The sequence below is a fragment of the Pseudomonas sp. CFBP 8770 genome, from assembly GCF_014841705.1.
In the GTDB taxonomy this organism is placed as follows: domain Bacteria; phylum Pseudomonadota; class Gammaproteobacteria; order Pseudomonadales; family Pseudomonadaceae; genus Aquipseudomonas.
The window spans coordinates 112,836-169,111 of sequence record NZ_JACYUL010000007.1 but is presented as its reverse complement, the minus strand read 5'-3'; the positions used below and the strand labels follow the sequence as shown (position 1 = coordinate 169,111).

The 56,276-nt window shown below is 62.9% G+C and carries 53 protein-coding genes and 1 other RNA gene (2 of these 54 cut by a window edge); 37 read left to right on the top strand and 17 right to left on the bottom strand.

What is annotated here, in order from left to right:
- A protein-coding gene (locus tag IFT98_RS16930; RefSeq protein WP_192050653.1) for a hypothetical protein crosses the window boundary here: on the top strand, positions 1 to 1,546 show its end. 3,077 nt of this gene lie to the left of the window's left edge; only the last 1,546 of its 4,623 coding nucleotides appear in the window; its start codon lies off the left edge, out of view; its stop codon occupies positions 1,544 to 1,546.
- A gap of 79 nt (positions 1,547 to 1,625) precedes the next feature.
- Here the strand turns inward: IFT98_RS16930 and IFT98_RS16925 are convergent, their stop codons facing one another.
- On the bottom strand, positions 1,626 to 2,063 hold the full coding sequence (locus tag IFT98_RS16925) for a YhcB family protein (protein ID WP_049860598.1): 438 nt from the start codon (positions 2,061 to 2,063) through the stop codon (positions 1,626 to 1,628).
- A 140-nt stretch (positions 2,064 to 2,203) separates the two neighbouring features.
- On the opposite strand from IFT98_RS16925, the gene IFT98_RS16920 reads away from it, so the two are divergent.
- From IFT98_RS16920 to zapE, 3 genes are all read left to right on the top strand, one after another.
- Complete coding sequence (locus tag IFT98_RS16920) at positions 2,204 to 2,833, top strand: alpha/beta hydrolase (protein ID WP_192050655.1); 630 nt, start codon at positions 2,204 to 2,206, stop codon at positions 2,831 to 2,833.
- Positions 2,834 to 2,867: 34 nt separating this feature from the next.
- Positions 2,868 to 4,217, top strand: a complete 1,350-nt coding sequence (locus IFT98_RS16915; protein WP_192050657.1) for a tryptophan--tRNA ligase — start codon at positions 2,868 to 2,870, stop codon at positions 4,215 to 4,217.
- Between the two features lie 85 nt (positions 4,218 to 4,302).
- Positions 4,303 to 5,397: a cell division protein ZapE gene (gene zapE, locus IFT98_RS16910; protein WP_122479484.1), complete on the top strand. Its 1,095-nt coding sequence runs from the start codon at positions 4,303 to 4,305 to the stop codon at positions 5,395 to 5,397.
- Between the two features lie 213 nt (positions 5,398 to 5,610).
- Here the strand turns inward: zapE and IFT98_RS16905 are convergent, their stop codons facing one another.
- Positions 5,611 to 6,507, bottom strand: a complete 897-nt coding sequence (locus IFT98_RS16905; RefSeq protein ID WP_342214185.1) for a GlxA family transcriptional regulator — start codon at positions 6,505 to 6,507, stop codon at positions 5,611 to 5,613.
- A gap of 291 nt (positions 6,508 to 6,798) precedes the next feature.
- Complete coding sequence (locus IFT98_RS16900) at positions 6,799 to 7,839, bottom strand: NADP(H)-dependent aldo-keto reductase (RefSeq protein WP_192050660.1); 1,041 nt, start codon at positions 7,837 to 7,839, stop codon at positions 6,799 to 6,801.
- A 251-nt stretch (positions 7,840 to 8,090) separates the two neighbouring features.
- Here IFT98_RS16900 and rplM point away from each other — a divergent pair, with 251 nt between their 5' ends.
- The 7 genes from rplM (at position 8,091) to IFT98_RS16865 (ending at position 12,751) form a co-directional block, all read left to right on the top strand.
- Positions 8,091 to 8,519 (top strand): 50S ribosomal protein L13, encoded by a 429-nt coding sequence (rplM, locus tag IFT98_RS16895; RefSeq protein ID WP_043186791.1) that lies wholly within the window; start codon positions 8,091 to 8,093, stop codon positions 8,517 to 8,519.
- 14 nt (positions 8,520 to 8,533) lie between these two features.
- Entirely contained in the window at positions 8,534 to 8,926 is a 393-nt protein-coding gene (gene rpsI, locus IFT98_RS16890) for a 30S ribosomal protein S9 (RefSeq protein ID WP_122479481.1), read from the top strand.
- A 132-nt stretch (positions 8,927 to 9,058) separates the two neighbouring features.
- Positions 9,059 to 9,667 (top strand): ubiquinol-cytochrome c reductase iron-sulfur subunit, encoded by a 609-nt coding sequence (petA, locus tag IFT98_RS16885; RefSeq protein WP_192050662.1) that lies wholly within the window; start codon positions 9,059 to 9,061, stop codon positions 9,665 to 9,667.
- Entirely contained in the window at positions 9,667 to 10,881 is a 1,215-nt protein-coding gene (locus IFT98_RS16880) for a cytochrome b (RefSeq protein WP_244651004.1), read from the top strand. Before petA ends, IFT98_RS16880 begins: the two co-directional genes overlap by 1 nt.
- Positions 10,878 to 11,600: a cytochrome c1 gene (locus tag IFT98_RS16875; protein WP_192050663.1), complete on the top strand. Its 723-nt coding sequence runs from the start codon at positions 10,878 to 10,880 to the stop codon at positions 11,598 to 11,600. Before IFT98_RS16880 ends, IFT98_RS16875 begins: the two co-directional genes overlap by 4 nt.
- An 84-nt stretch (positions 11,601 to 11,684) precedes the next feature.
- On the top strand, positions 11,685 to 12,302 hold the full coding sequence (locus IFT98_RS16870; RefSeq protein ID WP_049860608.1) for a glutathione S-transferase N-terminal domain-containing protein: 618 nt from the start codon (positions 11,685 to 11,687) through the stop codon (positions 12,300 to 12,302).
- Positions 12,303 to 12,319: 17 nt separating this feature from the next.
- Positions 12,320 to 12,751 (top strand): ClpXP protease specificity-enhancing factor, encoded by a 432-nt coding sequence (locus tag IFT98_RS16865; RefSeq protein ID WP_192050665.1) that lies wholly within the window; start codon positions 12,320 to 12,322, stop codon positions 12,749 to 12,751.
- Between the two features lie 28 nt (positions 12,752 to 12,779).
- On the opposite strand, the gene IFT98_RS16860 is transcribed toward IFT98_RS16865, so the two are convergent.
- The 8 genes from IFT98_RS16860 to IFT98_RS16825 all read right to left on the bottom strand — a co-directional run bounded on the left by IFT98_RS16860 (position 12,780) and on the right by IFT98_RS16825 (position 21,367).
- Positions 12,780 to 13,814, bottom strand: a complete 1,035-nt coding sequence (locus IFT98_RS16860) for a fimbrial protein (RefSeq protein WP_192050667.1) — start codon at positions 13,812 to 13,814, stop codon at positions 12,780 to 12,782.
- Entirely contained in the window at positions 13,811 to 16,330 is a 2,520-nt protein-coding gene (locus tag IFT98_RS16855; RefSeq protein WP_192050669.1) for a fimbria/pilus outer membrane usher protein, read from the bottom strand. Before IFT98_RS16855 ends, IFT98_RS16860 begins: the two co-directional genes overlap by 4 nt.
- Positions 16,327 to 17,121, bottom strand: coding sequence for a fimbrial biogenesis chaperone (locus IFT98_RS16850; protein WP_192050671.1), 795 nt, complete (start codon positions 17,119 to 17,121; stop codon positions 16,327 to 16,329). The genes IFT98_RS16855 and IFT98_RS16850 overlap by 4 nt, the downstream gene beginning before the upstream one ends.
- A 52-nt stretch (positions 17,122 to 17,173) precedes the next feature.
- Positions 17,174 to 17,722: a fimbrial protein gene (locus tag IFT98_RS16845; RefSeq protein ID WP_192050672.1), complete on the bottom strand. Its 549-nt coding sequence runs from the start codon at positions 17,720 to 17,722 to the stop codon at positions 17,174 to 17,176.
- A 192-nt stretch (positions 17,723 to 17,914) separates the two neighbouring features.
- A complete protein-coding gene (locus tag IFT98_RS16840) occupies positions 17,915 to 18,493 on the bottom strand; it encodes a BON domain-containing protein (RefSeq protein ID WP_122479478.1) in 579 nt (192 codons plus the stop codon).
- A complete protein-coding gene (locus tag IFT98_RS16835) occupies positions 18,490 to 19,083 on the bottom strand; it encodes a phosphoheptose isomerase (RefSeq protein WP_122479477.1) in 594 nt (197 codons plus the stop codon). Before IFT98_RS16835 ends, IFT98_RS16840 begins: the two co-directional genes overlap by 4 nt.
- 119 nt (positions 19,084 to 19,202) lie before the next feature.
- Positions 19,203 to 19,574 carry a YraN family protein gene (locus IFT98_RS16830; protein WP_192050674.1) on the bottom strand — a complete coding sequence of 124 codons (372 nt, stop codon included), beginning with the start codon at positions 19,572 to 19,574 and terminating at the stop codon, positions 19,203 to 19,205.
- Positions 19,574 to 21,367: a penicillin-binding protein activator gene (locus IFT98_RS16825; RefSeq protein ID WP_192050676.1), complete on the bottom strand. Its 1,794-nt coding sequence runs from the start codon at positions 21,365 to 21,367 to the stop codon at positions 19,574 to 19,576. Before IFT98_RS16825 ends, IFT98_RS16830 begins: the two co-directional genes overlap by 1 nt.
- Between IFT98_RS16825 and IFT98_RS16820 the strand changes: the two genes are divergently transcribed.
- The 19 genes from IFT98_RS16820 (at position 21,366) to lpxC (ending at position 41,003) form a co-directional block, all read left to right on the top strand.
- The gene (locus tag IFT98_RS16820; protein ID WP_192050846.1) at positions 21,366 to 21,587 is read left to right on the top strand and encodes a hypothetical protein; all 222 of its coding nucleotides are present in this window, start codon (positions 21,366 to 21,368) and stop codon (positions 21,585 to 21,587) included. The two genes, IFT98_RS16825 and IFT98_RS16820, sit on opposite strands and share 2 nt — an antisense overlap.
- Positions 21,532 to 22,434 (top strand): 16S rRNA (cytidine(1402)-2'-O)-methyltransferase, encoded by a 903-nt coding sequence (gene rsmI, locus IFT98_RS16815; protein WP_122795974.1) that lies wholly within the window; start codon positions 21,532 to 21,534, stop codon positions 22,432 to 22,434. Before IFT98_RS16820 ends, rsmI begins: the two co-directional genes overlap by 56 nt.
- Positions 22,435 to 22,510: 76 nt before the next feature.
- Positions 22,511 to 22,886, top strand: an RNA gene (gene rnpB / locus IFT98_RS16810) — RNase P RNA component class A.
- A gap of 339 nt (positions 22,887 to 23,225) precedes the next feature.
- Positions 23,226 to 23,681 (top strand): division/cell wall cluster transcriptional repressor MraZ, encoded by a 456-nt coding sequence (gene mraZ, locus IFT98_RS16805; RefSeq protein ID WP_192050677.1) that lies wholly within the window; start codon positions 23,226 to 23,228, stop codon positions 23,679 to 23,681.
- Positions 23,678 to 24,625, top strand: coding sequence for a 16S rRNA (cytosine(1402)-N(4))-methyltransferase RsmH (rsmH, locus tag IFT98_RS16800; protein ID WP_446730845.1), 948 nt, complete (start codon positions 23,678 to 23,680; stop codon positions 24,623 to 24,625). Before mraZ ends, rsmH begins: the two co-directional genes overlap by 4 nt.
- Positions 24,622 to 24,915, top strand: coding sequence for a cell division protein FtsL (ftsL, locus tag IFT98_RS16795; protein ID WP_122479472.1), 294 nt, complete (start codon positions 24,622 to 24,624; stop codon positions 24,913 to 24,915). Before rsmH ends, ftsL begins: the two co-directional genes overlap by 4 nt.
- Complete coding sequence (locus IFT98_RS16790; protein WP_163007622.1) at positions 24,915 to 26,660, top strand: peptidoglycan D,D-transpeptidase FtsI family protein; 1,746 nt, start codon at positions 24,915 to 24,917, stop codon at positions 26,658 to 26,660. Before ftsL ends, IFT98_RS16790 begins: the two co-directional genes overlap by 1 nt.
- The gene (locus IFT98_RS16785; protein WP_192050679.1) at positions 26,660 to 28,123 is read left to right on the top strand and encodes a UDP-N-acetylmuramoyl-L-alanyl-D-glutamate--2,6-diaminopimelate ligase; all 1,464 of its coding nucleotides are present in this window, start codon (positions 26,660 to 26,662) and stop codon (positions 28,121 to 28,123) included. Before IFT98_RS16790 ends, IFT98_RS16785 begins: the two co-directional genes overlap by 1 nt.
- Positions 28,116 to 29,483 (top strand): UDP-N-acetylmuramoyl-tripeptide--D-alanyl-D-alanine ligase, encoded by a 1,368-nt coding sequence (locus IFT98_RS16780; protein WP_192050681.1) that lies wholly within the window; start codon positions 28,116 to 28,118, stop codon positions 29,481 to 29,483. Before IFT98_RS16785 ends, IFT98_RS16780 begins: the two co-directional genes overlap by 8 nt.
- Positions 29,483 to 30,565: a phospho-N-acetylmuramoyl-pentapeptide-transferase gene (gene mraY, locus IFT98_RS16775; RefSeq protein WP_192050682.1), complete on the top strand. Its 1,083-nt coding sequence runs from the start codon at positions 29,483 to 29,485 to the stop codon at positions 30,563 to 30,565. The genes IFT98_RS16780 and mraY overlap by 1 nt, the downstream gene beginning before the upstream one ends.
- A gap of 5 nt (positions 30,566 to 30,570) precedes the next feature.
- Positions 30,571 to 31,917 (top strand): UDP-N-acetylmuramoyl-L-alanine--D-glutamate ligase, encoded by a 1,347-nt coding sequence (murD, locus tag IFT98_RS16770; RefSeq protein WP_192050684.1) that lies wholly within the window; start codon positions 30,571 to 30,573, stop codon positions 31,915 to 31,917.
- Complete coding sequence (ftsW, locus tag IFT98_RS16765) at positions 31,914 to 33,128, top strand: putative lipid II flippase FtsW (RefSeq protein WP_122479466.1); 1,215 nt, start codon at positions 31,914 to 31,916, stop codon at positions 33,126 to 33,128. Before murD ends, ftsW begins: the two co-directional genes overlap by 4 nt.
- A complete protein-coding gene (gene murG / locus IFT98_RS16760) occupies positions 33,118 to 34,194 on the top strand; it encodes an undecaprenyldiphospho-muramoylpentapeptide beta-N-acetylglucosaminyltransferase (RefSeq protein WP_122479465.1) in 1,077 nt (358 codons plus the stop codon). The genes ftsW and murG overlap by 11 nt, the downstream gene beginning before the upstream one ends.
- Positions 34,187 to 35,632: a UDP-N-acetylmuramate--L-alanine ligase gene (murC, locus tag IFT98_RS16755; RefSeq protein WP_122795970.1), complete on the top strand. Its 1,446-nt coding sequence runs from the start codon at positions 34,187 to 34,189 to the stop codon at positions 35,630 to 35,632. Before murG ends, murC begins: the two co-directional genes overlap by 8 nt.
- Positions 35,629 to 36,588, top strand: coding sequence for a D-alanine--D-alanine ligase (locus IFT98_RS16750; protein ID WP_192050686.1), 960 nt, complete (start codon positions 35,629 to 35,631; stop codon positions 36,586 to 36,588). Before murC ends, IFT98_RS16750 begins: the two co-directional genes overlap by 4 nt.
- A 4-nt stretch (positions 36,589 to 36,592) precedes the next feature.
- Positions 36,593 to 37,462, top strand: a complete 870-nt coding sequence (locus IFT98_RS16745; protein ID WP_122479462.1) for a cell division protein FtsQ/DivIB — start codon at positions 36,593 to 36,595, stop codon at positions 37,460 to 37,462.
- A gap of 14 nt (positions 37,463 to 37,476) precedes the next feature.
- The gene (gene ftsA, locus IFT98_RS16740) at positions 37,477 to 38,733 is read left to right on the top strand and encodes a cell division protein FtsA (protein ID WP_122479461.1); all 1,257 of its coding nucleotides are present in this window, start codon (positions 37,477 to 37,479) and stop codon (positions 38,731 to 38,733) included.
- 52 nt (positions 38,734 to 38,785) lie between these two features.
- Positions 38,786 to 39,979, top strand: a complete 1,194-nt coding sequence (ftsZ, locus tag IFT98_RS16735; protein ID WP_049860625.1) for a cell division protein FtsZ — start codon at positions 38,786 to 38,788, stop codon at positions 39,977 to 39,979.
- Positions 39,980 to 40,091: 112 nt separating this feature from the next.
- Entirely contained in the window at positions 40,092 to 41,003 is a 912-nt protein-coding gene (gene lpxC / locus IFT98_RS16730; RefSeq protein WP_043186858.1) for a UDP-3-O-acyl-N-acetylglucosamine deacetylase, read from the top strand.
- 96 nt (positions 41,004 to 41,099) lie between these two features.
- Here lpxC and IFT98_RS16725 read toward each other — a convergent pair whose 3' ends face one another.
- The gene (locus IFT98_RS16725; protein ID WP_192050687.1) at positions 41,100 to 41,555 is read right to left on the bottom strand and encodes a DUF721 domain-containing protein; all 456 of its coding nucleotides are present in this window, start codon (positions 41,553 to 41,555) and stop codon (positions 41,100 to 41,102) included.
- 308 nt (positions 41,556 to 41,863) lie between these two features.
- On the opposite strand from IFT98_RS16725, the gene secA reads away from it, so the two are divergent.
- From secA to IFT98_RS16710, 3 genes are all read left to right on the top strand, one after another.
- A complete protein-coding gene (gene secA, locus IFT98_RS16720) occupies positions 41,864 to 44,605 on the top strand; it encodes a preprotein translocase subunit SecA (protein ID WP_192050689.1) in 2,742 nt (913 codons plus the stop codon).
- Between the two features lie 226 nt (positions 44,606 to 44,831).
- Positions 44,832 to 46,049, top strand: coding sequence for a bifunctional glutamate N-acetyltransferase/amino-acid acetyltransferase ArgJ (gene argJ, locus IFT98_RS16715; protein ID WP_192050691.1), 1,218 nt, complete (start codon positions 44,832 to 44,834; stop codon positions 46,047 to 46,049).
- A gap of 67 nt (positions 46,050 to 46,116) precedes the next feature.
- Entirely contained in the window at positions 46,117 to 47,061 is a 945-nt protein-coding gene (locus IFT98_RS16710) for a Nudix family hydrolase (RefSeq protein ID WP_192050693.1), read from the top strand.
- A gap of 97 nt (positions 47,062 to 47,158) precedes the next feature.
- On the opposite strand, the gene IFT98_RS16705 is transcribed toward IFT98_RS16710, so the two are convergent.
- From IFT98_RS16705 to IFT98_RS16695, 3 genes are all read right to left on the bottom strand, one after another.
- Positions 47,159 to 47,719 carry a cob(I)yrinic acid a,c-diamide adenosyltransferase gene (locus IFT98_RS16705; protein WP_192050694.1) on the bottom strand — a complete coding sequence of 187 codons (561 nt, stop codon included), beginning with the start codon at positions 47,717 to 47,719 and terminating at the stop codon, positions 47,159 to 47,161.
- Between the two features lie 2 nt (positions 47,720 to 47,721).
- Positions 47,722 to 49,737, bottom strand: coding sequence for an ATP-binding protein (locus tag IFT98_RS16700; RefSeq protein WP_192050696.1), 2,016 nt, complete (start codon positions 49,735 to 49,737; stop codon positions 47,722 to 47,724).
- A 278-nt stretch (positions 49,738 to 50,015) separates the two neighbouring features.
- Entirely contained in the window at positions 50,016 to 50,993 is a 978-nt protein-coding gene (locus IFT98_RS16695; protein ID WP_192050698.1) for a putative 2-dehydropantoate 2-reductase, read from the bottom strand.
- Positions 50,994 to 51,150: 157 nt separating this feature from the next.
- Between IFT98_RS16695 and IFT98_RS16690 the strand changes: the two genes are divergently transcribed.
- The gene (locus IFT98_RS16690; protein WP_192050699.1) at positions 51,151 to 51,630 is read left to right on the top strand and encodes a YajQ family cyclic di-GMP-binding protein; all 480 of its coding nucleotides are present in this window, start codon (positions 51,151 to 51,153) and stop codon (positions 51,628 to 51,630) included.
- 177 nt (positions 51,631 to 51,807) lie between these two features.
- Entirely contained in the window at positions 51,808 to 52,650 is an 843-nt protein-coding gene (locus IFT98_RS16685) for a mechanosensitive ion channel family protein (protein WP_122713406.1), read from the top strand.
- A 61-nt stretch (positions 52,651 to 52,711) separates the two neighbouring features.
- Here the strand turns inward: IFT98_RS16685 and IFT98_RS16680 are convergent, their stop codons facing one another.
- Positions 52,712 to 54,250 (bottom strand): AmpG family muropeptide MFS transporter, encoded by a 1,539-nt coding sequence (locus IFT98_RS16680; RefSeq protein ID WP_122797145.1) that lies wholly within the window; start codon positions 54,248 to 54,250, stop codon positions 52,712 to 52,714.
- Between the two features lie 41 nt (positions 54,251 to 54,291).
- Positions 54,292 to 54,660, bottom strand: a complete 369-nt coding sequence (locus IFT98_RS16675) for an MGMT family protein (protein WP_192050701.1) — start codon at positions 54,658 to 54,660, stop codon at positions 54,292 to 54,294.
- Between the two features lie 81 nt (positions 54,661 to 54,741).
- On the opposite strand from IFT98_RS16675, the gene IFT98_RS16670 reads away from it, so the two are divergent.
- The gene (locus tag IFT98_RS16670; RefSeq protein ID WP_192050703.1) at positions 54,742 to 55,749 is read left to right on the top strand and encodes a DUF481 domain-containing protein; all 1,008 of its coding nucleotides are present in this window, start codon (positions 54,742 to 54,744) and stop codon (positions 55,747 to 55,749) included.
- A gap of 155 nt (positions 55,750 to 55,904) precedes the next feature.
- Positions 55,905 to 56,276: the 5' portion of an FxsA family protein gene (locus IFT98_RS16665; RefSeq protein WP_192050704.1), read on the top strand. The gene runs 120 nt beyond the window's last position; 372 of the gene's 492 nt are visible here — the first part of the coding sequence; it begins with the start codon at positions 55,905 to 55,907; its stop codon lies off the right edge, out of view.

The following is a 56,276-nucleotide window of genomic DNA, read 5'->3' as shown; positions in this document are numbered from 1 at the left end:
GAAGGAGCAGGCCGGCGCGTTGTTTCAGCTATGCGAGATCGCCCAGGAAGAAATCATCAACCTACGCTACAAAAGCATCGCCTACCGAGAACAGGCACATCGGCTGCCGTCGAGTCTGGACGCTCCCGAACTGGATGCCACGCAATCCAAAGCGTTCTTCGACTTCGTCGCCGACAGCACCGAGGTGATGGACCAGCAGATACAGCTGAGCAAAGAGCTGGCGGACTGGAAGCGTCAGCTTCAGCGTATGCCGCTGGAAGGTGAAGCGGCGCTGAAAAAACTCAAGGCCAATTGGATAGAGGCGTTGTCGATACAACGCTGGATCGGTCTGCTGGTCGACGGTCTGGCGCTGACCTGCATCCGCAAGATTCCCGGCCTGCAGGAGGCTGAGCGGATCATGCAGTCGGTGGCCGAGCCGGTGCGGCTGGCGGCGCAAACCCACGCAGCGCTCGAGGAGAGCGCCAGCTACACCCTGAACGACCGCGTCGAAGTGCTCAACAGCCTGGACTTGCAGTATGAAGGGGGCCAGCAGGCGTTGGCGTTACACGGCGAGCTACTGGGAGAACAGTTGCATCGTCCGGCGTTCGATCGTTTGACGGCCCTGATTGCCGAACTGCGCGACGATGCCCAGGGCGCACTGGTGCCACTGGTCCGCGAGCAGCTCAGGATGACTCGCAAACAGCGGCAGCAGGTGCGCCACAAGACCCTTTACATGACCCACCGTCGTGGCCTGGTGGTCGGTCAGCGACGGCCCAAGCTCAAACCTTCGGACAGCGATATCATCGATGTCATCGACCCGATCGAGAAAACGGTCGTTGCCTCCTTCGGCAAGGATCTGGCCGAGGGCAACTGGCGCGAGCTTGACGTGGCGCGCGCGCCCAGGCCACGCGCGGTGCCGACGTCAGTCAATGCCGCGGTTCGTCGCGGCAACCGGCTGTTGCAGGGCGCCGGCAGTGCGGTAAAGGAAGCCTGGAAACAGGCCGAAAAAGACTACCTGCCGGGCGAAGTCGAAGACCAGCTCACCCTTTATGCTCGTCAGTTGAACGAGAGCGCCGACGCCGTCGAACAACAGCTCACCCGCCACAACGTGGTGGACCAGGCCACCAGCCAGCACGCGTCTGCCCACGGCCGCGCCCAGTTGTTTCGCGACAAGGCCGGACAACTCATCAAGGATGGCAGGCTGATTCGTATCCACATGATCAAGCGCCAGCCGCCCACGGCTGCGCGGGTCGACTACCTCTACCGCGAGCAGGCAGTGCGCATCAGTCGCGTGGGCGGGCGCAGCAAGCTCAAGCGATCTCCAGGCTATCTGGAGGAATACCTGATTGCCGATACCACGGGAACGCCGTTGTGGTACGCGCACTTTCACTACCGAGAGCTTCGCTCGCCGCGCGATCAATACACCACGGCGCATCTGAAAACGGTGGAGCAGCGCTTCGATGGCGTAGAGCGGCAGAAGGCCGACGAAGCTGCCGGGCGTGAGGTGATCGGCATTCTGCGCCGGGAAATCAAGGCGCCTTTCGACGAGGTGTACCTGAGCCGGTAGAAGCACATTGCCTCGGCACAGGCACAAAAAAAGCGGGACCTGAAAGCAGGGCCCGCTTCTTGACCGGCGACGGTGAAACTTACTTGCGCTTCAACCCATACTGCTCGTCCAGCATGCCAGGCGAGTTCGCTGCCTTGGGCGCGTAGTCGCGAGGCGGCTCCGCGTCGCGTGGTGGCGTGAGGCGCTCGCGGTGAGGCTGCGGGGCGTCCGAGTGCAGGGCGGCGAGCAGGCGCTGGCGGGTCAGCTCGTCCAGGGCCAGACGGTCGGCGCCTTCGGCCAGATGATCCTGCACTTCCTGATAGCTCTGGGTCAGTTTCTTGACCAGGATCGCCGTGCTGTTGAAGTGGGTGACCACTTCGTTCTGGTAGGTGTCGAAACGTTCCTGGATGTCATCGAGCTGGCGCTGCGTGCCATTGGGTACGGCGCGAGGCGCCAGGCGTGCAACGGCAAAACCGATGACCACACCGACCACCAGGGCCAGGGTCGGCAACAACCAAACTAAGAGCGAGAGTTCCACGAGTCCTTCCTCTATAAACGGCTTTGCTTTACGTTAACGGCTCGGACCTGCGCTGTATACCGCGCGCTTGCGCAAATTCGCAGGACAGCATCTTTCCAGCTAGACGAGTCGACCCTTCTTGAGGTCACGGAGTTCATCACTTGCTCATCCGCGAAACCGCAGTTTTCATCGACGGCCCGCTGGGCCAACTCGAAGCGTTGTACCTCGACACCGCCGACGCCACCGGCATCGCCTTGATCTGCCATCCCAATCCGGTGCAGGGCGGGACCATGCTCAACAAGGTGGTGTCCACCTTGCAGCGCACTGCCCGCGATGCCGGGCTGCTGACGTTGCGCTTCAACTACCGCGGCGTGGGCGCCAGCGACGGCAGCCATGACATGGGCAGCGGCGAGGTCGACGATGCCTGGGCCGTGGCCCAATGGCTTCGAGCGAAACACCCCGAACTGCCGCTGACGATTCTGGGCTTTTCCTTTGGCGGTTTCGTTGCAGCGACCCTCGCCGGTCGTCTGGAGGCCGGGAACATGGCGGTGGCGCAACTGTTCATGGTGGCCCCGGCGGTGATGCGCTTGACCGAAAGCCTGCCGCAACGGACGACGTTGACCGTGATCCAGCCGGACGCCGACGAAGTGGTTGATCCGCAGTTGGTCTACGACTGGTCCGACAACCTCGATCGCCCCCATGAGCTGCTGAAAGTGGCAGAATGCGGGCACTTTTTCCACGGCAAGCTGACCGACCTCAAGGATCTGCTGCTGCCGCGCCTTTCGAACTGATGCCTGTCCACGGCCCCTGAACAAGAACCGACCCATGACCACTCGTATCCTGACCGGTATCACCACCACCGGCACGCCTCACCTGGGCAACTATGCCGGGGCCATCCGCCCGGCGATCGTTGCCAGTCGTCAGAGTGACGCCGACTCGTTCTATTTCCTGGCCGACTATCATGCCTTGATCAAATGCGATGACCCGCTGCGCATTCAGCGCTCGCGTCTGGAGATCGCGGCCACCTGGCTGGCATCGGGCCTGGACGTGGAACGGGTGACGTTCTACCGGCAGTCCGATATTCCGGAAATCCCCGAGCTGACCTGGCTGCTGACCTGCGTCGCTGCCAAGGGCCTGCTCAACCGCGCCCACGCCTACAAGGCCTCGGTCGACCACAACGTGGCCGCCGGGGAAGACCCGGATGCCGGCATTTCCATGGGCTTGTACAGCTATCCGGTGCTGATGGCCGCCGACATCCTGATGTTCAACGCACACAAGGTGCCGGTCGGTCGCGACCAGATCCAGCATGTGGAAATGGCCCGCGACATCGGTCAGCGCTTCAACCATCTGTTCGGCAAAGGCCGCGAGTTCTTCGTCATGCCCCAGGCCTTGATCGAGGAGAGCGTCGCCACCCTGCCGGGCCTGGACGGGCGCAAGATGTCCAAGAGCTACGACAACACCATTCCGTTGTTCACCAGCGCCAGGGACATGAAGGACGCCATCTCGCGCATCGTCACCGACTCGCGGGCGCCGGGCGAAGCCAAGGATCCGGACAATTCGCACCTCTTCACCCTGTTTCAGGCGTTCGCAACGCCCGAGCAGAGCGCCGAGTTCCATGCCGCGCTGCGTCAAGGGCTGGGTTGGGGCGAGGCCAAGACGCGCCTGTTCAACCTGCTCGACGCCGAGTTGGGTGAGGCCCGCGAGCGTTATCACCACTTCATCGAACGTCCGGCCGAACTGGAGGACATCCTCCTGGCGGGCGCTGCGAAAGCGCGTGCCGTCGCCACGCCGTTCCTGGGTGAGCTGCGCGAGGCGGTGGGCCTGCGTTCCTTCCGCGAGCAGGTCCAGGTGACCACGGCAGGCAAGAAAAAAGCCGCCAAGACCGCACGGTTCGTCAGCTTTCGTGACGACGACGGCAGCTTCCGCTTCCGTCTGCTCGATGCCAGCGGCGAACAACTGCTGCTGTCACGCAGCTTCACCGACGGCAAGGCGGCCGGGCAGGTCAGCAAGCAATTGCAACAAGGCGGTGAACTGGACATCCGCAGCGATGCCGAAAGCTTCACGCTGTGGCTGGACGACACCTGCGTGGCCGACGGCCCGTCGTTCACTACGCCAGAGGCCCGCGACACCGCCGTCCAGGCGTTGCGCCAGGCGCTGCAACCTCAAGGGGAGTGATGCGACACCCTGTCGCAATGCTCATTGCCATTATCCTGGGCCGTCGCTACAGTGACGGCCCGTTTTTGTTGCCTTGCTAACGAATATGACGCCCCTAGAACGATACCAAGCCGATCTCAAACGTCCCGAATTCTTCCACGACGCCGCCCAGGAAAATGCCGTCCGCCACCTGCAGCGTCTGTACGACGACCTGGTCGCTGCCGGCACCAGCAAGCCAGGCGTGTTCGGCAAGCTGTTCGGCAAGAAGGAACCCAAGCTGGTCAAGGGGATTTACTTCTGGGGCGGCGTGGGCCGTGGCAAGACCTACCTGGTCGACACCTTCTTCGATGCCTTGCCGTTCGAGCAGAAAGTGCGCACGCACTTCCATCGGTTCATGAAGCGGGTGCACGAGGAATTGAAAACCCTCAAGGACGTGAAGAATCCGCTGACGGTGATCGCCAAGCGCTTCTCCGACGAAGCGCGGGTGATCTGCTTCGATGAATTCTTCGTCTCCGACATCACCGATGCAATGATTCTCGGCACCTTGATGGAAGAGCTGTTCAAGAACGGCGTGACGCTGGTGGCGACCTCCAACATCGTGCCCGATGGCTTGTACAAGGATGGCCTGCAGCGAGCGCGTTTCCTGCCGGCGATCGCGCTGATCAAGGAACACACCGAGATCGTCAACGTCGACAGCGGCGTCGACTATCGCCTGCGCCACCTGGAGCAGGCCGAACTGTTCCATTCGCCGCTCGATGAGGCCGCTCAGGCCAGCATGCGCGAAAGCTTCAAGGCGTTGACGCACAACAGCACCAAGGTGGTCGAGAACGACCCTTTGATGATCGAGAACCGCGAGATCCGTGCACTGCGCACCTGCGATGACGTGGCCTGGTTCGAATTCCGCGAGTTGTGCGATGGCCCGCGCAGCCAGAACGACTACATCGAGTTGGGCAAGATCTTCAACGCTGTGCTGCTCAGCGGTGTCGAGCAGATGAGCGTGACCACCGACGATATCGCTCGCCGCTTCATCAACATGGTCGACGAGTTCTACGACCGCAACGTGAAGCTGATCATCTCGGCCGAAGTCGAGCTCAAGGATCTGTACACCGGCGGGCGCCTGAACTTCGAGTTCCAGCGCACGCTGAGCCGGCTGTTGGAGATGCAGTCCCACGAGTTCCTGTCGCGCGCACACAAGCCCTGATATCGGCGTCGCGCCCTTCGCGGCCACTGACCGCTCCCACAAGATCTCTGCCTGGCGCGGACTTGTGTGGGAGCGGCCACTGACTACTCCTACAAAATCCCTGATTGGCTCGGACTTGTGTGGGAGCGGCCACTGACCGCTCCTACAAAATCCCTGATTGGCTCGGACTTGTGTGGGAGCGGTCATCGGCCGCGAAGGGCGCAACGCGGTCGTTCAGGCCTCCTGCATGAACTGCTGGCGATAGCCGTTGGGCGACAGTTCGGTGTGCTGGCGGAACAATCGGGCAAAGAAGCTCGCGTCGTCATAGCCCACCTCGTAGCTGATGGTCTTGACGCTCTTGCGGGTACCCGACAACAGGCCCTTGGCGGTTTCGATGCGCAATCGCTGCAGGTAATGCAGCGGCTTGTCGCCGGTGGCGGCATGGAAGCGGCGCATGAAGTTGCGAATGCTCATGCCGCGCTCACGGGCAACGTCCTCGAAGCGGAATTTTTCGGCGAAATGTTCTTCCAGCCATTGCTGGATATGCAGGATCGGCACGTCGCGATGCAGCTTCTGCCCGCCGAAGCCGATGCGCCCCGGCGTATAGCTGCGTTGCACTTCGTACAGGGTATCGCGCGAAACCGCCTGGGCCACATGGGCGCCACAGAACCGCTCGATCAGATGAATGTACAGGTCACAGGCCGATACCGGTCCGCCCGCGCAGAACAGGTTGTCGGCGTCGGTCAGGTGTTTGTCCTGATTGAGCCGAACATGCGCAAAGCGTTGCCTGAATTCCTCGAAGAAACGCCAGTAGGTAGTCGCCTCCTTGCCGTCCAGCAAGCCACTGGCGGCCAGCCAGAACACGCCGCTCGCTTCGCCGCACAATACCGCGCCGCGCGCGTGCTGAGCGCATAGCCAGGGCAGCACCTGGGGGTAGCGCGCGGCAGCGCTGTCGAAGTCGCCCCAGCAGGCAGGCAGGATGATCAAGTCGGCATCTTCGAGGCCACCGTCCACGGGCAGCATGACCTCACTGAAACTGCGCACCGGTAGTGCGTCCGGGCTGACCAGGCGTGTTTCGAACAGGGCGTGGCGTTCCAGGCCCATCTGCTTGCCATAACGCAGGCTGGCCATGTGGAAGAAGTCCTTGGCCTGCATCAGGGTCGAGGCCATGACCTGATCGGTGGCCAGAATGCAGACGCGCCGCAGCGCGGGCGTGTGGGGCGTGAAGATCATGATTTTATTCTTGTGGGGTGAAAGCGGTCAGGATATGGCCGAAGCGTCGTTGGATTCAAGCGAGGTCGAGAATGGGGGGGCGGTGTTAATGGTTTCGCGGCCGCTGACCGCTCCTACAGAACATGTTCATGATTCCTATAGGAGCGGCCAGTGGCCGCGCACGGGCCCGCAAAAACAGTAACGATCAAATCAGGGCGCCGGATTCGGCTGCGCCTTATGGATCGCCTCGATACCCGCCAGCACGTCTTCGGACAGCACCAGGTCGATGCTCCCCAGGTTGCTGTCCAACTGCTCCAGCGAGGTCGCGCCAATGATGTTGCTGGTCACGAACGGCTGTGCGGTGACGAAGGCCAGTGCCATTTGCGCCGGGTCCAGGCCATGCTCGCGGGCCAGGTCTACGTAGCGGGTAGTGGCAGCGACCGCCTGCTCGTTGGCATAGCGGGTAAAACGGCTGAACAGCGCCAGACGACTGCCAGCCGGCCGCGCGCCGTTCTCGAACTTGCCCGAGAGCATGCCGAACGCCAGGGGCGAGTAGGCCAGCAGCCCGCACTGCTCGCGGATTGCAACTTCGGCCAGGCCCACTTCGAATGTACGGTTGAGCAGGTTGTAGGGGTTCTGGATGGACACCGGGCGGGGCAGGTTGCCGCTGTCGGCCAGGCCCAGGAACTTCATCGTGCCCCAGGGCGTTTCGTTGGACAGCCCGACATGCCTGATCTTGCCGGCCTTGACCTGCTCGTCGAGCACCTGCAGGGTTTCCTGCAGCGGGGTATCGAGCTGATCCTGGGTGTGCTGGTAGCCCAGCTTGCCGAAGAAATTGGTGCTGCGCTCCGGCCAGTGCAACTGATAGAGATCGATCCAGTCCGTCTGCAGCCGCTGCAGGCTGGCGTCGAGTGCCGCAACGATATGCTCGCGGTTGAATTTGAGCTGGCCGTCGCGGATATGGCTGATGCCATTGCCGGGGCCGGCGATCTTGCTGGCCAGGATCCAGTCGGACCGGTCGCCCTGGCGCTTGAACCAGTTGCCGATCACCCGCTCGGTGGCCGCATAGGTTTCGGGGCGCGGGGGCACAGGGTACATTTCCGCCGTGTCGATGAAATTGATGCCGGCCGCCTTGGCCCTTTCTATCTGCGCGAAGCCTTGCTCCTCGGTGTTCTGCTCGCCCCAGGTCATGGTGCCCAGGCACAGCGCGCTCACGTTCAGATCGGTACGTCCCAGCTGGCGATAGTGCATCGGTGACTCCTCTTGGCAAAGGAATCATAAAAGCAGGTTGATATTTTTTTCGCAATCTGGATAATTCGGCCCCTCTCTGTGAAGTGGAAGTGATGCCCCGCCTCCCGGAAGAATTTTGCCGTGTATGTGACGCGAAGACCCGAGCCCCCCAAAAGCGTCCTGTGCCCGGCTGCCTTTGACTTGTCAAAGTAAGCACTATTCAGTAAGATCCGCCGTCTCTTTTTGCTGGGCGGCCCCTGAGGCTATAAAGAATGAAAACTTTTACTGCTAAACCGGAAACAGTAAAGCGCGACTGGTTCGTCGTTGATGCTGCTGGTCAGACCCTGGGTCGTCTGGCTACAGAAATCGCGAGCCGTCTGCGTGGCAAGCACAAGCCTGAGTACACTCCTCACGTTGACACCGGCGACTACATCGTCGTCATCAACGCCGAGCAGGTGCGTGTCACTGGTGCCAAGACCACTGACAAGATCTACTACTCCCACTCCGGTTTCCCGGGCGGTATCAAGTCGATCAACTTTGAAAAGCTGATTGCCAAGGCGCCTGAGCGCGTGCTCGAGACCGCGGTCAAGGGCATGCTGCCCAAGAACCCGCTGGGTCGCGACATGTACCGTAAGCTGAAAGTCTATGCGGGCGCTGCTCACCCTCATACTGCTCAGCAGCCCCAAGAACTGAAGTTTTAACGGAATAGTTCATTATGTCGGCGACTCAAAATTACGGCACTGGCCGTCGCAAGACCGCAACCGCTCGCGTTTTCCTGCGTCCGGGCACCGGTAAGATCTCCATCAACAATCGCACTCTGGAAACCTTCTTCGGTCGCGAAACTGCCCGCATGGTAGTTCGTCAACCGCTGGAGCTGACCGAGAACACCGAGAAGTTCGACATCTACGTCACCGTTATCGGTGGTGGTGTCAGCGGTCAGGCCGGTGCGATCCGTCACGGTATCACTCGTGCACTGATGGACTACGACGAAGCACTGCGTCCGGCCCTGCGTAAAGCAGGCTTCGTGACTCGCGATGCTCGTGAAGTTGAACGTAAGAAAGTCGGTCTGCGTAAAGCGCGTAAGCGTCCGCAGTACTCGAAGCGTTAATTCGCGTCTTCGTTCCAGAAAAAACCCGGTTCTCGCGAGCCGGGTTTTTTTTCGCCCGTCAATCCTTGGGAGGCGCTGGTACACTGCCCGCAAGACAATGCAGACGCCTGTTGCAGCAGGCTAAGGTAAACGATGGCTGAGGAGCAGGGCGGCGCGTGTGACATCGACCAGGGTCGCCGACGCTTTCTGGTCAGAACCACGGCGCTGGTAGGCGCTGCCGGCGCGGTGGGTGCGGCAGTACCTTTCGTGGCGTCATGGCAGCCCAGCGCGAAGGCCCGCGCCGCAGCCGCTCCGGTCAAGGTCAACATCGCCAAGATCGAGCCGGGGCAGCAGCTGGTCGTGCAGTGGCGCGGCCAGCCTGTGTTCATCTGCCGACGCACGCCGCAGATTCTCGAAAGCCTGGCCCGTGACACCGAGCATCTGGCCGACCCCCAATCGCGCGATTCGGATCAGCCGGGCTATGTCGACGCAGCGCTGCGAGCCATCAAGCCCGACGTGCTGGTGGTGGTCGGCATCTGCACCCACTTGGGCTGTTCGCCAACCTTTCGCCCCCAGGTCACTGCGGCGGATCTGGGTCCCGACTGGCAGGGCGGGTACTTCTGCCCGTGCCATGGCTCGCGCTACGATCTGGCCGGACGTGTCTACAAGGCGCAGCCCGCGCCCTTGAACCTCGCGGTTCCACCGCATTTCTACGAGAGTGCCGAGGTGCTCGTGCTGGGTATCGATGGGGAGGGTGCCTGATGCGTGGCCTGCTGCAGTGGATCGAGGCGCGCCTTCCGGTGGGCAAGGTATGGCGTGATCATCTGAGCCATTACTACGTACCGAAGAACCTGAATTTTTTCTATATCTTCGGCTCGCTGGCGCTGTTGATGCTGCTCAACCAATTGCTTACCGGCATCTGGTTGACCATGAACTACACCCCAACGGCCGAAGGCGCCTTCGCTTCCATCGAATACATCATGCGCGACGTCGAATACGGCTGGCTCCTGCGTTACCTGCATTCGACCGGTGCGTCGGCATTCTTCATAGTCATCTACCTGCACATGTTTCGCGGACTGCTGTATGGCTCCTATCAAAAGCCGCGCGAGCTGGTGTGGGTCTTTGGCATGTCGATCTATCTGCTGCTGATGGCGGAAGCGTTCATGGGCTACCTGCTGCCGTGGGGGCAGATGTCCTATTGGGGCGCGCAGGTGATCATTTCCCTGTTCGGGGCGATTCCGATCGTGGGTGCGGATCTGGCCCAGTGGATCCGCGGCGACTATCTGGTTTCCGGTGTTACCTTGAACCGCTTCTTCGCGTTGCATGTGGTGGCATTGCCGTTGCTGATCGTCGGACTGGTGGTGCTGCACATTCTGGCGTTGCACCAGGTAGGCTCGAACAATCCCGAAGGCATTGATATCAAGCGACACCTGGATGCCAATGGCAAGCCGTTGGATGGCATTGCCTTCCATCCCTACTACACGGTCAAGGATCTGCTCGGGGTGGCAATCTTTCTCTTCGTGTTCAGCGCCGTGGTGTTCTTCTTTCCGCAGATGGGCGGTTACTTTCTGGAACCTGCCAATTTCGAGCCTGCCGACATGCTCAAGACGCCCGAACATATCGCGCCGGTCTGGTACTTCACCCCGTTCTACGCGATCCTGCGCGCCGTTCCCGACATGCTCATGGGCGTGCTGGCCATGGCTTTCGCGATTGCCATCCTGTTCGTGCTGCCGTGGCTTGACCGCAGCCCGGTCAAGTCGATGCGCTACAAAGGCTGGTTCAGCCGCGCGGCGCTGGCGCTGTTCTGCGTGGCGTTGGTGACACTGGGCTACGTCGGCATGCACCCGGCCACAGCCATCACTACCTGGGTGGCGCGGGTATGCGTAGTGCTCTACTTCGGCTATTTCCTGGCCATGCCGCTGTACACGCGACGGGAGATCACGCGGCCGGTACCCGATCGGATCCCGCGCCGATGAAAATATGGATTGCAGTCTTGCTGTTGCTGGCCCTGCCGCCGGCCTGGGCGGACCCGGTGACGCCGCTGGTGCGCCCGGTGGCGATCGAGGTGTCCGACAAGGCGGCCTTGCGAGACGGTGCAAGCACCTTCGTCGGCTATTGCATGGGCTGCCACGGGGCCAGGTTTCAGCGTTACCAGGCAGTGGCCGACGACCTGGGCATACCCTATGAGCAGATGCTGCAGACCTTGGCACCGGCCGGCGCGGCCATTGCCGATCACATGCAGACACGTCTGCAGCCGGCCGATGCCAAGGCCTGGTTCGGCGCCGAGGTGCCCGACCTGACCCTGGTCGCGCGGGTGCGAGGCACCGATTGGCTGTACGCCTATCTGCAGGGCTTCCACGCCGATGCCGCCCGGCCTTGGGGGGTGAACAATATCGTCTACCCCAACGTCGGCATGCCCAATGTGCTGGAGAGCCTGCAGGGACGTCAGGTGCTCGACTGCGCAGAGCCTGCGGCGCAGCCGTGCACCCGTCTGCGCGTGATACCCGGTACCGGTAGCCTGGACGCAGCGCAATTCGACGACAAGGTCAGGAATCTGGTGGCGTTCCTGGCGTACTCGGCCGAGCCGGTCAAGGCACGGAGCCAACGGATTGGTCTGTACGTATTGCTGTACCTGGCGCTGCTGATCGTTCTCGCTTACTTGCTGAAACGCGAATACTGGAAGGACGTGGGTTGAAAGTGCGGTAAACTGCGCGGCTTGCTTGCGCCCCCTGTGGGTGGCGCTCGTTTTTGCATTCATACATACGCGAGGAGGACCGCCATGGGCGTGACCAATCGGTTGGCCTGTTACTCCGACCCCGCCGACCACTATTCTCATCGGGTGCGTATCGTTCTCGCCGAGAAAGGCGTCAGCGCAGAGATCATCAACGTGGAGGGCGGTCGCCTGCCACCCAGGCTGATCGAAGTGAACCCCTACGGCAGCACGCCGACGCTGGTCGACCGCGATCTGGCCCTGTTCGAATCGACCGTGGTGATGGAATACCTCGACGAACGCTATCCGCATCCGCCGCTGCTGCCGGTGTACCCGGTGGCGCGGGCCAACAGCCGGCTGCTGATCCATCGCATCCAGCGCGACTGGTGTGGCCTGGCCGACCTGATCCTCGACCCGCGCAGCAAGGAAGCCGCCCGCGTTCAGGCGCGCAAGGAATTGCGCGAGAGCCTGACTGGCGTTTCGGCACTGTTTGCCGACAAGCCTTGCTTTCTCAGTGATGAGCAAAGTCTGGTCGACTGCTGTCTACTGCCGATACTCTGGCGCTTGCCGATCATGGGTATCGAACTGCCGCGGCCTGCCAAGCCGCTGCTCGACTATATGGAACGTCAGTTCGCGCGGGAGGCCTTCAAGGCCAGCCTGTCCGCTGCTGAACGTGAAATGCGCTAGGTTTTGAGGAGCCGTTGATGAACTCCAGTCGTCCCTATTTGATCCGCGCCCTGTACGAGTGGATCGTTGACAATGACTGCACCCCGCACATGCTGGTCAATGCCGAGTATCCCTCGGTCCAGGTCCCGCAAGGTTTCGCCAGCGATGGCCAGATCGTTCTGAACGTGTCACCCAGCGCCGTGCGCAACCTGCACATGGATAACGAGGCGGTCAGTTTCGACGGTCGCTTCGGGGGCGTATCGCACACGCTGTTCGTGCCTTCGGGTGCCATCCTCGGTATCTACGCCAGGGAGAATGGCCAGGGCATGGTCTTCGATCTGGAGTCGCCCGGGTTGGACGAGGAAGAAGCCGAGTTCGAGGATATCATCGAGTCCGATGACGACACCCCGCCGCCAGGCAACCCGCCACCGCGGCCATCCGGTCGGCCGAGTCTGAAAGTGGTGAAATGAAAAGGGCGATCCGCAAGGATCGCCTTTTTCATTTGAAGGTAACGGTAAAATTCACCGTCGCGTCGGCAGTACCCCCCGTGGGCGCCTTGTTGCCCACTTGGACGTATCGGGCGTTGAACGCCAGGTTCGTGATCCCGTCGTTCACATGGGTGATCTGCACTTCCTCACCGAGTCGAACAGGTGTCATGTCCTGCTTGAGGATCTGTACACCTATCCCGGTTGCGGTGGACTCCGGCCTGAGCCCGACGATACCGGCCGGGCCGTCCAGCAGGGTGGAGCCGCGAGAAGGCTCAAAGCGCACATTGGCATAGTTGCCCTGGAAGTAGTTCCACGGATAGTAGGTGGAGTAATTGCCCTTCACGCAGCTCAGAAGTGGGATCGAGAACTCTTTGACCGGGCCGCCGGAGCCATTCCCGTTGAAATCGCCGACGCTGCCAGACAGCTCGACCTCCAGCGGATTGCTCCCCGTGGCTGGCATCGAGCAGCCGGCAACGATAATGGTTTGATTGAGGGTCAGGGAGGATTGCACGGCGCCGTTGAACAGCACTTGCAGCCCCGGCTGATTCAATGTGTGTGCCCCGGCCGCAATGTCTCCGGTCTTGTAGAGGTAGTAGTACACCCGGGTCTGGTAGCGGCTGGAACAACTGACTGCGGAAAACGGAAAATGAAGCTGGTTGGCGGGTATCTGCGATCCGCTTGCGTCGCAGTGAAGGCCATCGGCTTTGATCGCGGCGAACGCGACACCCGGCACACCGGTCTGGTACAGGTGCTGACCGATATCGGTCGTCCCGACGCTGCCGCTGTTGGCCGCCGCGATCGCGGGCATGCGCGGTCCGGCGAGCATCTGGGCGACAACCGAGCGGTTGGCGCAGGTATGGTCGCGGGTGCCGTCGTAGTTCACCAGGCCAGAGCCGATCAATGAGCCGACGGGCGCATCGCGCGGGATGAAATAGGTCGAACTGTGCGTGACCATGTCCACCGGCGGCGGGCAGGCCGCATGGGCGACCGTGCAGCCCAGCAACCATCCGAACGGGCCGAGCGACAACTTGACGAAAGGGCTCATGTCGAAGCCTCCTGAACGGGTTGGGTCGATTTATCGGAGCGCTCGGCGGTGATCGGTTCGCAGAGCAGTTGGTGGGTGGTGTAGCGGGTGTCAGGCAACGGCTCGGCCTCTGGCAGGCGCAATGCGCACTGTCCGTCCGGCCCGGTTCCCCACGAGGTGGTCAGCAGCGTCTGCTGTTGCGCGACGCCCAGCAGCACTTGTCCGCCAGGGCCAACCACCCCCACCAGCGTGCCATCGGCATCGGTCACCTGGCTGCCGAAGGGCGGCGCCTTGCCGCCAGCCATGAGCAGATGGGCGATGATCTTGCGCGAGCGTGTTGCGTTGAAGCGCGCCTTGATGATCGCGCCGCGTCGAGGCACGACCAGCGCCACGCTGTTGTCGATATCGATTTCAGCGCCCAGATGATCGGTGTTGAGCACGATGCGGTTGGAGCGATAGGGCGTCAGGTAGGGCACCAGTGCATAGCCGTGCCGGTTGGTGCGCATGGTCGGTGTATTCTGCACGCCGACTTCGGCAACGCCGTTCACGTCTACCAGAGCGACGGTATCGCCCAGCACGTGGCCCAACTCGATGCCATCGGCATGGGCCAGCAGGGCGCCGGCTGCAGTGGCAGTGATCTGGCGGTAATCAGGACCGGCGGTGAGCGAGGTGCCCAGCGTGGCGAAGGGTGCACGGTAGGTCGCTGACGCCGTCGCGCTCCTGTCACCGTTGTCCGAGCGACTGGCGTCCAGGCCATAGCGCCAGCGCTGGTCGTCGGACAGCTGTCCCGTCAGGCTGGCGCGATGGCCCACCCCCCGTTGCCCAGTGCTCGAAGCCGAATAGGTCGCGCTGCTGCTGCTTCCCAATGGCGCCGACACGGTCAAGGTAATCTGCGTGTTCTGTCGATAGGCGTCGCTGAGACTGCGGCTGGCGTACATGCCATAGTTGACGCCACGGTAGTAGGTATTGGCGCCGAACTGCACCTCGCGATCCTGCCGGTTGCTGTTCCAGTAGGTCTGCTGGTGCACACTCATGTGCAGCGAGCCGAATGCCGTGGTCTGGACCAGGTTGGCTTCGATGCGGTTGCGTTTGCTGCCGCGCGGGGCAGCGGTGGGTGTCTGTTGCCAGACCGCCTCGCCGAAATCGCGGTAGCCTTGGGTGGAATAGCGGTAGCCGGCAAAGCGCAACGACGTACCGATGTCGAAAGACTTGCCATAGCGCCAGCCAACGCTGCGCCCCTGGTCCTGACCACCCGCCGGGCGCGCCGTGCGTGCATCGCTGAGGTCCAGTGAAACCGCACCCAGGGCGCCGAGGCTGAGGCCCAGTCCGATCTGGCCCGCCTGATAGAAGCTGGCATTCTGCACGCCACCGTAGACGGTCAGGTCACGGGGTAAGCCGTAGGCCAGGGTGGCTTCGACAAAGGATGGCTGTTCGGCACCGTCGGCGGTGTTGTAGCGGCCCAGCGTCAAGCCATGCCGCCAGACGCCAGGGCGCAGCATGTTACTCAAGGTCGCGTAAGGCTGGATGGCACGGCGCTCTCGTCCGTCGGCCTCGGTCACGATGATTTCCAGCTCACCGCTGCCGCCGGCGGCGGTAAGGTCTTCGATCACGAACGGGCCTGCCGGTACATAGGTGGTGTACAGCGAATAGCCGTTCTGGCGCACCTCGACCTTGGCCTGGGTCTCGGCGATGCCTCTGACCACCGGCGCGTAGCCTTGCAGAGAGTCGGGCAGCATGCCGATGTCGCTGGTGAGCTGGATACCCTGGTAGGGCAGACTGCTGAAGACATTGCCGGAGGTGAAGTACTCGCCCAGCGTCAGTGTGCCCCAATGCCTGGACAGGTCGCGCTGGGCGAAGGTGCTGCTGCGCTGCCAGCGCCCGGGGCTGTCCTGGCTGCGGCTGAACGACGAGCTCGAACGCAGGCGCCAGTCGGCGACGTTGACCCCGGCCTGCAGGTAGAGACTGGCTTGGGAACTGGAGCCAGAACCCTGGCGGTGACCCTGACTGCCGGCGAACTGATAGTTCAAGGTAGCCGCGTCGATGCCGCTGTCCCATTGCTGCTCGTCGATGAAATCGACGGGGGTGCGCCGCAGTGCGGCCTGGGGAATGTTCAACTCGAGCGTCAAGGTTTCTTCATGCAGGGTCTGCGCTGCGCCGGGAATCGCGACGGCGAGGTCCACGCAGGTGTCGTCCGGCTTGCCCAGCGGCAATGTTCCCGCGTCTTGCAGCCACTGCGCAGTCAGGCACGCGCTCAGTTGGCTGCCGCCTTCGAGCTGCTGGAACGTCAGGGTTTGTTTGCCCACGTTCGTGCCGTTGAGGTAGACGTTGACAGGGTACTTGCCCGGTGCCCACTGCCGTTGGCCCTGCAATGCCTGCAAGCCATGCGGTGTGCGATGTTCGTCGCCACCCAGGGTGCGGAAGAAGCTCTCATCGAAGCGCTCTTCGCCCGCGTGTGTCTGAGGAACCGATATTGCGCCGATCGACAGTACTGCGGCCTTGATCAGCCGAAAGCGCGCTTGCGGGTTGCATGGGCTCATGGTTGACCGTGCGTCCCGGCCGAGACTGGCAGAGATCGAGGTGAGCCGTCGCTGTCGACCGGCAGATGAAACTGGATCGGCGTGGAATATCCACCGTAGTCGTTGATGATCGAGAACACCACGCTCAACGGCCGCACAGCGGCGCTGTCGAGGGCGTACAGTCGGTTGCTGAACGGCTCGACCATCAATGGCGCGGCGACCTCTTCGCTGTGCTCGAAGGCTATGGCCTTGATGCCGATGAACGAGACATGGAACGGCGAAGGATTGTGCACGCGCAGCGCATGCTTGCCGTCCTGCCGCTCCAGCGTCCATCGCAGGCGCTCGCCGCTGTCGTTGGCATTGCCCAGTCCCGGCGGGCGATAGAGCAGCTTGACCCGTGTGCGCAGGGCTACCTTCAGCACGTTCTCGGGAGTGTCGTTAGCGGTGGGTATCTCCTGAACATTGAAATAGAACAGCGATTCTCTGTCCTTGGGCAGGGCGTCGGTGGCCGTCGAGATGATCCTGACGGTCTGCGCCTTGCGGCTGTCCAGGCGAAAAAGCGGGGGCGTGGCGATGAAGGGGGCGAGGCGGGTGTCGTCGTCCGTGGCGTCGTTGACCCACGTCTGAATGGCATAGGCTCGGCGGGTGGGGTTGTTGACGATCATCGAGCTCTCGCGCTTGCTGGCGTCGAACACCACGCGCGTGTTGTCCAGCACCACTGCCGCCTGCGCGGCGATGCTGGCGAGGGCGGCGAAGGGAATGATCAGCGCTGTCCATAGCCTGCGTCGGTGGGTTCTGCGGGGGATGTGCATGGCGATGTCGGTTCCGGCACGCGCGAGGCAGTGCCTCGCGCGCAGGGGCAGGTCAGTGGATGTCTACGGTGAAGGCAGCTTTGCCGTTCGCCGGGCCGGCCGTAGCGCCACCCAGCGAGATGTAGTTGGCCGTGAACTCGAGCGGTTGCTTGGGGTTGAGATACTCGGCGGACGCCTGGCTCAGTGGTACTTCAGCGCCGGTGGCATCACGAATCTGAATGGCAACATTGGTGGCGTAGCCGGTAACGCTGCGGTCGATACCCAGCCACTGCGCGCTGGCGCCGGCAGAGCCACTCAAGCCCAGGAAGGTAACGGACGCGGCCTTGCCGGTGAGATCGCACTGGGAGTCGCTGTCATCGATGCGCAGCGAGAAGCGCCCACCACCGGCTACCGCACCGGCGTTGCTCAGCGCGCTGGTGGGTACGCTGCCCAGGTAGGCCACGCCCGGTGCGCCGCCGGAGGTGTCACCGACCTCGATGACACAGGTGCTGGTCTTGATCTCGCCACGGAAATTGATTTCTCCGTCGGCGGCCATGGCGCTGCTGGCCAGCGTGGCCAGGCCGAGTGCGCCGATGAAGGGAATGAGACGAGCGGTTTTCATTGGATTTCCTTTTTGCGGTGTGGAATGTCATCTATCCGTTTGAATGCATGGATTGAATGGCCATGCCTTCGATAGGGAGTCGATTTTCCGCACCCGGCGCAGTCGCGCCTATAGGAAATTTCCTTCGAAAAAATGAAAACGCGGGCAAAAAAAACGGCCCATTCATGGGCCGCCTGTTGCTGCTCGGGAGGATCAGTCGATGTACTCGAACAGCTTCACGATCTTCTGCACGCCGGAGACACCCTGCACCAGGTTGGTTGCGCGGGTGGCCTCGGCCTGGGTCAGCAGGCCCAGCAGGTAGACGATGCCGTTCTCGGTCACGACTTTGATGCGCGAGCCGGGGATGGCGCTGTCGGCCAGCATCTGGGTCTTGATCTTGGTGGTCAGCCAGGCGTCGTTGTTGCGTGCCAGCAACGAGGAGGGCGCCAGCACCTGGATCTCGTTGTGGACCTTCTTGACTCGCTGCACCTCGCTGGCGGCCTGCTCGGCAAGGGCCTTGAGGTCGGCACGCGGCGTCTGCCCGGCGAGCAGGACCACACCGTTGTAGCTGGTCACGACCACGTGGGAATTCTTGTCCAGGTCGATGTTGGCCTTGGCAATGTTCACCGATACCTTGGTTTCGATCAGCGAATCGTCGATCTTGCTGCCCAGGGTGCGGGTGCCGCGGTCATCGTCGATCGGGTTGTCACGCGTGGCGGTAAGGACCGAGCTGCAGCCGGTGACGCTCAAGGCCAGGCTCAGGGCCACTAGGGCAAGGCGGTTACGCTTCATTCTTCACTCCCGAACAATTGGCTGTCGATCAAGTCGCAGAGGCAGTGGATCGCCAGCAGGTGAACTTCCTGGATGCGTGCCGTGACATTGGCAGGCACGCGGATCTCGACGTCTTCGGGCAACAGCAGCGAGGCCATGCCGCCGCCGTCGCGGCCGGTCAGGGCCACCACGACCATGTCGCGGTCGTGGGCGGCCTGGATGGCCTGGATGATGTTGGCCGAGTTGCCGCTGGTGGAAATGGCCAGCAAGACGTCGCCCGGCTGGCCCAGCGCGCGGATCTGCTTGGAGAATACCTCGTTGAAGCTGTAGTCGTTGGCGATCGAGGTAATCGTCGAGCTGTCGGTGGTCAGCGCGATGGCAGGCAGGCTGGGGCGTTCGCGTTCGAAGCGGTTGAGCAGCTCGGACGAGAAGTGCTGGGCATCGCCGGCCGAGCCACCGTTGCCGCAAGAAAGCATCTTGCCATCGCTGAGCAAGGCACCCACCATGACCTGGCTGGCTTGTTCGATGTACGGTGCAAGGACTTCCATCGCCTGTTGCTTGGTATCGATACTGGCCTGGAAAAGCTGGCGAATTCGGGATTGCATGTCCATCAAGGTGACCTTAAGTAGGGCGGCTGGTCGGGCAAGACCGCAACGCGGCGGTGGTTCCCGGCACAAGAATGTGCAGCCCGCAAAGCAAAGAGCAAAAACGGTGGCAAGGGTGTCGAGTGTCAGCTGTCGAAGGCATTGCGGATCCAGTTCAGGCGCGTGGCCCGAGTGCTGGTGCCTTCCAGGGCGACCACGTCGAAACGGCATGGATGCTGGGCCCAGCGCGCTTCCTTGATGAGGAAATACTGCGCGGCCAGCACCAGCTTTTCGCGCTTGCGGGCATCGATGCTGGCCAATGCTCCGCCCCATTGTGCGTGCAGGCGATAGCGGACTTCGACGAATACTACTGTATCGCCATCTAGCATGACCAGATCAAGCTCGCTCCGTTTGCACAGCCAGTTCTGCGCCAGCAGCGTCAAGCCCTGTGCACACAAGTGCTCAAGGGCCTGCTGCTCGGCATCGCGACCCGCCTGCTGGCGGGGACTCAGCGACATTACGGCGTGGTGTTGGGCAGGCGCTGGACCTGGCCACCGACGAACTGCGCCCACGGCAATTGGCGCTCGATGCGCTGACTGGCGCTCATGCCGAGGTTGCCGGACAGACCTTCGATGCGGCTATCGGGCAGGGCCTTGAGCTGACCCAGACGCGCGGCCAGGGTGTAGGCATCGACACCCATGGCGTACAACCGACCCATGCTGCCATTGGCCTGCGGCCACTGGCGCGTGACCTGCTGGCGCAATGGATTGCTGTTGTCGAGCAGCCAGGGCGTCTCGCAAAAGCGGATGCCGGTCATGTCGTTGTACTGGGCCTGGTCGCCACTGGCGCTGAACACGTGCGAGGTGGCGTAGACCGGCAGGTCGCCGGCGTACTGGAAATTCAGGGTCGGCTTGATCTGCTGGGCCTGCTGCGGTGTAGCGGCGAGGAAGATGAAATCGATGTCCTGACGACGCGAGGCCTGCGCCTCGGTGCTGCTCTGCAGGCCGCTGCCGGCGTTGCGCACCTTGAGCATGTCGGCAATCTGTTGTGCCAGTTGCACCGGCTGGTCGACGCGTTCGGCAGCAACCAGCGTACCGCCGTTGGCTTCCCAGTCCTGACGGAAGGCATTGAGCACACGGTCGCCCCACTCACCCTTGGGGATCATCGCCGCAGCGCTGTGCAAGCCGTCGGCACGTGCACGGCGGGACACTTCGCGCGCTTCGTCTTCGGCGGCCAGGCCGAACTGGAACAACTGGGGTGGGCCGAGCTGGTTGTTGTCACTGTAGTTCAACGCCAGGGTTGGCAGGGGCAGTTGGGTGCGTGCCGCCAGTTGCTTGACCAGAGGTTTCTCCAGCGGGCCGATCACCAGTTGCACCCCTTGCGCCTGAGCCTGGCGGTAGAAGTCGTCGAGCGAGCTCAGGCGAGAGCTGTCGATCACGTCGATGATAGGGGGTTTCTGCCCGGCTTGCTGAGCCTGGTAGTACGCCGCCATGAAGCCTTCGCGCAACGCGCGGGCCACGCCTGCCAACGGGCCTTCCTGAGGCAGCAGCAGGGCGATTCGGGTCAGCGGCTGGCTGGCCAGGGCCTTGAGTTTGACCAAGGGGGCCGGCAGCTGTCTGGCGGCAGGGTGAGCCGCGTGCTGGGCCACCCAGGTATCGATGGCAGCCTGCTGTTGTTCCAGGGTGCCGGCCGATTTGACGGCCAGGGCCAGGCTCAGCCAGCCGGCGAAGTCATCGGTGCCTTGATTTTGCAGCTGCTCGACAGGCAGCGAACCCACCAGTGCCCAGATGGCCTCGTGATTCTGGCCGGCGACCTCGCCACTGAGCAGGGGGGCGACGAACACCCGCTCGCGCGCCGCAGCCAGGATCTGGCCGTCGGCTTCCAGGGCCCGGGCGCGAACCAGATGCGCGCGTACCTGCTGGTCTGCGGGCAGCTCGGCCAAGCGCTGCAGGCTCGGATGATCGAGGGCGGCAAGCGCGGCCTTGGCATCGTTGCGGTTCAGTGCGAGCTCTGCGCCCAGGGTGCTGGCCAATATCTGCAGGCCCGGCTTGAGCAGCTCGATTCGGACTTGCTGGAGGATCTGCGTCGCGCGGGCTGGATCGCCCTGGCGGGCAGCCTGATCTGCCGCGCTCAAGCGCAAGGCAGCCGCTTCTTCCGGCGACTTGCTGGCGGTAGCACGTTCGAGCAACTGCTCGACGGTGGCGTCCGGCGTGCGCGGCAGCTCACCGAGATTGGATGAAGGCGAACTGGCGCACGCAGCCAGCAAGGCGGCGAGGCATAGGGCAGATAGAAGCCGCAGGCAGGCTGTCATGGATATCTTCCTGATTTACTCGATCAATAGACGGGCAAGTGTACCCAAGCATCGGCCCGGGTGCGACGAGGATGGCAAGCCTGTCCTTATAGAGGACAAGCAAATGTTTCACGTGGGCTGTGCCGGATCGCTGGGCGAGCACTGGCTGGCCTGGAGCCTGTACAATGCGGGTTTGGCCGAACGACAAGGTGTGTGCTGTGACTGCTTCAAGCGCTTCTAATTCCACCCCAGGCACACTTTATGTAGTGGCTACGCCGATCGGCAATCTGGACGACATGAGCGCGCGGGCGTTGAAGATCTTGGGCGAAGTAGCGTTGATCGCGGCCGAGGATACGCGCCATTCGGTGCGCCTGATGCAGCACTTCGGGCTGAATACGCCGTTGGCCGCCTGCCACGAGCACAACGAGCGGGACGAAGGCAGCCGTTTCATCCAGCGGCTGCTGGCAGGCGATGACATCGCGCTGATTTCCGATGCGGGCACACCGCTGATCTCCGACCCCGGCTATCACCTCGTGCGTCAGGCGCGTGCGGCGGGCGTGCAGGTAGTGCCGGTTCCCGGTCCCTGCGCCCTGATCGCGGCGCTGTCGGCCGCCGGCCTGCCGTCGGATCGCTTTATCTTCGAAGGTTTCCTGCCCGCCAAGACCGCCGGTCGCTGTGCGCGTCTGGAGCAGGTCAGGGAAGAGCCGCGCACCTTGATCTTCTATGAAGCGCCGCACCGCATACTCGAGTGCCTGCAGGACATGGAGAAGGTCTTCGGCGGTGAACGCTCTGCGCTGCTGGCGCGCGAATTGACGAAAACCTTTGAAACCCTCAAAGGTCTGCCGCTGTCCGAGTTGCGTGCGTTCGTGGAAGCCGACAGCAACCAGCAGCGCGGTGAGTGCGTGGTACTGGTGGCGGGATGGACTGCGCCGGTCAGTGATGAAGCCGTCAGCACCGAAGTGATGCGCGTTCTGGACCTTTTGCTGGCAGAAATGCCGCTCAAGCGCGCTGCGGCGGTGGCGGCCGAGATCACCGGCGTGCGCAAGAACCTGCTCTACCAGGTAGCCCTGGAAAAGCAGAAGGCGTGAGATGACTTCGGCGCTCGGTCAATCGGTGCGATAAAAGCTTGTCCTGGCCGATGCATGTCGTTAACCTGCGCGCCGGAGAGTCGATCGGACAGTCGCTGCCTGTTTTTGTTCCGCAACTCAGGTTGCTGGGCAGAGCGGGGGGAGGAAAGTCCGGGCTCCATAGGGCAGAGTGCCAGGTAATGCCTGGGAGGCGCGAGCCTACGGAAAGTGCCACAGAAAATAACCGCCTAAGCGCGCAAGCGCCGGTAAGGGTGAAAAGGTGCGGTAAGAGCGCACCGCACGTCTGGCAACAGTTCGTGGCTAGGTAAACCCCACTCGGAGCAAGACCAAATAGGGTTCCATATGGCGCGGCCCGCGTTGGAACCGGGTAGGTTGCTAGAGGTGTCCAGCGATGGCCATCGTAGAGGAATGACTGTCCTCGACAAAACCCGGCTTACAGATCGACTCTCCACCTTTTTCCTTCGCGTCCCTTCGCTGTCCCTTGCGCTGTTTCGCAGAAAAAAACGGCTACAAAACCCCCTTTGGTAATGTCGAAAAAATCTTAGTCTTGAGACTCTACTTTAAGTTCAAGACGCAGATGCTTGAACTCAAACGGCTTTGTCTCTGCCTGACGTGTCTCAAATACCGTCTTCCCTTCATTTTGCGTTCTAAATCTCCGATCTATAAGGCTTTTCCCTACAGACGCGCCTTGACGGTGTGGTGGGGGGGTTCCTATAGTGTGCGCGAGTGGCGGGAAGTGGCGAAAAGTGGGTTTTTCGAGTGTAAAAGTCTGAGTTCAGGGGAAGCGCGACGTGTTTCGTGGAGCAAATCCGATCAACCTCGATGCCAAGGGACGGCTCGCAATGCCGAGTCGGTATCGTGACGAGTTGGATTCCAAATGCGCCGGTCAGCTGATCATCACGGTCGACACCATCGACCCCTGCCTGTGCGTCTACCCAATGGATGAGTGGGAACTCATCGAGGCCAAGCTTCGCGCCTTGCCATCTTTGGTGGAAAGCAACCGGCGCCTGCAGCGTTTGCTGATCGGCAATGCCGTAGACCTCGAGCTCGACGGCAGCGGACGTTTCCTGGTGCCCCCGCGCCTGCGCGAGTACGCCCGGCTGGACAAGCACGCGATGCTGGTCGGCCAGCTGAACAAGTTTCAATTGTGGGACGAGGGTGCGTGGAATGCCGTAAGTGCGGCTGACCTTGCAGCTATACAACAACCGGGCGCCATGCCTGAAGAATTGCGTGATTTGATCTTGTGACTATTGATAGCGGCTTCAACCACATCACCGTGCTGCTCGACGAGGCTGTCGAGGCTCTGGCCGTGCGCGACGATGGTTGCTATCTGGACGGCACCTTCGGCCGTGGTGGCCATAGCCGCCTGATCCTGCGCCACCTGGGGGGCGATGGCCGCCTGTTGGGGTTCGACAAGGACCCTCAAGCGATTGCCACCGGGCAAGCGCTGGCGGCCGAAGACGGCCGCTTTGTCATTGTACAGCGCAGCTTTGCCGAGCTCGGTGCCGAAGTGCGCGAGCGCGGCATGCATGGCAAGGTCAGCGGCATTCTGCTCGACCTGGGTGTTTCCTCGCCGCAGCTCGACGATGCCGAGCGCGGCTTCAGCTTCCTGCATGACGGTCCGCTGGACATGCGCATGGACCCTTCGCGCGGCATGAGTGCAGCCGAGTTCATCGCAACCGCTGCGGAGGAAGAGATCGCCCGCGTCTTCAAGGAATACGGCGAGGAGCGCTTCGCCCGGCGCATGGCGCGTGCGGTCGTGCAGCGTCGCGAAGTGCAGCCGTTCGAACGTACTGCCGACCTGGCCGAGGTGCTCAAGGTCGCCAACCCGGCGTGGGAGAAGGGCAAGAACCCGGCAACCCGCGCCTTTCAGGGGCTGCGCATTCACGTCAACAATGAACTGGCCGACCTGGAGGCAGGCCTCGAAGCTGCGCTCGATGCGCTGGAAATCGGCGGCCGTCTGGTGGTGATCAGCTTTCATTCCCTGGAAGATCGCATCGTCAAACTGTTCATGCGCAAACTGACCAAAGGCGAAGCCGACAACCTGCCGCGTAACCTGCCGGTGCGTTTCGAAGCCTTCGTGCCCAAGGCCAAGCTGCACGGCAAGGCGCAGTTTGCCTCCGAAACCGAACTCAAGGCCAACCCGCGTTCGCGCAGCGCCGTCATGCGTGTTGCGGAGAAGCTGCGATGAGCAAGCTCCTCAACAAGCCGCTGCCGGGCGGCAGTTTCCTCATGCTGCTGCTGTTCATCGCCGTGCTGGTGTCGGCCATCGGCGTTTCCTACAGCGCGCACATCAATCGGCAGTTGCTCAATACGCTGTACGGCGAGCTCAGCGACCGTGACAAGGCGCAGGCCGAGTGGGGGCGCCTGATCCTGGAGCAAAGCACCTGGACCGCGCACAGCCGTATTGAAACCCTGGCCGCCGAACAGCTGAAAATGCGCATCCCGGATGCCGCCGAAATTCGCATGGTGTCGCCATGATGAAGCTCGACGGGGCTCTGTTCCCGTGGCGGTTTCGCCTGATGGTCGGCCTGCTCTTGCTCTTGGTCGCCGGTATCGTTGCGCAGATCGTCTACCTGCAGGTCATCAACCGTGACTTCCTGATCGGTCAGGGCGATGCGCGCAGCATGCGGCACATCCCCATTCCAGCGCACCGCGGCCTGATCACCGACCGCAACGGCGAGCCGTTGGCCGTGAGCACGCCGGTGACCACCCTGTGGGCCAATCCCAAGGAAATGCAGCTGTCCAAGGACAAGTGGCCCGAACTGGCGCGGGCGCTTGGGCAGGAGCCAAAAGCCCTCGCCGCGCGTCTCGAGGCCCAGGCGAGCAAGGAATTCATCTACCTGGTGCGTGGCCTGACGCCTGAGCAAGGCGCCTCGGTGCTCGACCTGAAAACCCCGGGTGTCTACGGCATCGAGGAATTCCGCCGGTTCTATCCGGCAGGTGATGTCACCGCGCACATGGTCGGTTTCACCGACCTCGACGATCACGGCCGTGAAGGCGTCGAGCTGGCCTATGACGAGTGGCTCGCCGGCGTGCCCGGCAAGCGTCAGGTCATCAAGGACCGGCGCGGTCGGCTGATCAAGGACGTTCAGGTCACCAAGAATGCCAAGGCCGGAAAGACCTTGGCATTGTCCATTGACCTGCGCCTGCAATACCTGGCCAGCCGTGAGCTGCGCAACGCCATCAACGAGAACGAAGCCAAGGCCGGCAGCATGGTCATCATGGACGTGAAGACCGGCGAAGTGCTGGCCATGGTCAACCAGCCCACCTACAACCCCAACAACCGCCGCACCATGTTGCCAGCGGCCATGCGCAACCGGGCGATCATCGACGTGTTCGAGCCTGGTTCGACCATGAAGCCGATCTCGATGAGTGCAGCGCTGGAAACCGGCCGCTGGAAACCGACCGACAAGGTGGACGTCTATCCCGGTACCTTGCAGATCGGTCGGTACACCATCAAGGACGTGACCAAGACCGAAGGCCCGGTGCTCGACCTGACCGGCATCCTGATCAACTCCAGTAACGTGGGCATGAGCAAGGTCGCCTTCGACATCGGCGGTGAAAGCATCTACCGCGTGATGTCGGCGGTCGGCCTGGGCCAGTACACCGGCCTGGGCTTCCCGGGCGAGCGCGTCGGCAACCTGCCCAACCATCGCGAATGGCGCAAGGCCGAGACCGCGACGCTGTCCTACGGCTACGGTCTGTCGGTGACGGCGCTGCAGCTGGTGCACGCCTATGCGGCGATCGCCAACAACGGCCGCATCGTGCCGCTGACCATCCTCAAGAGCGACCAGCCGCCGACTGCGGCGCAGGTCATTCCCGAGAAGGTCGCCAAGACCGTGCAGGGCATGCTGCAACAGGTCATCGAAGACACCCGCGGCGTGTACCGCGCACGGGTGCCCTCGTATCACGTGGCCGGCAAATCAGGTACTGCGCGCAAGGCCACCATCGGTTCGCGTGGGTATACCGAGAACGCCTATCGCTCGCTCTTTGCAGGCTTCGGTCCGATGAGCGACCCGCGCTACGCCATCGTGGTGGTGATCGACGAGCCCAGCAAGGGTGGCTACTACGGTGGTCTGGTCAGCGCGCCGGTATTCAGCAAGGTAATGTCCGGCACGCTGCGCCTGATGAACGTGCAACCCGACAACCTGCCACCGCCCGTGCCGCAACAGCAGGTGAACGCCGCACCGGCGACCCCATTGATAAAAGGAGGGCGCGGCTGATGACCATGCCCCTGAGCAAGCTTTTTCCCGAAGCCAGCCGCGATCCGCTGATTCGCGAGTTGACCCTGGACAGCCGCAACGTTCGCCCCGGCGATCTGTTCCTGGCTGTGCCTGGAAGCAAGGTCGATGGCCGCGCGCACATCGCCGACGCCCTCAGGCTGGGTGCTGCCGCCGTGGCCTACGAAGTGGATGGCACCACTGTGCTGCCGCTCACCGATGTGCCACTGATTCCCGTGAAAGGCCTGATCGCGCAATTGTCGAGCATCGCCGGGCGTTTCTATGGCGAGCCGAGCCGTCTGGTCAATCTGGTCGGCGTGACCGGCACCAACGGCAAGACCAGCATCACCCAACTGGTCGCCCAGGCACTCGATGCGCTGGGCGAGCACTGCGGCCTGATCGGCACCCTGGGCACCGGTTTCTACGGCGCTCTGCAGAGCGGCCGGCTGACCACTCCCGACCCGATCGCCGTGCAGTCCACTCTGTATGACCTGAAGAAGGGCGGCGCCCACGCCGTGGCCATGGAAGTGTCGTCGCATGCGCTCGATCAAGGTCGCGTGGCCGCGCTGGATTTCGACATCGCGGTGCTGAGCAACCTGTCTCGCGACCATCTTGACTACCACGGCAGCATGCAGGCCTATGCAGCGGCCAAGGCGCGGCTGTTCGCCTGGCCGGGGCTCAAGTGCCGCGTGCTCAACCTGGACGACGAATTCGGTCGGCAGTTGGCCGAGCAGGAACAGGACTCGCGCTTGATCACCTATAGCCTCGCCGACAGCGCCGCGACGCTGTTCTGCCGCGACACTCGCTTCGACGACCATGGCGTGCGTGCCACCCTGGTCACCGCACAGGGTGAATACAGCCTGAGCAGCCGCCTGCTCGGCCGATTCAACCTGAGCAACGTTTTGGCGGCGGTGGGCGTGCTGATGGGCATGGCCTATCCGCTCGACGACATTCTCAAGGTCATGCGTAACGTCGAAGGGCCGGTTGGTCGCATGCAGCGCCTGGGCGGCGCAGACAAGCCGCTGGTGGTGGTCGACTATGCCCATACGCCCGATGCTCTGGAGCAGGTCCTGCAAGCGTTGCGCCCCCATGTCGAGGGCCAGTTGCTGTGCCTGTTCGGCTGCGGCGGTGATCGCGACAGTGGCAAGCGTCCACTGATGGCCGAAGTGGCCGAGCGCCTCGCCGACCGTGTGCTGGTGACCGACGACAATCCTCGCAGCGAAGATCCACTGCGCATCTTCGACGACATTCGTGCCGGCTTCTCCAGTGCCGCCAACGCGACGTTCGTGGCTGGGCGTGGTGCGGCCATCGCTCAATTGATCAACGCGGCATCGCTCAAGGACGTCATCGTGCTGGCCGGCAAGGGCCACGAAGACTATCAAGAGATAAACGGTGAACGTCAGCCGTTCTCCGACCTGCAGCAGGCCGAACTGGCCCTGGCCGCATGGGAGGCCGTCGATGCTTGACGCCATGACCCTCAGCCAACTGGCCGACGCCTTGCAAGGCCACGTGCGCGGCGCCGATGCGCGCTTCGCTGGCGTCAGCATCGACAGCCGTGCCATCGTTGCGGGCGACCTGTTCGTCGCGCTGGCCGGTCCGCGTTTCGATGGCCATGACTATCTCGACGAGGTGGCTGCCAAGGGAGCGGTAGCCGCGTTGGTGCAACGCGAAGTTGCAGGCGCGACGCTGCCCCAGTTGGTGGTGGCCGACACGCGCCTGGCGCTCGGGCAGCTCGGTGCATTGAACCGCGCGGCGTTCACCCGTCCCGTGGCAGCCATCACCGGCTCGAGCGGCAAGACCACGGTCAAGGAAATGCTCGCCAGCATTCTGCGTACGCAAGGTGAGGTGCTGGCCACCCGTGGCAATCTGAACAATGACCTGGGCGCGCCCCTGACGCTGCTCGAGCTGGCGCCACAGCACACGGCAGCGGTGATCGAGCTGGGCGCATCGCGCCTGGGCGAAATCGCCTACACCGTGGGCCTCACGCGTCCACAGGTGGCACTCATTACCAATGCGGGCACTGCCCACGTCGGCGAATTCGGCGGCCCGGAAAAAATCGTCGAAGCCAAGGGCGAGATTCTCGAAGGGCTGGGCGAGGGCGGTACCGCCGTTCTCAATCTCGACGACAAGGCATTTCCGATCTGGCAGGCACGGGCCGGCCAGCATGCCGTGCTGACCTTCTCGCTGGACAACGCCGAGGCCGACTTTCATTCCAGCGCCCGCCACAGTGATGCGCGCGGCTGTCCGTCCTTCACCCTGCACGGTCCTGACGGCGACGTGGCGGTCCAGCTCAACCTGCTGGGCACCCATAACGTGCTCAACGCCCTGGCGGCGGCAGCGGCGGCGCATGCTCTGGGCGTGACGCTGGCCGGCATCCAGGCAGGCCTGAACGCGGTGCAGCCGGTCAAGGGCCGCACCGTGGCGCAGCTCGCCGTCAACGGTGCGCGGGTGATCGACGATACCTACAACGCCAACCCGACCTCGATGTGTGCGGCAGTCGACATACTGGCCGGCTTCTCCGGGCGCACCGTCCTGGTCCTGGGCGATATCGGCGAGCTGGGAGCCTGGGCCGAAGCGGGCCATCGTCAGGTCGGTGAGTACGCGGTCGGCAAGGTCGACGCGCTGTACGCGGTGGGCCCATTGATGAGCCACGCAGTCGCTGTGTTTGGTGCTCAAGGCCGACACTTCGCCAACCAGGCAGACCTGATTGCGGCGCTGGGCGCCGAGCAGGGTTCCACTACCACTATTTTGATCAAGGGATCACGCAGCGCGGCGATGGAAAACATCGTGGCGGCACTGTGCGGTCCTGGCGGGGAGAAACACTGATGCTGCTGCTGCTGGCGGAATTTCTGCAACAGTTCCACAAAGGCTTCGCGGTCTTCCAGTACCTGACCCTTCGCGGGATTCTGGGCGTACTGACCGCGCTGTCGCTGGCCCTCTGGTTGGGCCCCTGGATGATCCGCACCCTGCAGATTCGTCAGATTGGCCAAGCGGTCCGCAACGATGGCCCACAATCGCACTTGTCCAAATCCGGCACACCGACCATGGGCGGCGCCCTGATTCTGTCGGCCATCGCCATCAGCACGCTGCTATGGGCCGACCTGTCCAATCGCTACGTCTGGGTCGTACTGATCGTCACCCTGTTGTTCGGCGGCATCGGCTGGGTGGATGACTACCGCAAGGTGATCGAGAAAAACTCGCGCGGCCTGCCCAGCCGCTGGAAATACTTCTGGCAATCGGTGTTCGGCCTGGGTGCCGCGGTGTTCCTGTTCATGACCGCGAACAGTCCGGTGGAAACCACGCTGATCATCCCGATGCTCAAGGACGCCAGCATTCCATTGGGTGCCGGCTTCATCGTGTTGACCTACTTCGTCATCGTCGGCTCCAGCAATGCGGTCAACCTCACCGATGGCCTCGACGGCCTGGCGATTCTGCCGACGGTGATGGTGGGCGGCGCGCTGGGGATCTTCTGCTACCTGTCGGGCAACATCAAGTTCGCCGAATACCTGCTGATTCCCTACGTGCCGGGCGCGGGCGAACTGATCGTCTTCTGCGGCGCGCTGATCGGTGCCGGGCTGGGCTTCCTGTGGTTCAACACCTATCCGGCTCAGGTGTTCATGGGCGACGTCGGCGCGCTGGCGCTGGGCGCCGCGCTGGGCACCATCGCGGTGATCGTGCGTCAGGAGATCGTCCTGTTCATCATGGGCGGCATCTTCGTCGTCGAGACGCTGTCGGTGGTGATCCAGGTCGCCTCGTTCAAGCTCACCGGTCGCCGGGTGTTCCGCATGGCACCGATCCATCACCATTTCGAACTCAAGGGCTGGCCCGAACCTCGGGTCATCGTGCGTTTCTGGATCATCACCGTGATTCTGGTGTTGATCGGCCTTGCCACCCTGAAGCTGAGGTAGAACGAGTGGCTCTGATCGCTTCTTCCCACTTCCGCATCGTTGTCGGCCTCGGCAAGAGCGGCATGTCGCTGGTGCGCTTCCTGGCGCGCCAGGGCGTGGCGTTTGCCGTGGCCGATACGCGAGATGCGCCGCCGGAACTGGCGACGCTGCAGCGTGACTATCCCCAGGTGGAAGTGCGTTGCGGGGAGCTGGACGTGGAGTTCCTGTGCCGCGCCGACGAGCTCTACGTGAGCCCCGGTCTGGCGCTGGCGACCCCCGCCCTGCAACAGGCCGCAGCGCGGGGCGTGCACCTGTCCGGTGACATCGACCTGTTCGCCCGGCATGCCAAGGCGCCGATCGTGGCGATCACCGGCTCCAACGCCAAGAGCACCGTGACCACCCTGGTTGGCGAGATGGCGGTTGCGGCTGGCAAGCGCGTGGCCGTGGGCGGCAACCTCGGCGAGCCGGCGCTCGATCTGCTCGCTGACGACGTCGAGCTGTACGTGCTGGAGTTGTCGAGCTTTCAGCTGGAAACCACCCATCAGCTCAATGCCGAAGTGGCCACCGTGCTCAATGTCAGTGAAGACCACATGGATCGCTACAGCGGCCTGCCGTCCTATCACCTGGCCAAGCACCGGATTTTTCGGGGGGCGCGCAAGTTCGTCTTCAATCGCCAGGACGCCCTGAGCCGGCCGCTGATCGGCGAGGGCATGCCGTGCTGGACGTTCGGCTTGAACAAGCCGGATTTCAAGGCCTTCGGTCTGCGCGAGGAAGACGGGCAGAAGTACCTGGCCTACGAGTTCGAGAACCTGATGCCGGTCAGCGCGCTCAAGGTGCGCGGCGCACACAACCAGGCCAATGCCCTGGCCGCGCTCGCCCTGGGACACGCGGTGGGTCTGCCGTTCGACGCCATGCTGGCCAGCCTGCGTGAATTCACCGGGCTGACGCACCGTTGCCAGTGGCTGCGCGAGCGCGATGGCGTGGCCTGGTACGACGATTCCAAGGCCACCAACGTCGGTGCCGCCATTGCCGCCATCGAAGGCCTGGGTGCCGATATCGACGGCCAGTTGGTGCTGATCGCCGGGGGCGATGGCAAGGGCGCCGATTTCACCGCGCTGGGCAAGCCGATCCAGCGTCATTGCCGGGCGCTGGTGCTGCTGGGCCGCGATGCCGCGCGCATCGCCGCCGTGGCCGGGCCGGGCGTTCAACAAGTCACCGTCGCCTCGATCGAGGAAGCGGTTCAGCGGTGTGCCGAACTGGCGCAGCCCGGCGATGCCGTGCTGCTTTCACCGGCCTGCGCGAGTCTGGACATGTTCAAGAATTACGAAGAGCGCGGGCGTCGGTTCGCCCAGGCAGTAGAGGGCTTGTCATGATCTTTGGTGTCATCAAGCCATTTCCCTCGCCGCTGATCAGTGGTCGCGGCATCGACATCGACTTTGCCATGCTCGCGGGCTGCCTGGCCTTGCTCGGCCTGGGCCTGGTGATGATCACCTCGGCCTCCTCGGAAGTGGCCGCGGTCAATTCGGGCAACTCATTGTCGATGATGATCCGGCACCTGGTCTACCTGGTGATCGGCATCGGTACCTGCATCGTCACCATGATGGTGCCCATCGCCACCTGGCAGCGCCTGGGCGGTACGCTGCTGATCGCCGCCTTCGGCCTGCTGGTCATGGTGCTGTTGCCCGGCATTGGCCGCGAAGTGAACGGTTCGATGCGCTGGATCGGCTTCGGCATGTTCAACGTGCAGCCTTCGGAAATCGCCAAGGTGTTCGTGGTGATCTTCCTGGCCGGCTATCTGGTGCGTCGCCAGCAGGAAGTCCGCGACAGCTGGATGGGCTTCTTCAAGCCTTTCTTCGTGCTGTTGCCGATGGCCGGTCTGCTGTTGATGGAACCGGACTTCGGCGCCACGGTGGTAATGATGGGTGCCGCAGCTGCGATGCTGTTCCTAGGCGGCGTGGGCCTGTTCCGCTTCGCCTTGATGGTGGCCCTGGCAGTGGGTGCAGTGTTCGTGCTGGTCCAGGCCCAGCCGTACCGCATGGCGCGCCTGATCACCTTTACCGACCCGTGGAGCGACCAGTTCGGCTCGGGCTATCAACTGACCCAGGCACTAATTGCCTTTGGCCGTGGCCAGTGGTTCGGTGTCGGCCTGGGCAACAGCGTGCAGAAGCAGTTCTACCTGCCCGAGGCGCACACCGACTTCGTGTTCTCGGTGCTGGCCGAGGAGCTGGGGGTGATCGGTTCACTGTGCACCGTGGCCCTGTTCGTGTTCGTCTGTATCCGCGGCATGTACATCGGTTACTGGGCCGAGCGGGCCAAACAGTATTTCGCCGCGTACGTGGCCTATGGGCTGTCGTTCCTGTGGATCGGCCAGTTCCTGATCAACATTGGCGTGAACGTCGGCCTGCTGCCGACCAAGGGTCTGACCTTGCCGTTTCTCAGCTACGGCGGCAGTTCGCTGGTGATCTGCTGCGCCTGTCTGGGGCTGCTGCTGCGCATCGAATGGGAAAGCCGTTCGCACCTGGGCAGCGAAGAGGTGGAATTCAGCGAGAGCGATTTCGCCGAGGAGACGCCCCATGGCCGGTAAAGGCAATGTGCTGATCATGGCGGGCGGTACCGGGGGTCATGTGTTCCCGGCGCTGGCCTGCGCACGGGAATTCCAGGCGCGCGGTTTCAGCGTGCACTGGCTGGGCACGCCGCGCGGGATCGAGAACGAGCTGGTGCCTGCCAATGGCCTGCCACTGCACCTGATCGATGTCAGCGGTGTGCGCGGCAAGAGCCGGCTGGCTCTGCTCAAGGCGCCGTTCGCCATTTGCAAGGCCGTGTTCCAGGCGCGCCGCATCATCGCCCGGCTGCAGCCGGTGTGCGTGGTCGGCTTCGGTGGTTACCTGACCGGCCCCGGTGGCGTCGCCGCGCGGCTGGCCGGCGTGCCGGTGATCGTGCACGAGCAGAATGCCGTGGCCGGTACCGCCAATCGCCTGTTGGTGCCTTTCGCCAGCCGGGTCTGCGAAGCTTTCCCCGACACCTTCGCCGCCTCGGCCAAGCGTCGTACCACCGGCAACCCGGTGCGTACCGAACTGTTCATGGAAACCCCGCGTCAGGCACTCATCGGTCGCCAACCGCGTCTGCTGGTACTGGGTGGCAGCCTGGGCGCCGAGCCGCTGAACAAGCTGCTGCCCGAAGCCCTGGCTCAGGTGCCTGCGCACTACCGCCCCGAGGTGTTCCACCAGGCCGGCAAGCAACACGATGAAATCACCGCCGAGCGTTATCGCACCGCCGGTGTCGAGGCGCAGGTCGCGCCGTTCATCAAGGACATGGCCCAGGCGTATGGCTGGGCCGACCTGGTGGTGTGTCGCGCGGGTGCGTTGACCATCAGCGAGTTGGCGGCCGCTGGCTTGCCGTCGTTGCTGGTGCCGCTGCCCCACGCGATCGACGACCACCAGACTCGCAATGCCGATTATCTGGCTCGCGAAGGCGCTGCCTTCCTGATGCCACAAGCGACAACCGGCGCGGCACAGCTTGCCGAGCGCCTGAAAGAGGTTTTGATGCAGCCCGAAAAACTCCTGAGCATGGCGAGCACTGCCCGCCGCCTGGCCAAACCCGATGCCACGCGCAATGTGGTCGACGTCTGCCTGGAGGTGGCCCATGGTTGAGAACCAGAGAGCCATTCCGCAACCGGAAATGCGCCGTATCCGTCGTATCCACTTCGTCGGCATCGGTGGTGTGGGCATGTGCGGCATCGCCGAGGTGCTGTTGAACCTGGGCTACGATGTGTCCGGTTCCGACCTCAAGGCTTCGCCCGTGACCGAGCGACTGACGTCGTTCGGCGCACAGATTTTCATTGGCCATCGTGCCGAGAATGCTGCCAGCGCCGACGTGCTGGTGGTGTCGAGCGCCGTCAACACCAGCAACCCGGAAGTCGCCACTGCGCTGGAGCGTCGGATCCCGGTGGTGCCACGTGCCGAGATGCTGGCCGAGCTGATGCGCTATCGGCACGGCATCGCCGTGGCCGGCACCCACGGCAAGACCACGACCACCAGCCTGATCGCCTCGGTGTTCGCCGCCGGTGGTCTGGATCCGACATTCGTCATCGGCGGCCGGCTCAATGCCGCCGGCACCAACGCGCAGTTGGGCACCAGCCGCTACCTGATCGCCGAGGCCGACGAGTCCGATGCCAGCTTCCTGCACCTGCAGCCGCTGGTGGCCGTCGTCACCAACATCGACGCCGATCACATGGCGACCTACGGTAACGACTTCAACGTTCTAAAGAAAACCTTCGTCGAGTTCCTGCACAACCTGCCGTTCTACGGACTGGCCGTGGTGTGTCTGGACGACCCGGTAGTGCGCGAGATCCTCCCGCAGATCGCGCGGCCGACCTTGACCTACGGCATCAGCGAAGAAGCCGACGTTCGTGCCATCAATGTGCGTCAGCAGGGCATGCTGACCCACTTCACGGTGCTGCGCCGCGACCGCGAGCCGCTCAACGTGTCGGTCAACATGCCGGGCAACCACAACGTGCTCAACGCTCTGGCGACCATCGCCATTGCCACCGACGAAGGCATCAGCGACAGCGCCATCGTCCAGGGCCTGTCCGGCTTCCAGGGCGTCGGTCGACGTTTCCAGGTGTATGGCGAATTGCCGGTCGAAGGCGGCAGCGTGATGCTGGTCGACGACTACGGTCATCACCCCCGCGAAGTGGCGGCAGTGATCAGCGCCGTGCGCGGTGGCTGGCCCGATAAACGTCTGGTGATGGTATATCAGCCGCATCGTTTCAGCCGCACGCGTGACCTGTACGACGATTTCGTACAGGTGCTTGCCGACGCCAATGTGCTGCTGCTGATGGAGGTCTACCCGGCAGGCGAAGAACCCATCCCGGGCGCCGACAGCCGTCAGCTTTGCCACAGCATCCGCCAGCGTGGCCAGTTGGACCCTATCTATATCGAACGCGGCGTCGAGCTGGCGCCACTGGTCAAGCCGCTGCTGCGCGCAGGCGACATCCTGCTGTGCCAGGGTGCCGGCGACATCGGTGGTCTTGCCCCGCAGTTGCTCAAAAGCCCGCTGTTCGCGCAGGTCTCGGAGAAATCGCAATGAACATTCTGGATCCCAACACCCTGCGCTCGCAGATCATGCCCAGTGACTTCGGTCGCGTGGCCGTGCTCTACGGCGGCAAGAGCGCCGAGCGCGAGGTCTCGCTGAAATCGGGCGCCGCGTGCCTGCAGGCCTTGCAGAGCGCCGGGGTGGACGCGTTCGGCATCGACGTTGGCGACGACCTGCTGGCCCGCCTGCAAGCGGAGAAGATCGACCGGGCGTTCATCATCCTCCATGGCCGCGGCGGCGAAGACGGCAGCATGCAAGGGTTGCTCGAGTGCCTGGACATCCCCTACACCGGCAGCGGCATCCTTGCCAGCGCGTTGGCGATGGACAAGTTGCGCACCAAGCAGGTGTGGCAGAGCCTCGGCTTGCCGACCCCGTCGCACGCCGTGCTGGCCAGCGAGCAGGATTGTATTTTTGCCGCTGGGGAACTGGGCTTCCCTTTGATCGTCAAACCCGCCCATGAAGGTTCAAGCATCGGGATGGCCAAGGTGAACAGCGTCGACGAACTGGTCGTCGCCTGGAAAGCCGCCAGCACCTACGATTCGCAAGTGCTGGTCGAACAATGGATCCACGGTCCCGAGTTCACCGTCGCGACGCTGCGTGGCCAGATGCTGCCTGCGATTGCGTTGGGCACGCCCCACACGTTCTACGACTACGACGCCAAGTACGTCGCCAACGATACCCAGTATCGCATCCCCTGCGGCCTTGCCCCCGCCAAGGAACAGGAACTCACCGAACTCTGCGCCCGCGCCTGCGATGCCATCGGCATCCAGGGTTGGGGGCGTGTGGATGTGATGCAGGACCAGCAGGGCCGTTTCTGGCTGCTGGAAGTCAACACCGCTCCAGGCATGACCGATCACAGCCTGGTGCCCATGGCGGCGAACGCGGCCGGCCTGGATTTCCAGCAGCTGGTGCTGGCGATTCTGGCCGCCAGTTGCAAGGCGCGAGGTTAAGACCATGCACGGCCCAATGATTCGCCATCAGTCACCCGCCATCGGCCGCAACAAGCCGGTGCCGCGTGGCGCCAGCCGCATGGTGGCCAAGGAGCCACTGTCGGTGCGCCTGCCCAAGGCCAATTTCAGCATCTTCAGAAAGCTGATGTGGCCGGTGCTGTTGGTGGGTCTGGGCTTCGGCACCTACGAAGGTGCCCAGTACCTGATGCCCTACGCCGATCGCCCGATCACCAAGGTGTCGGTACAAGGCGACCTGGCCTACATCAACCAGCAGTCGGTGCAGGAGCGCATCCAGCCTTATGTCGGTATGACGTTCTTCAGCATCGACCTGACCCGCATGCGCACCGAGCTGGAAACCATGCCCTGGATCGCCCATGCCGAAGTGCGTCGGGTCTGGCCTGACCAGGTGGTGATCCGCCTGGAAGAGCAACTGCCGGTCGCGCGCTGGGGCAACGAGTCGCTGCTCAACAACCAGGGCCAGGCGTTCGCGCCTCGCGAACTGGGCAACTACGAACACTTGCCGCAGTTGTTCGGCCCGGTACGGGCCCAACAGCAGGTGATGCAGCAATACCAGGTGCTGAGTCAGATGTTGCGTCCACTGGGCTATTCGGTTGCCCGGCTGGAACTGACCGAACGCGGCAGCTGGTTTCTCACCACAGGCGCAGGAAGCGCCGGCCCGGGCATCGAGTTGTTGCTGGGACGTGACCACTTGCTGGAAAAAATGCGCCGCTTTATCGCCATTTACGACAAGACACTCAAAGACCAGATCACGAATATCGCGCGTATCGACCTGCGCTATGCCAACGGCCTGGCCGTGGGCTGGCGTGAACCGAGCGCCCCGACTGCGGACAAGCCCGCCGTCGCGAAGAATTGACAAGAGGCAGGACCATGGCAAACGTTCAAAGCGGCAAAATGATCGTCGGGCTGGACATCGGCACCTCCAAGGTGGTGGCGCTGGTGGGCGAGGTGGCAGCCGACGGTACGCTGGACATCGTCGGGATCGGCACCCACCCCTCGCGCGGCCTGAAGAAGGGCGTGGTGGTGAACATCGAGTCGACCGTGGCGTCGATCCAGCGCGCGGTCGAGGAAGCCCAGCTGATGGCCGGTTGCCGCATCCACTCGGCGTTCGTCGGCGTCGCCGGTAACCACATCCGCAGCCTGAACTCCCATGGTATCGTGGCCATTCGCGACCGCGAGGTCAGCACGGCTGACCTGGAGCGGGTTCTGGACGCGGCCCAGGCCGTGGCGATTCCCGCCGACCAGCGCGTATTGCACACCCTGCCGCAGGACTACGTGATCGACAACCAGGAAGGCGTGCGCGAACCTTTGGGCATGTCCGGCGTGCGTCTGGAAGCCAAGGTCCATGTGGTCACCTGCGCCGTCAACGCTGCGCAGAACATCGAGAAGTGCGTGCGCCGCTGTGGCCTGGAAATCGACGACATCATTCTCGAGCAGCTGGCCTCGGCCTATTCGGTACTGACCGATGACGAGAAGGAGCTGGGTGTCTGCCTGGTCGACATCGGCGGCGGCACCACCGATATCGCCATCTTCACCGAAGGCGCCATTCGCCACACAGCGGTCATTCCCATCGCGGGCGATCAGGTCACCAACGACATCGCCATGGCCCTGCGCACACCGACGCAGTACGCCGAAGAAATCAAGATCCGTTACGCCTGCGCCCTGGCCAAGCTGGCCGGCGCCGGCGAAACCATCAAGGTGCCCAGTGTCGGCGACCGTCCTCCGCGCGAGCTGTCGCGCCAGGCGCTGGCCGAAGTCGTCGAGCCACGCTACGACGAGCTGTTCACCCTGATTCAGGCCGAGCTGCGTCGCAGCGGCTACGAAGACCTCATCCCGGCCGGCATCGTGCTGACCGGTGGTACGGCAAAAATGGAAGGCGCGGTCGAGCTGGCCGAAGAAATCTTCCACATGCCGGTGCGCCTGGGCGTACCGCATAGCGTGCGGGGGCTGAGCGACGTCATCAGCAACCCGATCTATTCCACCGGCGTGGGCCTGCTGATGTATGGCCTGCAGAAACAGTCCGATGGCTTGAACCTGTCAGGTATCAGCAACAGCGGCAATTACAGCGATGACACCAAGGCTCCGGTGCTGGAACGGCTGAAGCGTTGGGTGCAAGGCAATTTCTGATTCAAAACGGCAGTAGCGGTAGGCGCACACAAATAGAGAAAGGAGAGGGCACATGTTCGAACTCGTAGACAACATCCCGCAAAGCCCGGTAATCAAGGTTATCGGTGTCGGCGGTGGCGGCGGCAACGCCGTCAACCACATGGTCAAGAGCAACATCGAAGGCGTTGAATTCATCTGCGCCAACACCGATGCTCAGGCACTCAAGAACATCGGCGCGCGCACCATCCTGCAGCTGGGCACGGGCGTGACCAAGGGCCTGGGCGCAGGCGCCAACCCTGAAGTCGGCCGTCAGGCCGCGATGGAAGACCGCGAGCGTATCGCCGAAGTGCTGCAAGGCACCAACATGGTCTTCATCACCACCGGCATGGGCGGCGGTACCGGTACCGGTGCTGCGCCGATCATCGCCGAAGTGGCCAAGGAAATGGGCATCCTGACCGTTGCGGTCGTGACCCGTCCGTTCCCGTTCGAAGGCCGCAAGCGCATGCAGATCGCCGACGAGGGCATTCGCATGCTGTCCGAAAGCGTCGACTCGTTGATCACCATTCCCAACGAGAAGCTGCTGACCATCCTGGGCAAGGACGCCAGCCTGCTGTCGGCGTTCGCCAAGGCCGACGACGTGCTGGCCGGTGCCGTTCGCGGTATTTCCGACATCATCAAGCGTCCGGGCATGATCAACGTCGACTTCGCCGACGTGCGTACCGTGATGAGCGAAATGGGCATGGCGATGATGGGTACTGGTTGCGCCAGTGGTCCCAACCGCGCACGCGAGGCCACCGAAGCGGCCATTCGCAACCCGCTGCTCGAAGACGTCAACCTGCAGGGCGCTCGCGGCATTCTGGTCAACATCACCGCGGGTCCCGATCTGTCGCTGGGTGAATACTCCGACGTAGGTAGCATCATCGAAGCGTTCGCCTCCGACCACGCGATGGTCAAGGTCGGCACCGTTATCGACCCGGACATGCGCGACGAACTGCACGTGACCGTCGTGGCCACCGGCCTCGGCGCGAAGATCGAGAAGCCTGTGAAGGTCATCGACAACACCATGCAGACCGCAGCGCAGACGCCTCCACCGTCGCAGCAGCCGGCTCGCCAGGACGCACCGTCGGTGAACTACCGCGATCTGGATCGTCCGACCGTGATGCGCAACCAGGCCCACGCCGGTGCTGCCGCCGCGGCCAAGCTGAACCCACAGGATGACCTGGATTATCTGGACATCCCGGCCTTCCTGCGTCGTCAGGCCGATTGATGCAATTTATCAGGGGTATTAGGGTGATTGGTGTTCAGCAAAGGTTGGGTCTGCTATCATCGCCAGCCTTTGTTGATACCAGTTCGCAATTTGCGCTGAAGCGGCCAATGCCATGATTAAACAACGCACCCTGAAGAATATTATCCGTGCCACAGGCGTCGGTCTGCACTCCGGTGAGAAGGTCTACCTGACTTTGAAGCCTGCGCCCGTGGATACCGGCATCGTGTTCTGCCGTGTCGACCTTGACCCGGTCGTGCAGATTCCTGCACGCGCCCACAATGTCGGCGCCACCACGATGTCCACCACTTTGGTCAATGGCGATGTCAAGGTCGATACCGTAGAGCATCTACTGTCGGCCATGGCGGGCCTGGGAATCGATAACGCCTACGTCGAGCTCTCCGCGTCCGAAGTGCCGATCATGGATGGCAGCGCCGGACCCTTCGTATTCCTGATTCAATCGGCTGGCCTGGAAGAACAGGACGCGCCGAAGAAATTCATCCGCATCCTGCGTGAAGTGACAGTGACGGAGGGCGACAAGCGCGCCACTTTCCTGCCTTTCGAAGGTTTCAAGGTGAGTTTCGAAATAGATTTCGATCATCCTGTCTTCAAGGACCGCACCCAGAGTGCCAGTGTCGACTTCTCCAGCACGTCCTTCGTGAAGGAAGTCAGTCGCGCCCGCACCTTTGGTTTCATGAGCGACCTTGAGTACCTGCGCAAGCACAATCGTGCACTGGGCGGCAGCGTCGAGAACGCTATCGTGGTGGACGAGGCAGGCGTCATGAACGAGGACGGTCTTCGCTACGAAGACGAGTTCGTCAAGCACAAGATCCTCGACGCAATCGGCGATCTCTATCAGCTGGGTAACAGCCTGATTGGCGAATTCCGTGGCTACAAGTCGGGCCACGCACTGAACAACCAGCTTCTGCGTCGTCTGCTCGAGCAGGATGATGCTTGGGAAGTGGTCACCTTCGAAGATGCCAGCACGGTACCGATCTCCTACATGCGGCCAGCTGCGTTGGGTTGATACAACCTCTCTTTTCTGGTTACACATTTATAGGCCACCCCTTGGGTGGCTTTTTTTTGCGTGGCGTTCAGGGAGGGCAGGGCATTGCCGGCGGGTTCAGCGCACGCGCTTGGCGTGGGCTGCGAGACGCTCCAGCGCCGCGCGCAGATTCGGATCGCTGATGCCGTCGGCGGTGGCCTGAATGTTCTCGCCCGCGCTGATGGACAGATCGATGCTGCGCTCGCCGGCCTTGCTCTGCACCGTGGGTGGCTGCACCTTGAACAGGATGCGCGTCAGGCTGGCGAATTCCTCCAGGGCCTGCAGGTCGCGCTGCAGGCGCTTTTGCTGGTAGCGCAGGCGCGTGGCCCAGTGGCCGTCGGTGACGACCAGCAACAGGCTGCCCTCGCGCCACGAGGCAACGTAGCAATGTTCCCGCGCTGCCGGCTGCAGCTGGCTCTCGAGCAGGCGCTGCAGGTGCGACAGGCGCTGGGCATGGCTGAACAAGGCCTTGAGCGGCTTGGCTTCGCGCAGCAGCACCGCTGGTGCCCGGGCGGGCAGAGGGCGAAAGACCATGGTGATACACCTGAGGTTACAGAGTCGGCATGTTAACAGAATCCCTTGCCGTCACCGTTTTACGTGGGTGCACCGGCGGGTCTGTGAACGTTCGAATGGATGACATCTGCATCCTGCGGGTTGAAGTTGGCGAAAAAGCCCTTATTGTAAAACCGCCCCGTCACAACGCTGTGCCAGCATCGTGGACATCGCGCCACTTTCCTCTCCATCGTTTCCGGGTAGAATGCTCGTTCGCATGCGGCCATGAGGGCTGCACGGGCGACTCACGGGGCCGCCCTCCATCCCTATGTGTGGAAGATCCTGCCAATATGTTTGCGCCTTTGTTAAAGAAACTTTTTGGAAGCAAGAACGAGCGTGAAGTACGACGCATGCTCAAGACGGTACAAGCCGTCAATGCCTTCGAAGAGCAGATGGTGGCCCTTTCGGACGAGCAGCTGCGCGCCAAGACCGCAGAGTTCAAGGCCCGCCTGGCAAAAGGCGAGACCCTCGACCAACTGCTGCCCGAAGCATTCGCCGTCTGCCGCGAAGCCGGCAAGCGCGTCATGGGCATGCGGCACTTCGATGTCCAGTTGATCGGCGGCCTCACCCTGCACGAAGGCATGATCGCCGAAATGCGTACAGGTGAAGGCAAGACCCTGGTGGCGACCCTGGGCGTTTACCTCAATGCGCTGTCCGGCAAGGGCGTGCATGTGGTCACGGTCAACGACTACCTGGCCCGTCGCGACGCCAACTGGATGCGTCCGCTGTACGAGTACCTGGGCCTGACCGTGGGCGTGGTCACGCCGTTCGCGCCGCCGGACGAGAAGCGTCTGGCCTATGCCGCCGACATCACCTACGGCACCAACAACGAATTCGGTTTCGACTACCTGCGCGACAACATGGCGTTCAGCATGGAAGAGAAATTCCAGCGCGAGCTGAATTTCGCCGTGATCGACGAAGTCGACTCCATCCTCATCGACGAAGCCCGCACGCCGCTGATCATTTCCGGCCAGGCCGAGGACAGCTCCAAGCTGTACACCGAAATCAACCGCCTGATCCCGCAGCTCGAGCAGCACATCGAGGAAGTCGAGGGCCAGGTCACCAAGGAAGGCCACTACAGCATCGACGAGAAGACCCGCCAGGTCGAACTCAACGAAGCCGGTCACCAGTACATCGAGGAAATGCTCACCCGCGCCGGTCTGCTGGCCGAGGGCGAGAGCCTTTATTCGGCGCACAACCTGGGCCTGCTGACCCACGTCTATGCCGGCCTGCGTGCGCACAAGCTGTTCAACCGCAACGTCGAGTACATCGTCCAGGACGGGCAGATCCTGCTGGTCGACGAACACACCGGTCGCACCATGCCGGGCCGTCGCCTGTCCGAGGGCCTGCACCAGGCCATCGAGGCCAAGGAAAACCTGAACATTCAGGCCGAGAGCCAGACGCTCGCCTCGACCACGTTCCAGAACTACTTCCGCCTGTACAACAAGCTGTCGGGCATGACCGGTACGGCCGACACCGAAGCGTTCGAATTCGCCCAGATCTACCAGCTCAACGTGATGGTGATCCCGCCGAACAAGCCGCTGGCGCGCAAAGACTTCAACGACCTGGTGTACCTGACCGCGGACGAGAAGTACGCCGCTATCGTCACCGACATCAAGGAAAGCATGGCCCAGGGCCGGCCGGTGCTGGTGGGTACGGCAACCATCGAAACCTCCGAGCACATGTCGCGCCTGCTCAACCAGGAAGGCATCGAGCACAAGGTGCTCAACGCCAAGTTCCACGAGAAGGAAGCCGAGATCATCGCGCAGGCCGGTCGTCCCGGTGCGCTGACCATCGCCACCAACATGGCCGGCCGTGGTACCGACATCCTTCTGGGCGGCAACTGGGAGGTCGAAGTGGCTTCCCTCGAGGACCCATCGGCGGAGCAGATTGCCCAGATCAAGGCCGACTGGCAGAAGCGTCACCAGCAGGTGCTCGAATCCGGTGGCCTGCATGTGATCGCCTCCGAGCGTCACGAATCACGCCGCATCGACAACCAGCTGCGTGGCCGCGCCGGTCGCCAGGGTGACGCCGGCTCCAGCCGTTTCTACCTGTCGCTGGAAGACAGTCTGATGCGTATCTTCGCCTCCGACCGGGTGAAGAACTTCATGAAGGCGCTGGGCATGCAGTCCGGTGAAGCCATCGAACATCGCATGGTGACCAACGCCATCGAAAAGGCCCAGCGCAAGGTCGAAGGTCGCAACTTCGATATCCGCAAGCAACTGCTCGAGTTCGACGACGTCGCCAACGAGCAGCGCAAGGTCATCTACCACATGCGCAACAGTCTGCTGGCGTCCGACAACGTCGGTGACACCATTGCCGACTTCCGCCAGGAAGTGCTGGGCCAGCTGTTCGCCCAGCACATTCCGCCACAGTCGCTGCCCGAGCAGTGGGACGTGGCCGGTCTGGAAGCGGCGCTGCAGACCGATTTCGGTGTGAGCCTGCCGATCCAGCAATGGCTGGACGCCGACGACAAGCTGTACGAAGAAACCCTGCGCGAGAAAGTCATGGCCGAGCTGTTGGCGGCCTACACCGAGAAGGAAGACCAGGCCAGCGCCGATGCCCTGCGCACCTTCGAGAAGCAGATTCTGCTGCGTGTGCTCGACGACCTGTGGAAAGACCACCTGTCGACCATGGACCACCTGCGTCACGGTATTCACCTGCGCGGCTACGCCCAGAAGAACCCGAAGCAGGAATACAAGCGCGAGTCGTTCAGCCTGTTCCAGGAACTGCTGGATTCGATCAAGCGCGACACCATCCGTGTGCTTTCCCACGTTCAGGTGCGCCGCGAAGATCCGGTCGAGGAGGAAGCGCGTCTGCGTCGCGATGCCGAGGAATTGGCTGCGCGCATGCAGTTCGAACACGCTCCGGCACCAGGCCTGGATCAACCCGAAGCGTTGGTCGAGGGTGCCGAAGTCGTTGCCGCTACAGTGTCGGAGCCGGTGCGCAATGACCAGAAACTGGGTCGCAACGAGCTGTGCTGGTGTGGTTCGGGCAAGAAATTCAAGCATTGCCACGGCAAGATCGACTGATCGCCGCACATTGCTTCACGCAACAGCACGCCGCGACTGACGCCGGCTCCCGGTAGGAGCGGTCAGTGGCCGCGAAAAGTACGACACGGTCTGGCAGGTATACCGCGTCGTCTGTTTCGCGGCCGCTGACCGCTCCTACGGTGGATTTCGGTGATCCGATCGCGGCGTTCGTCCATTCAATGGCGGCGTCGACGATACGCCGCAGATTCCTCAAAGGAGTGCTCACATGGCTGTTGGTCTTGGTCCCCTGCCCACGCTGCATCCGGTTCCCGGTTTCGAGCTGGGCATCTCCAGCGCCGGCATCAAACGCCCCGGACGCAAAGACGTGGTGGTGATGCGCTGCGCCGAGGATTCCAGCGTTGCTGGCGTGTTCACCCTGAATGCGTTCTGTGCGGCACCGGTCATCGTCTCCAGGCAGCGCGTGGGCGGCAACGTGCGTTATCTGCTGACCAACACCGGCAATGCCAACGCCGGTACCGGTAAACCCGGCCTGGCTGCTGCCGAGCGCACGACGGCGCGGCTTGCCGAATTGGCCGGGGTGGACGCCAGCGCCGTGCTGCCGTTTTCCACCGGAGTGATCGGCGAGCCATTGCCCGTGGAAAAGATCGAGGGCGCCTTGCAGGCTGCGCTCGATGACCTGTCGGTCGACAACTGGGCAGCGGCTGCCACTGGCATCATGACCACCGATACCCTGCCCAAAGGCGCCAGCCGCCAGTTCCAGCACGACGGCGTGACCGTCACGGTGACCGGGATCAGCAAGGGCGCGGGCATGATCCGGCCAAACATGGCGACCATGCTCGGCTACATTGCCACCGACGCCAAGGTCGCGCCCCACGTACTGCAGGATCTGCTGCGCGACGGCGCCAACAAGTCGTTCAACCGCATCACCATCGACGGCGACACTTCGACCAACGACTGCTGCATGCTGGTGGCTACCGGGCAGGCAGCATTGCCGGAGATCAGCGAGGCCAGCGGCCCGTTGTTCGCGGCGCTGAAGCAGGCGGTCTTCGAGGTGTGCATGGAAGTGGCCCAGGCCATCGTGCGCGACGGTGAAGGGGCGACCAAGTTCGTCACCGTCCAGGTCAACGGCGGCAGCAACCACCAGGAATGCCTGGATGTGGCCTACACCGTGGCTCACTCGCCGCTGATCAAGACCGCCTTGTTCGCCTCCGATCCGAACTGGGGACGCATCCTGGCGGCCGTCGGCCGCGCAGGCGTGGCGGAACTGGATGTCAGCAAGATCGATGTGTTCCTGGGCGAGGTGTGCATTGCCAGCCGTGGCGCACGCGCGACCACCTACACCGAAGAGCAGGGCTCGGCGGTAATGGCGCAGGCAGAGATCGGCATTCGTATCGAGCTGGGCCGCGGCGATTGCAACGAGACCATCTGGACCACCGACCTGTCCCATGAATATGTGAAGATCAACGCCGAATACCGTACCTGACGGTCAGGCCCGGGTGTGCTCCAAGGTGCACCTGGGCGTTGGCAGCTCAGTGCGGCCTGGAGAATGCGTGAAACGAGTGCATGTAGCCGCCGCGGTGATCCGTGGCGCAGATAACCGTATCCTGATTGCCCGTCGTGCCGATGCCCAGCACCAGGGCGGCTTGTGGGAGTTTCCCGGCGGCAAGGTCGAGGCCGGCGAGACAGTGCAGACGGCGCTGGCGCGGGAGTTGCGCGAAGAACTGGGCATAGAGGTCGGCCAGGCACGGCCATTGATCAAGGTGCATCACGACTATGCCGACAAGCAGGTGCTGTTGGATGTCTGGGAAGTGACCGAGTTCACCGGCCAGCCGCATGGCGTCGAAGGTCAGCCCGTGGCCTGGGTCAAGGCACGCGAGCTGCCGGGCTATGAGTTCCCGGCAGCCAATCGTCCCATCGTCGCGGCAGCGAGTCTGCCGGGTGAATATCTCATCACTCCGGATGGGCTGGATAACCCGACCTTGTTGCGCGGGATGCAGAAGGCGATTGCCGGTGGCATCAAGCTGCTGCAGCTGCGCGCACCCAATGGCTACGATCCGCAGTACCGCGACCTGGCGGTGGATGCCGTGGGGTTGTGCGCAGGCAAGGCCCAGTTGATGCTCAAGGGGCCGCTGGAATGGCTGGGCGATTTCCCTTCGGCCGGGTGGCACCTGACGTCTGCGCAGCTGCGCAAGTACGCCAGCAAGGGCCGGCCGTTTCCGCAAGAGCGTTGGCTGGCGGCCTCCTGTCACGACGCCGAGGAGCTGGCGCTGGCGCAGCAGATGGGTGTGGATTTCGTCACGCTGTCGCCGGTGCAACCGACCCTTACTCATCCCGATGCCCAGCCGTTGGGATGGGATCGGGCGCATGGTTTGATCGAGGGTTTCAACCAGCCGGTGTTCCTGTTGGGCGGGCTCGGTCCTCAGGATCAGTCGAAGGCTTGGGAGATCGGCGCGCAGGGCGTCGCAGGCATCCGCGCGTTCTGGCCAAGCCTGTAGCCACCCTGGACCCTGTAGCAGCGGCGCAAGCCGCGTCAGGGGTCCCTCAAGATCCATTGCCTGACGCGGTACTGGCAAACTGCGGCCTGCGCCATTCTCACGGCTTGGCAGGCTGCCAAAGGATCTCGGCAATAGCCTGGCGTCGAGTGATGATCCGCGCCGCCACGAACAGCAGATCCGAAAGCCGATTGATGTACGCCAGGCTCACCGCTGACAACGGCTCCACGGCATTGAGCTGCTGACAGCGACGCTCGGCACTGCGTGCCAGGCTACGGCACACATGGGCCTGGGCGATCAGCATCGAACCGCCTGGCAGGATGAAATTCTCCAGCGCGCCGACTTCGTCGTTCCAGGTATCGATGGCCGTTTCCAGGCGCTCGACTTCGCCAGCATCGAGTGCCTGGTACGCGGGCATGGCCAACTCGCCACCCAGATCGAACAGCCGATGCTGGCAGGGCGCAAGCACCTCGCTCACCTCGTTCAGGCGCGGATCTTCCATAAGTCCCGCCAGCAGCACGCCCAACTGACTGTTCAAGGTGTCCACTTCACCGATGGCCTCCACGCGCGGGTGGTCCTTGGGTACCCGACGTCCATCGCCAAGCCCGGTTTCGCCCTGGTCGCCGGTGCGCGTGTAAATCTTCGTCAGGCGAAAGCCCATGCTCATATCTCCGTGTTGGTGAGGGGCAGCGGATGGCCGGCCAACGGCAGGCGCAGAGTGAAGCAGGTGCCCTGGCCAGGGCTGGATTGCACTTCCATCTGGCCCTTGTGATTGTTGGTGATGATGAAGTAGGACACCGACAGGCCCAGGCCGGTGCCCTGGCCGATTTCCTTGGTGGTGAAGAAGGGCTCGAACGTACGCTTGCGCACGTTTTCGGGCATGCCCACGCCGTTGTCCTCGACCTGGATTTCCGCCCACGGCGGGCTCAGCCGGGTGCGCAGGATGATGCGCCCCGGCTCGTGCTCATCGTTGCGCTGATGAATGGCCTGCGCCGCGTTTTTCAACAGGTTGAGCAGCACTTGCTCCAGCTCGTTGGCAGTGCCCGGTACCGGGCCCAGCGCGGGGTCGAACTGGCGCACGATGTTTTGCCCCTTGAAGTCGAAACCGATCGCCAGATCGAAGTCGTTGCCGGCGATCTCCACGGCCTGGTCGATCAGGGCGGGCAGGTCGCACGGCGCCATTTCCCGGGTACTGCGGCGGCTGAAGCTGAGCATGTGGGTGACGATCTTCGCGGCCCGTGCACCAGCTTGTTGAATGCCGTCGAGCAGCTGCGGGATTTCCCGCCCTTGCAGGTAGGCGTTCACCGCTGCCAGATCGACACCGGCGTCGCTGGCCTGTTCGAGGTTCTTCGGCAGGTCTGCCGACAGGCGACGCCTGACGTTCTGCACGTTGTGCAGAATCGCGCCCAGGGGGTTGTTGATTTCATGGGCCATGCCGGCGGCCAGCCCCCCCACCGAGAGCATCTTTTCCGACTGCACCATCATCTCTTCCAGGGACAGGCGCTGGGTGATGTCGTCGATGCGGATCACCACACCGCGGCCGGCACCGCCCATCAGCGGATAGAAGGTCAGCGCGTAATGGTGTGGGGTGTCGTCCTTGACCCAGGTGACCCGCTCGATCTTGGCCACCGTGTGCTGTTCGACCGTGATCTTGAGCTGCGGCAGGAACGGTTTGAGCGGGGCGAATGCGAGAAAGATCGGTTGATTGAGCGCCTCGTCCAGCGGCGTACCGGAAAGTGCGCTGGCTTCCTGGTTCCATTGGGTGACGTACAGCTGCTCGTCCAGGGCAATGAGTGCCGAAGGCATGGAGTCGATGATGCTGTTGAGGTAGTTCTGAAAGCCGGTGAGTTTCTTCTCGATCTTGCTGCGCACCTGGACTTCGAGTTCGAGCTTGCGGTTGGTGTGGCGAGTTTCTTCGGCCAGCCCCTGGGCCTGGTCGTAGGCAGCCTGAGACTCGTCGCGGGCACGCTTGAGTTGCTGTTCGCGCGCTTCGATGCGCGAGAGCATGGTGTTGAAGGCTTCGGCCAGGCTGCCGATCTCGTCGTGATTGCCGCGCCCGGCACGCAGGGCGTAGTTTTCTTCGCGGGTGACCTGGCGCGACAGCTCTTCGAGACGATAGATGGGCTCGGTGATCAGGCGCTTGATCTGCCGTGCGATGATCATCCACAACAGCACGCTGAACACCAGGATGCCGAGGCTGGCAGTCAGGGTGCCGGTGTAGAACGCCACGGGCAGTTCGCTGCTGGCCACCAGCAGCAGATGGCCGGCATTGGGGAGGGGTACCAATTGGGTGCTGCGGAATTCGGTGGAGCGCCAGGCTTCGATGCTGGCGAAGCGGGCTGGCATCTTCAGCCGGTCGCCGTGCTGCAGCTGCGCCAGACGCTCGCCCTGGGTGTCGTAGATGGCGGCGGCGCACAGCGGAGAATAGCTGTTGAGCTCTTCGAGCAGCGCTTCGGCGTCCTGCGGCGAGCGTACTGCCCGCTGCGCAAGGCCAGGGTTGGCCAGCAGTCGGCCGATGGTCTGCAAGGCCTGGGGCGCCATGCTTTCCTGGGAAATCCAGTAGGCGGCACTGATGAACGTCAGGTTGGCGACCAGCAGCACCGTGGTCAACAGCACCAGCAGGGCGGCCAGCAATTTCTGGCCAACCGGCAGGTTTTCAAGTCTCTGGCGCAAGGGCATTGGGGGGATCGCTTCCACGACAGGGCAGAGCGTCAGTGTAGCAAACCTGCTTTGCAAATCCCGCGGTTCGCCGGACACACCGCAGCGCCTGTTTCGCGGCCGATGACCGCTCCTACGGGGTACCGCGGGCCTATGTGGGAGCGGTCCGTGGCCGCGAAGGGCGCGCTGCGGTATGCCTGGTTCACCGCAGCGCCTGGTTCGCGGCCGATGACGGCTCCTACGGGGTACCGCGGGCCTATGTGGGAGCGGTCCGTGGCCGCGAAGGGTGCGCTGCGGTCTCAGGGTTTGTTCAAGGCCCGCACCAGTCGCGCCTGCAGCGCTTGCAGATGTGGCACCTCGCAGTGCCGCTCCAGCGCGGCTTTGCAGGCGTAGCCCAGCAGATAGTCGATCTCGGTGCGGCGACCCTGCTCGACGTCCTGGTACATCGAAGAGTAATTGGCAGCGGTGGCCTGGATGACCCGCTGTACCTCTTGGTGCAGCTCCAGCGCCGCGTCCGTCTGCCCACAGGCGCCCAGCAGCCGTGCCAGCTCGGCGCAGAGGGTCGCCACTTCGTCGTGATGATCCGCCAGCCCGCCATTGCGGCAGCCGTACAGCACGGTCAGCGGATTGATTGCGCAGTTGAGCGCCAACTTGCGCCACAGGCGCGAATGGACATTGGCTGTCCATTGATGAGCGATGCCGGCACGCTCCAGATCGGCAAGCAAGGCTGCGGGTTCGGCAAGTCCGACCGGGCCGGCATCGCCCAGCCAGGTAAAGCCCTGCCCCGCGAAAACCGCCTGGAAATCAGCGGGCCGGTACGCGCCCTCGGTGCTCGAGGCAAAGATGCAACGCGCCTGCGGCAGCATTTCGGCCACCGCCTGCTGACTGCCCATGCCGTTCTGCAGAAGAATCACTTCGGCGCCGGGTGCCAACCGCGCGGCGACACTGGCAATGGCCGCTTGCGCATCGTAGGCCTTGCACGCCAGCAACAGGCGGGCGATCGGGCCGTCGGCGGCCACGTCTGTGGCCGGCAGGCAGTGAAGGCTGGCCTGGCCGTCTTCGATCAAGCGCAAGCCGCCGGCTTCGCGGTAGGCCCGCAGGCGCGCAGCATTGCGCAGCAGCAGGTGCACCGGCAAGCCCGCGCGGGCCAGGCGGCACGCCCACAACGTACCCAGGCTGCCCGCGCCCAACACATGCCAGGATCCGGGCGCCGGTAGGTCTGCGACGACCCGCGCAGGTTCGTCGGCAGGTGCATTGCGTGAGGGGAGGTTGCGCATGTCAGGCTCATGGAGAAAGTGATGACCCACGCCTGAATTCAAGCGGTGGGGTGGCATTTCACGTTGCCGGCTCCCTTATAATAAGCGGGCATTTCAATCGTCAAGCCAGGCGTGCTCCTTCTTTCGACGAGCCGCCGATCAATTCTGGAGGAAACACATGCCCTCGTTCGACGTAGTGTCCGAGTTGGACAAGCACGAAGTCACCAACGCGGTCGACAACGCCATCAAGGAGCTGGATCGCCGTTACGATCTCAAGGGAAAAGGCAGTTTCGCGTTCAAGGAGCTGACGGTCACCCTGACCGCCGAAGCCGAGTACCAGTTGGAAGCCATGATCGAGATTCTCAAGCTGGCACTGGTCAAGCGCAAGATCGACGTGCAATGCCTCGAGGTCAAGGATGCCTACGCCTCAGGCAAGGAAATGAAACAGGAAGCGGTCCTGCGCGAAGGGATCGAGAAAGAACTGGCGAAGAAGATCGTCGCCCACGTCAAGGATGCCAAGCTCAAGGTGCAGGCTGCCATCCAGGGTGAGCAGGTGCGCATTACCGGCAAGAAGCGCGATGACTTGCAGGAGGCAATCGCGGCCCTGCGCGCGAAGGAATTCGGCATGCCGCTGCAGTTCAACAACTTTCGCGATTGATGAAGAACGGCGGCCCGGGCTGAACCTTGCCAGGCGACCGGCGTCGGAGCATCAGTGCGGCCGGAGCCTCTGGCGCCGGGCTGGCCGAGGCCTTGCAGGTCATGGGGCCGGTGCGCCAGCGTCGGTCTTTCCGCGCTACCGCACGCTTTTCTTGAACGAAGGTGGTAGGAGAACCCCATGGATTTGAACGCGGAAGTCAATCATCTGGTCCAGGCCTCGCAGGCCTGGATTCCGATGGTCATGCAGTACGGCAGCAAGGTGATCCTCGCTTTGGTGGTGCTGTGCGTGGGTTGGTGGCTGATCAACCGAGTCACCGCCAACCTGCAGAAACTGCTGGCCCTGCGTCACATCGATCTGGCGCTGCAGAATTTCATCGGCACGATCGCCAACATCATTCTGAAGATCCTGCTGATGGTCAGTGTGGCCTCGATGATCGGTATCGAGACGACCTCGTTCGTTGCCGCCATCGGTGGTGCGACCCTGGCCATCGGCCTGGCCCTGCAGGGCAGCCTGGCGAACTTCGCCGGCGGCGTGCTGATTCTGCTGTTCCGTCCCTTTCGCATCGGCGACTGGATCGAAGCGCAGGGTGTGAGCGGCACGGTCGACTCCATCCAGATCTTCCATACCGTGTTGCGCACTGGCGACAACCGCACGGTGATCCTGCCCAACGGCAACCTGTCCAACGGCATCATCACCAACACCAACCGTCAGCCTACGCGCAAGATCACCTTCGATATCGGGGTGGACTACGACGCCGATCTGCAAAAGGCCCGCGAGATCCTGCTGGACCTGGCCAAGGACCCACGCGTGTTGCAGACCCCGGCACCCGAGGCCGTCGTGGCGGCGTTGGGCGACAGCTCGATCACCGTGTCCCTGCGGGCCTGGGTCAACACCGGCGACTTCGGCGGGGTGACCAACATGCTCAACGGCGAGATCCGCGATCGCCTGCGCGCCGAAGGCATCGACATTCCGTTCCCGCAGCGCGTGATTCGGGTGATGCAGGAAGGCGAAGCCAAGTAGGTTCGCAGCCTGAAACGAAAAAGCCCCGGTCGTCATGGCCGGGGCTTTTTTGTCAGGATTGTCAGGCGTCTTCTTCGTCGGGTCCGTCGCGCGCGATGCGCGCGTTCTCCTGCTTCCAGTGCAGGGCGATCAGCAGCAGGGTCGGCACACCGAGCAGGGCAGTGATGAGGAAGAAGTTGTGGTAGCCGAACTTTTCGACCATGACCCCTGAGTAGCCCCCGATCAGGCGCGGCAGCAGGAGCATGATCGAGCTCAGCAGGGCGTATTGGGTCGCCGAGAACTTGAGGTTGGTCAGGCTCGACAGGTAGGCGACGAAGGCCGAGGTGGCCAGCCCGGAACTGAAGTTGTCCAGCGAGATGGTCAGCACCAGCATCTGCAGATTGGGCCCCATGTCGGCCAGCATCAGGAACAGCAGGTTGGTCCCCGCCGAGGTGATGCCACCGATGAAGAGGATGGGTAGGATGCCGAAGCGCACGATCAGCAGACCGCCGAAGCCGGCGCCGAGCAGGGTCATGATCAGGCCGAAGATCTTGCTGACGCTGGCGATCTGGTCCTTGGTGAAGCCCTGGTCGATGTAGAAGACGTTGGCCATGACACCCATCACCGTATCGGACATCCGGTAGGTCGCGATCAGGCCCAGCAACAACAGTGCCTGCCAGCGGTAGCGCAGGATGAAGTCGTTGATCGGCGTGAGCACCGGTGCCAACCCGCGGCGACCGACCGAAGACAGGCACAGCGCAGTCAGAATGATATAGAGCAGTGCACGCAGGAACGCCCGGTCCTCGAGCAGGAGGTCGATCAGGCTCTGGGTGCCGAACAGTACGCTGGCAAAATCGGTGTTGTACAACTGGGTGAACATCGCCGGCACCGACACCAGCAGCACGATAAGCACGAACACCGACATCAGTTGGTGGCTGAAGCCGTAGCGCGCTGCCGACAGTTGGGTGCGCAGCGCTACCGGGGGTTCGCGCATGATCAGGGTGGTGATCAGCGCCGGCACCATCAATACACCGAACAGCAGGTACGTGTTGGCCCAGGCCTGGTGCAGATAGGCGAACCCGGTGGAACCGAAGCCTTCGGCGAAATACAGTGCACCGGCGGTGGCCAGCAGCGCGGCCACGCGGTAGCCGGCCATGTAGCTGGCGGCGAGGGCGGCCTGACGCTGGTCCTCGGCGATTTCCAGGCGGTAGGCGTCGACTGCAATGTCCTGAGTGGCCGAGGCGAACGCGACCACCACGGCAATTGCGATCAACCACGACAGATGCTTCTGCGGATCGCAGAAACTCATGCCCACCAGGCCGAGGATCACCAGTGCCTGGGCCAGCACCAGCCAGGAGCGACGCCGACCCAGCTTGCCGAGCAGCGGCAGCCGCCACTGGTCGAGCAGCGGCGACCATACCCATTTGAAGGCATAGGCCAGGCCGATGAGGCTGGCATAACCGATGGTTTCACGGGCGACGCCCGCTTCACGCAACCACACCGAAAGGGTTGAAAACACCAGCATGTACGGCAGGCCGGCAGCGAAACCGAGCAGCAGAAGCACAACGGTGGAAGGGCTGGCATAAGCGGCGAGCGCGGCGCGCCAGGTTTTACGGGGCATGGGCTGGAATCTGCCTCAGTTTGCGAAACAAAGCGCGCACTCTAACCGCATGCCTGCTCCGGACGCCAGCCATGGCGTGCCATATCCACGCGATTCTTCATGATCAGCACGCCTTCGCCCCGCAGGCGTGCGCGTTGTTCGGCCCCGCTGCACGTGCCTGCCGCGAGGCTCAGCCGCCCACCGGCGGCGACCACACGGTGCCAGGGCAGACGGGTACCGTCCGGCAGTTGGCTCAGCGTGCGACCCACCCAGCGGGCTGCGCGCCCGAGCATGGCCAGTTCGGCCAACTGCCCATAGGTCACCACTTTGCCCTCTGGCACCTGGGCCAGCACGGTGTACAGCGCCGTGCGGCGAACGGTCGCGGCATCGTCCGGGGTATTTTGCAGTTGAGAATTGAACTCGTCTGTCATCTGGGGGTCTGTCCTTGCTCGGATCTTGTCCTACCGAATAATGCCGCATTTCCTACACTTCAGAGCACCCAGAATCCGCCTATGTTGCCTAGAACCCTGCTGTGCCTTGCCCTGGCTTCCACCTCCACTGTGACGTTTGCCGATACCGTCTGGTTGAAGAACGGCGACCGTATCTCCGGCAAGATTACCGTGTTCGACGGTGGCAAGTTGATGGTGAAGACTGAATACGGCGGTTCGATTCCTCTGGACTGGAAACAGATCAAGACCATGGAAAGCGACCAGGAATTGCTGGTCAAGCAGGATGACTATATCGGCGAGAAAACCAAGTCGTTCAAGGCCGCCGAAGACGGCAAGGTCATCCTGCAGAACGGTGACGCGCCCAAGACCGTCGAACTGGCCAGCATCCAGCAGATCATCAAGCCCAAGCCTGTAGTGACTGATCTGCAGATCAAGGGCAATGTCGACCTGGGCCTGGACTACAAACGCGCCGAAACCGATACCGACGACTACAACGTCGCCTTCAAGACCACTGCCAGGCACGGCAAGTGGCGTCACATCGGCTCTGGCGAGTACAACCGCGAGTCCCAGGACAGCATCGTCACGACCGACAACTTCGACCTCGAATACTCCCTCGACCGCTTCCTCACCGATCAGTGGTTCTGGCAGGGCCGGGTGGACTACAAGCGTGACAAGATCGAGGACTTGGAGCGTCAGCGCACCGTGGGTACCGGTCCGGGCTACCAGTTCTGGGACGACGAGTTGGGTGCGTTCTCCCTCGGTGGCTTGATCAACCGCACCGACTACCAGTATGCCGACGGCGACAAGGACAACTTCTATTCGCTGGCCATGAAGTGGGACTACAACCGCTACCTGATTGGCAAGACGGTCGAGTTCTTCACCCGCGGCGAACTCGGCAAGCCAATCGGCAACGTCGCCGACTACAGCCTGGATGCCGAAATGGGTCTGCGCTACAAGGTCACCGAATGGGCGTCGTTGAACCTCAAGGCCGAGAAGGACCTGGTCAGCGGCACCAGCGGTGCGGACCTCGACACCACCCGCTACACCGCCGGTTTCGGTGTCGCCTGGTAACATTGCAATACGCCGATACATGTCCGTGAGGCCCGCCTGGCGCGGGTTTCGCGGGGGTGGACGAAGCGACCGATTGTTCACCTCCTTGAATTAACGATTTATTGACGTCATCTAGGGTCTACTGGAAGGCATTCTTCCGTAGAGGAAACCATTTGATGCGCGCTTTTCTATTGCTGTTCCTGTTGTTCCCCGTGCTGGAACTGTACGTCTTCTTCAAGGTGAGCACCGCGATCGGGTTCTTTCCCGCGCTGCTGCTCATCATTGCCGGCTCGGCATTGGGTGTGCTGGTCATGCGCGTCGCCGGGCTGGCCACGGTCCTGCGTACCCGGGCCAGCCTGCAGCGTGGCGAGTTGCCCGCCGAGCAGATGTTCAATGGCCTGGTCACCGCCGTCGGCGGTGTGCTGCTGATCGTGCCCGGCTTCATCAGCGACCTGCTGGCCGTGCTGTGCCTGCTGCCCTTCACTCGGCATTTCCTGATTCGCAAGGTGCGCGAGCGTGCCCAGGCGCAGGCGATGCGCCAGCGCGCG

Excerpts from the sequence above, each read along its gene's own strand:
- rpsI (WP_122479481.1), top strand. The coding sequence starts at position 8,534 with ATGTCGGCGACTCAAAATTACGGCACTGGCCGTCGCAAGACCGCAACC.
- IFT98_RS16700 (WP_192050696.1), bottom strand. The coding sequence starts at position 49,737 with ATGCCCTTGCGCCAGAGACTTGAAAACCTGCCGGTTGGCCAGAAATTG.
- IFT98_RS16780 (WP_192050681.1), top strand. The coding sequence starts at position 28,116 with ATGCTTGACGCCATGACCCTCAGCCAACTGGCCGACGCCTTGCAAGGC.
- IFT98_RS16865 (WP_192050665.1), top strand. The coding sequence starts at position 12,320 with ATGAACTCCAGTCGTCCCTATTTGATCCGCGCCCTGTACGAGTGGATC.
- IFT98_RS16915 (WP_192050657.1), top strand. The coding sequence starts at position 2,868 with ATGACCACTCGTATCCTGACCGGTATCACCACCACCGGCACGCCTCAC.
- zapE (WP_122479484.1), top strand. The coding sequence starts at position 4,303 with ATGACGCCCCTAGAACGATACCAAGCCGATCTCAAACGTCCCGAATTC.
- IFT98_RS16835 (WP_122479477.1), bottom strand. The coding sequence starts at position 19,083 with ATGGACATGCAATCCCGAATTCGCCAGCTTTTCCAGGCCAGTATCGAT.
- IFT98_RS16880 (WP_244651004.1), top strand. The coding sequence starts at position 9,667 with ATGCGTGGCCTGCTGCAGTGGATCGAGGCGCGCCTTCCGGTGGGCAAG.
- IFT98_RS16825 (WP_192050676.1), bottom strand. The coding sequence starts at position 21,367 with ATGACAGCCTGCCTGCGGCTTCTATCTGCCCTATGCCTCGCCGCCTTG.
- murG (WP_122479465.1), top strand. The coding sequence starts at position 33,118 with ATGGCCGGTAAAGGCAATGTGCTGATCATGGCGGGCGGTACCGGGGGT.
- IFT98_RS16905 (WP_342214185.1), bottom strand. The coding sequence starts at position 6,507 with ATGGCCAGCCTGCGTTATGGCAAGCAGATGGGCCTGGAACGCCACGCC.
- rsmI (WP_122795974.1), top strand. The coding sequence starts at position 21,532 with ATGCGGGTTTGGCCGAACGACAAGGTGTGTGCTGTGACTGCTTCAAGC.
- IFT98_RS16855 (WP_192050669.1), bottom strand. The coding sequence starts at position 16,330 with ATGAGCCCATGCAACCCGCAAGCGCGCTTTCGGCTGATCAAGGCCGCA.
- IFT98_RS16670 (WP_192050703.1), top strand. The coding sequence starts at position 54,742 with ATGTTGCCTAGAACCCTGCTGTGCCTTGCCCTGGCTTCCACCTCCACT.
- IFT98_RS16860 (WP_192050667.1), bottom strand. The coding sequence starts at position 13,814 with ATGAGCCCTTTCGTCAAGTTGTCGCTCGGCCCGTTCGGATGGTTGCTG.
- IFT98_RS16820 (WP_192050846.1), top strand. The coding sequence starts at position 21,366 with ATGGATATCTTCCTGATTTACTCGATCAATAGACGGGCAAGTGTACCC.
- IFT98_RS16685 (WP_122713406.1), top strand. The coding sequence starts at position 51,808 with ATGGATTTGAACGCGGAAGTCAATCATCTGGTCCAGGCCTCGCAGGCC.
- IFT98_RS16870 (WP_049860608.1), top strand. The coding sequence starts at position 11,685 with ATGGGCGTGACCAATCGGTTGGCCTGTTACTCCGACCCCGCCGACCAC.
- ftsL (WP_122479472.1), top strand. The coding sequence starts at position 24,622 with ATGAGCAAGCTCCTCAACAAGCCGCTGCCGGGCGGCAGTTTCCTCATG.
- IFT98_RS16900 (WP_192050660.1), bottom strand. The coding sequence starts at position 7,839 with ATGCACTATCGCCAGCTGGGACGTACCGATCTGAACGTGAGCGCGCTG.
- IFT98_RS16745 (WP_122479462.1), top strand. The coding sequence starts at position 36,593 with ATGCACGGCCCAATGATTCGCCATCAGTCACCCGCCATCGGCCGCAAC.
- argJ (WP_192050691.1), top strand. The coding sequence starts at position 44,832 with ATGGCTGTTGGTCTTGGTCCCCTGCCCACGCTGCATCCGGTTCCCGGT.
- ftsA (WP_122479461.1), top strand. The coding sequence starts at position 37,477 with ATGGCAAACGTTCAAAGCGGCAAAATGATCGTCGGGCTGGACATCGGC.
- murC (WP_122795970.1), top strand. The coding sequence starts at position 34,187 with ATGGTTGAGAACCAGAGAGCCATTCCGCAACCGGAAATGCGCCGTATC.
- ftsW (WP_122479466.1), top strand. The coding sequence starts at position 31,914 with ATGATCTTTGGTGTCATCAAGCCATTTCCCTCGCCGCTGATCAGTGGT.
- IFT98_RS16675 (WP_192050701.1), bottom strand. The coding sequence starts at position 54,660 with ATGACAGACGAGTTCAATTCTCAACTGCAAAATACCCCGGACGATGCC.
- IFT98_RS16695 (WP_192050698.1), bottom strand. The coding sequence starts at position 50,993 with ATGCGCAACCTCCCCTCACGCAATGCACCTGCCGACGAACCTGCGCGG.
- IFT98_RS16850 (WP_192050671.1), bottom strand. The coding sequence starts at position 17,121 with ATGCACATCCCCCGCAGAACCCACCGACGCAGGCTATGGACAGCGCTG.
- IFT98_RS16840 (WP_122479478.1), bottom strand. The coding sequence starts at position 18,493 with ATGAAGCGTAACCGCCTTGCCCTAGTGGCCCTGAGCCTGGCCTTGAGC.
- IFT98_RS16790 (WP_163007622.1), top strand. The coding sequence starts at position 24,915 with ATGAAGCTCGACGGGGCTCTGTTCCCGTGGCGGTTTCGCCTGATGGTC.
- IFT98_RS16785 (WP_192050679.1), top strand. The coding sequence starts at position 26,660 with ATGACCATGCCCCTGAGCAAGCTTTTTCCCGAAGCCAGCCGCGATCCG.
- IFT98_RS16830 (WP_192050674.1), bottom strand. The coding sequence starts at position 19,574 with ATGTCGCTGAGTCCCCGCCAGCAGGCGGGTCGCGATGCCGAGCAGCAG.
- IFT98_RS16875 (WP_192050663.1), top strand. The coding sequence starts at position 10,878 with ATGAAAATATGGATTGCAGTCTTGCTGTTGCTGGCCCTGCCGCCGGCC.
- IFT98_RS16725 (WP_192050687.1), bottom strand. The coding sequence starts at position 41,555 with ATGGTCTTTCGCCCTCTGCCCGCCCGGGCACCAGCGGTGCTGCTGCGC.
- rplM (WP_043186791.1), top strand. The coding sequence starts at position 8,091 with ATGAAAACTTTTACTGCTAAACCGGAAACAGTAAAGCGCGACTGGTTC.
- ftsZ (WP_049860625.1), top strand. The coding sequence starts at position 38,786 with ATGTTCGAACTCGTAGACAACATCCCGCAAAGCCCGGTAATCAAGGTT.
- IFT98_RS16690 (WP_192050699.1), top strand. The coding sequence starts at position 51,151 with ATGCCCTCGTTCGACGTAGTGTCCGAGTTGGACAAGCACGAAGTCACC.
- secA (WP_192050689.1), top strand. The coding sequence starts at position 41,864 with ATGTTTGCGCCTTTGTTAAAGAAACTTTTTGGAAGCAAGAACGAGCGT.
- IFT98_RS16705 (WP_192050694.1), bottom strand. The coding sequence starts at position 47,719 with ATGGGCTTTCGCCTGACGAAGATTTACACGCGCACCGGCGACCAGGGC.
- IFT98_RS16750 (WP_192050686.1), top strand. The coding sequence starts at position 35,629 with ATGAACATTCTGGATCCCAACACCCTGCGCTCGCAGATCATGCCCAGT.
- IFT98_RS16845 (WP_192050672.1), bottom strand. The coding sequence starts at position 17,722 with ATGAAAACCGCTCGTCTCATTCCCTTCATCGGCGCACTCGGCCTGGCC.
- mraY (WP_192050682.1), top strand. The coding sequence starts at position 29,483 with ATGCTGCTGCTGCTGGCGGAATTTCTGCAACAGTTCCACAAAGGCTTC.
- lpxC (WP_043186858.1), top strand. The coding sequence starts at position 40,092 with ATGATTAAACAACGCACCCTGAAGAATATTATCCGTGCCACAGGCGTC.
- petA (WP_192050662.1), top strand. The coding sequence starts at position 9,059 with ATGGCTGAGGAGCAGGGCGGCGCGTGTGACATCGACCAGGGTCGCCGA.
- IFT98_RS16680 (WP_122797145.1), bottom strand. The coding sequence starts at position 54,250 with ATGCCCCGTAAAACCTGGCGCGCCGCGCTCGCCGCTTATGCCAGCCCT.